Source organism: Peristeroidobacter agariperforans (assembly GCF_004138335.1).
Taxonomy (GTDB): domain Bacteria; phylum Pseudomonadota; class Gammaproteobacteria; order Steroidobacterales; family Steroidobacteraceae; genus Steroidobacter; species Steroidobacter agariperforans.
In genome coordinates this window covers 114,766-172,436 of sequence record NZ_RYFW01000001.1, presented here as the reverse complement: position 1 = coordinate 172,436, position 57,671 = coordinate 114,766, and the positions used below count along the sequence as shown (strand labels likewise).

53 protein-coding genes and 2 tRNA genes (2 of these 55 only partly in view) are annotated in these 57,671 nt (G+C 60.2%); 31 read left to right on the top strand and 24 right to left on the bottom strand.

Annotated features, from left to right (window positions below; all coding sequences use genetic code 11):
* From clpB to EK373_RS00775, 12 genes are all read left to right on the top strand, one after another.
* On the top strand, positions 1 to 298 hold the 3' end of the coding sequence (gene clpB, locus EK373_RS00830; protein WP_129640866.1) for an ATP-dependent chaperone ClpB. Its footprint begins 2,285 nt before the window's first position; 298 of the gene's 2,583 nt are visible here — the last part of the coding sequence; the start codon falls outside the window, past its left edge; its stop codon occupies positions 296 to 298.
* Between the two features lie 87 nt (positions 299 to 385).
* Complete coding sequence (locus EK373_RS00825; protein ID WP_129640865.1) at positions 386 to 835, top strand: FmdB family zinc ribbon protein; 450 nt, start codon at positions 386 to 388, stop codon at positions 833 to 835.
* Between the two features lie 247 nt (positions 836 to 1,082).
* Positions 1,083 to 2,864: an aspartate--tRNA ligase gene (gene aspS, locus EK373_RS00820; RefSeq protein ID WP_129640864.1), complete on the top strand. Its 1,782-nt coding sequence runs from the start codon at positions 1,083 to 1,085 to the stop codon at positions 2,862 to 2,864.
* Positions 2,865 to 2,914: 50 nt separating this feature from the next.
* Positions 2,915 to 3,130: a DUF4287 domain-containing protein gene (locus EK373_RS00815; protein WP_129640863.1), complete on the top strand. Its 216-nt coding sequence runs from the start codon at positions 2,915 to 2,917 to the stop codon at positions 3,128 to 3,130.
* Positions 3,131 to 3,213: 83 nt separating this feature from the next.
* Positions 3,214 to 3,945: a sterol desaturase family protein gene (locus EK373_RS00810; RefSeq protein WP_129640862.1), complete on the top strand. Its 732-nt coding sequence runs from the start codon at positions 3,214 to 3,216 to the stop codon at positions 3,943 to 3,945.
* A 636-nt stretch (positions 3,946 to 4,581) separates the two neighbouring features.
* A complete protein-coding gene (locus tag EK373_RS00805) occupies positions 4,582 to 5,010 on the top strand; it encodes a hypothetical protein (protein ID WP_129640861.1) in 429 nt (142 codons plus the stop codon).
* Positions 4,997 to 5,374 (top strand): hypothetical protein, encoded by a 378-nt coding sequence (locus EK373_RS00800; protein WP_129640860.1) that lies wholly within the window; start codon positions 4,997 to 4,999, stop codon positions 5,372 to 5,374. The genes EK373_RS00805 and EK373_RS00800 overlap by 14 nt, the downstream gene beginning before the upstream one ends.
* A 72-nt stretch (positions 5,375 to 5,446) precedes the next feature.
* Positions 5,447 to 6,121 carry a Type 1 glutamine amidotransferase-like domain-containing protein gene (locus tag EK373_RS00795; protein WP_129640859.1) on the top strand — a complete coding sequence of 225 codons (675 nt, stop codon included), beginning with the start codon at positions 5,447 to 5,449 and terminating at the stop codon, positions 6,119 to 6,121.
* A 153-nt stretch (positions 6,122 to 6,274) separates the two neighbouring features.
* A complete protein-coding gene (locus EK373_RS00790; RefSeq protein WP_129640858.1) occupies positions 6,275 to 6,694 on the top strand; it encodes a TraB/GumN family protein in 420 nt (139 codons plus the stop codon).
* A 44-nt stretch (positions 6,695 to 6,738) separates the two neighbouring features.
* Positions 6,739 to 7,308 (top strand): DUF1287 domain-containing protein, encoded by a 570-nt coding sequence (locus EK373_RS00785; RefSeq protein ID WP_407676179.1) that lies wholly within the window; start codon positions 6,739 to 6,741, stop codon positions 7,306 to 7,308.
* 43 nt (positions 7,309 to 7,351) lie between these two features.
* Positions 7,352 to 7,744 carry a VOC family protein gene (locus EK373_RS00780; RefSeq protein ID WP_129643225.1) on the top strand — a complete coding sequence of 131 codons (393 nt, stop codon included), beginning with the start codon at positions 7,352 to 7,354 and terminating at the stop codon, positions 7,742 to 7,744.
* Between the two features lie 67 nt (positions 7,745 to 7,811).
* The gene (locus tag EK373_RS00775; protein ID WP_129640857.1) at positions 7,812 to 8,258 is read left to right on the top strand and encodes an HIT family protein; all 447 of its coding nucleotides are present in this window, start codon (positions 7,812 to 7,814) and stop codon (positions 8,256 to 8,258) included.
* A 14-nt stretch (positions 8,259 to 8,272) separates the two neighbouring features.
* Here EK373_RS00775 and EK373_RS00770 read toward each other — a convergent pair whose 3' ends face one another.
* The 9 genes from EK373_RS00770 to EK373_RS00730 form a co-directional block, all read right to left on the bottom strand.
* Positions 8,273 to 9,280, bottom strand: a complete 1,008-nt coding sequence (locus EK373_RS00770) for an AraC family transcriptional regulator (RefSeq protein ID WP_129640856.1) — start codon at positions 9,278 to 9,280, stop codon at positions 8,273 to 8,275.
* Between the two features lie 238 nt (positions 9,281 to 9,518).
* Positions 9,519 to 10,157, bottom strand: a complete 639-nt coding sequence (locus EK373_RS00765; protein ID WP_129640855.1) for a gluconate 2-dehydrogenase subunit 3 family protein — start codon at positions 10,155 to 10,157, stop codon at positions 9,519 to 9,521.
* Between the two features lies 1 nt (position 10,158).
* On the bottom strand, positions 10,159 to 11,940 hold the full coding sequence (locus EK373_RS00760) for a GMC family oxidoreductase (RefSeq protein ID WP_129640854.1): 1,782 nt from the start codon (positions 11,938 to 11,940) through the stop codon (positions 10,159 to 10,161).
* Positions 11,941 to 11,982: 42 nt separating this feature from the next.
* Positions 11,983 to 13,005 (bottom strand): LacI family DNA-binding transcriptional regulator, encoded by a 1,023-nt coding sequence (locus EK373_RS00755; protein ID WP_129640853.1) that lies wholly within the window; start codon positions 13,003 to 13,005, stop codon positions 11,983 to 11,985.
* Positions 13,006 to 13,041: 36 nt separating this feature from the next.
* Positions 13,042 to 14,316 carry a nucleoside permease gene (locus tag EK373_RS00750; RefSeq protein ID WP_129640852.1) on the bottom strand — a complete coding sequence of 425 codons (1,275 nt, stop codon included), beginning with the start codon at positions 14,314 to 14,316 and terminating at the stop codon, positions 13,042 to 13,044.
* 155 nt (positions 14,317 to 14,471) lie between these two features.
* On the bottom strand, positions 14,472 to 15,068 hold the full coding sequence (locus tag EK373_RS00745) for a 3-keto-disaccharide hydrolase (protein ID WP_129643224.1): 597 nt from the start codon (positions 15,066 to 15,068) through the stop codon (positions 14,472 to 14,474).
* A gap of 73 nt (positions 15,069 to 15,141) precedes the next feature.
* Positions 15,142 to 16,044: a sugar phosphate isomerase/epimerase family protein gene (locus tag EK373_RS00740; protein ID WP_129640851.1), complete on the bottom strand. Its 903-nt coding sequence runs from the start codon at positions 16,042 to 16,044 to the stop codon at positions 15,142 to 15,144.
* A gap of 12 nt (positions 16,045 to 16,056) precedes the next feature.
* Entirely contained in the window at positions 16,057 to 17,187 is a 1,131-nt protein-coding gene (locus tag EK373_RS00735) for a Gfo/Idh/MocA family protein (RefSeq protein WP_129640850.1), read from the bottom strand.
* Between the two features lie 23 nt (positions 17,188 to 17,210).
* A complete protein-coding gene (locus EK373_RS00730; protein WP_129640849.1) occupies positions 17,211 to 18,116 on the bottom strand; it encodes a 3-keto-disaccharide hydrolase in 906 nt (301 codons plus the stop codon).
* A gap of 101 nt (positions 18,117 to 18,217) precedes the next feature.
* Between EK373_RS00730 and EK373_RS00725 the strand changes: the two genes are divergently transcribed.
* Complete coding sequence (locus EK373_RS00725; RefSeq protein ID WP_129640848.1) at positions 18,218 to 18,895, top strand: esterase/lipase family protein; 678 nt, start codon at positions 18,218 to 18,220, stop codon at positions 18,893 to 18,895.
* 28 nt (positions 18,896 to 18,923) lie between these two features.
* Here the strand turns inward: EK373_RS00725 and mutS are convergent, their stop codons facing one another.
* Positions 18,924 to 21,491 (bottom strand): DNA mismatch repair protein MutS, encoded by a 2,568-nt coding sequence (mutS, locus tag EK373_RS00720; protein ID WP_129640847.1) that lies wholly within the window; start codon positions 21,489 to 21,491, stop codon positions 18,924 to 18,926.
* 158 nt (positions 21,492 to 21,649) lie between these two features.
* Between mutS and EK373_RS00715 the strand changes: the two genes are divergently transcribed.
* From EK373_RS00715 to EK373_RS00685, 7 genes are all read left to right on the top strand, one after another.
* Positions 21,650 to 22,156 carry a CinA family protein gene (locus EK373_RS00715; protein WP_129640846.1) on the top strand — a complete coding sequence of 169 codons (507 nt, stop codon included), beginning with the start codon at positions 21,650 to 21,652 and terminating at the stop codon, positions 22,154 to 22,156.
* Positions 22,156 to 22,701, top strand: coding sequence for an RNA 2',3'-cyclic phosphodiesterase (thpR, locus tag EK373_RS00710; RefSeq protein ID WP_129640845.1), 546 nt, complete (start codon positions 22,156 to 22,158; stop codon positions 22,699 to 22,701). The genes EK373_RS00715 and thpR overlap by 1 nt, the downstream gene beginning before the upstream one ends.
* A gap of 130 nt (positions 22,702 to 22,831) precedes the next feature.
* The gene (gene recA / locus EK373_RS00705) at positions 22,832 to 23,851 is read left to right on the top strand and encodes a recombinase RecA (protein ID WP_129640844.1); all 1,020 of its coding nucleotides are present in this window, start codon (positions 22,832 to 22,834) and stop codon (positions 23,849 to 23,851) included.
* 19 nt (positions 23,852 to 23,870) lie between these two features.
* Positions 23,871 to 24,416 (top strand): regulatory protein RecX, encoded by a 546-nt coding sequence (locus EK373_RS00700; protein ID WP_157994176.1) that lies wholly within the window; start codon positions 23,871 to 23,873, stop codon positions 24,414 to 24,416.
* 46 nt (positions 24,417 to 24,462) lie between these two features.
* On the top strand, positions 24,463 to 27,114 hold the full coding sequence (gene alaS, locus EK373_RS00695; protein ID WP_198682990.1) for an alanine--tRNA ligase: 2,652 nt from the start codon (positions 24,463 to 24,465) through the stop codon (positions 27,112 to 27,114).
* Between the two features lie 345 nt (positions 27,115 to 27,459).
* The gene (gene csrA, locus EK373_RS00690; protein ID WP_116808221.1) at positions 27,460 to 27,678 is read left to right on the top strand and encodes a carbon storage regulator CsrA; all 219 of its coding nucleotides are present in this window, start codon (positions 27,460 to 27,462) and stop codon (positions 27,676 to 27,678) included.
* Between the two features lie 165 nt (positions 27,679 to 27,843).
* A tRNA-Ser gene (locus EK373_RS00685) sits at positions 27,844 to 27,934 on the top strand.
* Positions 27,935 to 28,142: 208 nt separating this feature from the next.
* Here the strand turns inward: EK373_RS00685 and EK373_RS00680 are convergent.
* The gene (locus EK373_RS00680; RefSeq protein WP_129640842.1) at positions 28,143 to 29,024 is read right to left on the bottom strand and encodes a class I SAM-dependent methyltransferase; all 882 of its coding nucleotides are present in this window, start codon (positions 29,022 to 29,024) and stop codon (positions 28,143 to 28,145) included.
* A gap of 184 nt (positions 29,025 to 29,208) precedes the next feature.
* On the opposite strand from EK373_RS00680, the gene EK373_RS00675 reads away from it, so the two are divergent.
* The 3 genes from EK373_RS00675 to EK373_RS00665 are packed head-to-tail and all read left to right on the top strand — an operon-like array spanning position 29,209 to position 31,896.
* Positions 29,209 to 29,958: a sensor histidine kinase gene (locus tag EK373_RS00675; RefSeq protein WP_129640841.1), complete on the top strand. Its 750-nt coding sequence runs from the start codon at positions 29,209 to 29,211 to the stop codon at positions 29,956 to 29,958.
* Positions 29,959 to 29,989: 31 nt separating this feature from the next.
* Complete coding sequence (locus EK373_RS00670; RefSeq protein ID WP_129640840.1) at positions 29,990 to 31,522, top strand: ATPase domain-containing protein; 1,533 nt, start codon at positions 29,990 to 29,992, stop codon at positions 31,520 to 31,522.
* A 2-nt stretch (positions 31,523 to 31,524) separates the two neighbouring features.
* On the top strand, positions 31,525 to 31,896 hold the full coding sequence (locus EK373_RS00665) for a response regulator (RefSeq protein ID WP_129640839.1): 372 nt from the start codon (positions 31,525 to 31,527) through the stop codon (positions 31,894 to 31,896).
* 348 nt (positions 31,897 to 32,244) lie between these two features.
* Here EK373_RS00665 and EK373_RS00660 read toward each other — a convergent pair whose 3' ends face one another.
* Entirely contained in the window at positions 32,245 to 33,225 is a 981-nt protein-coding gene (locus tag EK373_RS00660; RefSeq protein WP_129640838.1) for an alpha/beta hydrolase, read from the bottom strand.
* 95 nt (positions 33,226 to 33,320) lie between these two features.
* On the opposite strand from EK373_RS00660, the gene EK373_RS00655 reads away from it, so the two are divergent.
* The 4 genes from EK373_RS00655 to EK373_RS00640 all read left to right on the top strand — a co-directional run bounded on the left by EK373_RS00655 (position 33,321) and on the right by EK373_RS00640 (position 39,596).
* Positions 33,321 to 34,193 (top strand): AraC family transcriptional regulator, encoded by an 873-nt coding sequence (locus EK373_RS00655; RefSeq protein WP_129640837.1) that lies wholly within the window; start codon positions 33,321 to 33,323, stop codon positions 34,191 to 34,193.
* A gap of 99 nt (positions 34,194 to 34,292) precedes the next feature.
* A complete protein-coding gene (locus EK373_RS00650; RefSeq protein WP_157994175.1) occupies positions 34,293 to 35,588 on the top strand; it encodes a spinster family MFS transporter in 1,296 nt (431 codons plus the stop codon).
* Between the two features lie 92 nt (positions 35,589 to 35,680).
* Entirely contained in the window at positions 35,681 to 37,969 is a 2,289-nt protein-coding gene (locus EK373_RS00645) for a TonB-dependent receptor (protein ID WP_198682989.1), read from the top strand.
* Position 37,970: 1 nt separating this feature from the next.
* Complete coding sequence (locus EK373_RS00640) at positions 37,971 to 39,596, top strand: GMC family oxidoreductase (protein ID WP_198682988.1); 1,626 nt, start codon at positions 37,971 to 37,973, stop codon at positions 39,594 to 39,596.
* 11 nt (positions 39,597 to 39,607) lie between these two features.
* On the opposite strand, the gene EK373_RS00635 is transcribed toward EK373_RS00640, so the two are convergent.
* Positions 39,608 to 40,267, bottom strand: a complete 660-nt coding sequence (locus EK373_RS00635; protein WP_198682987.1) for a TetR/AcrR family transcriptional regulator — start codon at positions 40,265 to 40,267, stop codon at positions 39,608 to 39,610.
* A gap of 741 nt (positions 40,268 to 41,008) precedes the next feature.
* Between EK373_RS00635 and EK373_RS00630 the strand changes: the two genes are divergently transcribed.
* A tRNA-Arg gene (locus EK373_RS00630) sits at positions 41,009 to 41,085 on the top strand.
* Positions 41,086 to 41,430: 345 nt separating this feature from the next.
* Here EK373_RS00630 and EK373_RS00625 read toward each other — a convergent pair.
* The 11 genes from EK373_RS00625 to EK373_RS00575 form a co-directional block, all read right to left on the bottom strand.
* Entirely contained in the window at positions 41,431 to 42,336 is a 906-nt protein-coding gene (locus EK373_RS00625) for an integrase core domain-containing protein (RefSeq protein ID WP_129640833.1), read from the bottom strand.
* A gap of 368 nt (positions 42,337 to 42,704) precedes the next feature.
* A complete protein-coding gene (istB, locus tag EK373_RS00620; protein ID WP_129640832.1) occupies positions 42,705 to 43,463 on the bottom strand; it encodes an IS21-like element helper ATPase IstB in 759 nt (252 codons plus the stop codon).
* 5 nt (positions 43,464 to 43,468) lie between these two features.
* The gene (locus tag EK373_RS00615) at positions 43,469 to 44,530 is read right to left on the bottom strand and encodes a Mu transposase domain-containing protein (RefSeq protein ID WP_232830992.1); all 1,062 of its coding nucleotides are present in this window, start codon (positions 44,528 to 44,530) and stop codon (positions 43,469 to 43,471) included.
* A 174-nt stretch (positions 44,531 to 44,704) separates the two neighbouring features.
* Positions 44,705 to 45,430, bottom strand: coding sequence for a M48 family metallopeptidase (locus EK373_RS00610; RefSeq protein WP_129640830.1), 726 nt, complete (start codon positions 45,428 to 45,430; stop codon positions 44,705 to 44,707).
* Positions 45,427 to 48,705: a type I restriction endonuclease subunit R gene (locus EK373_RS00605; protein ID WP_198682986.1), complete on the bottom strand. Its 3,279-nt coding sequence runs from the start codon at positions 48,703 to 48,705 to the stop codon at positions 45,427 to 45,429. The genes EK373_RS00610 and EK373_RS00605 overlap by 4 nt, the downstream gene beginning before the upstream one ends.
* Positions 48,702 to 50,372 (bottom strand): DUF6119 family protein, encoded by a 1,671-nt coding sequence (locus EK373_RS00600; RefSeq protein ID WP_129640829.1) that lies wholly within the window; start codon positions 50,370 to 50,372, stop codon positions 48,702 to 48,704. Before EK373_RS00600 ends, EK373_RS00605 begins: the two co-directional genes overlap by 4 nt.
* On the bottom strand, positions 50,369 to 51,598 hold the full coding sequence (locus tag EK373_RS32965; RefSeq protein ID WP_157994174.1) for a restriction endonuclease subunit S: 1,230 nt from the start codon (positions 51,596 to 51,598) through the stop codon (positions 50,369 to 50,371). The genes EK373_RS00600 and EK373_RS32965 overlap by 4 nt, the downstream gene beginning before the upstream one ends.
* Positions 51,588 to 53,102, bottom strand: coding sequence for a type I restriction-modification system subunit M (locus EK373_RS00590; protein WP_129640828.1), 1,515 nt, complete (start codon positions 53,100 to 53,102; stop codon positions 51,588 to 51,590). Before EK373_RS00590 ends, EK373_RS32965 begins: the two co-directional genes overlap by 11 nt.
* Positions 53,099 to 53,710 carry a restriction endonuclease subunit S gene (locus EK373_RS00585; RefSeq protein WP_129640827.1) on the bottom strand — a complete coding sequence of 204 codons (612 nt, stop codon included), beginning with the start codon at positions 53,708 to 53,710 and terminating at the stop codon, positions 53,099 to 53,101. The genes EK373_RS00590 and EK373_RS00585 overlap by 4 nt, the downstream gene beginning before the upstream one ends.
* Positions 53,711 to 54,666: 956 nt before the next feature.
* Positions 54,667 to 55,494, bottom strand: coding sequence for a S1C family serine protease (locus tag EK373_RS00580; protein WP_157994173.1), 828 nt, complete (start codon positions 55,492 to 55,494; stop codon positions 54,667 to 54,669).
* A gap of 1 nt (position 55,495) precedes the next feature.
* Positions 55,496 to 56,026, bottom strand: coding sequence for a PDZ domain-containing protein (locus tag EK373_RS00575; protein ID WP_129640825.1), 531 nt, complete (start codon positions 56,024 to 56,026; stop codon positions 55,496 to 55,498).
* Between the two features lie 371 nt (positions 56,027 to 56,397).
* Here EK373_RS00575 and EK373_RS00570 point away from each other — a divergent pair, with 371 nt between their 5' ends.
* The 3 genes from EK373_RS00570 to EK373_RS00560 form a co-directional block, all read left to right on the top strand.
* Positions 56,398 to 56,760, top strand: coding sequence for a hypothetical protein (locus tag EK373_RS00570; protein WP_129640824.1), 363 nt, complete (start codon positions 56,398 to 56,400; stop codon positions 56,758 to 56,760).
* Positions 56,761 to 57,116: 356 nt separating this feature from the next.
* The gene (locus EK373_RS00565; RefSeq protein ID WP_129640823.1) at positions 57,117 to 57,416 is read left to right on the top strand and encodes a hypothetical protein; all 300 of its coding nucleotides are present in this window, start codon (positions 57,117 to 57,119) and stop codon (positions 57,414 to 57,416) included.
* Between the two features lie 20 nt (positions 57,417 to 57,436).
* A protein-coding gene (locus tag EK373_RS00560) for a helix-turn-helix domain-containing protein (RefSeq protein WP_129640822.1) crosses the window boundary here: on the top strand, positions 57,437 to 57,671 show its 5' portion. The gene runs 194 nt beyond the window's last position; the window shows 235 of its 429 coding nt (coding positions 1–235); the start codon lies at positions 57,437 to 57,439; its stop codon lies beyond the right edge, outside the window.

The following is a 57,671-nucleotide window of genomic DNA, read 5'->3' as shown; positions in this document are numbered from 1 at the left end:
GGTGGTGTTCCATCCGCTGGGCCGGGAGCAGCTGCGCTCCATCGTCGACATTCAGCTGGCGTACCTGCGGCGGCGTCTGGCCGAGCGGGATATCGAGCTGGCATTGGATCAGGCCGCGACCGATCGCCTGGCCGAAGCCGGCTTCGATCCGGTGTACGGCGCCCGGCCGTTGAAACGCGCCATTCAGCAGCAGCTGGAGAACCCGCTGGCTCAGCGCATCCTCAAGGGCGAGTTCGGCCCCGGCTCGAAGGTGCGTGTGACGGTCAAGGACGGCGAGCTGGCGTTTACGCGCGGCTGATTCTCCGCAGGAAACAACTTGAACATTCGGCGTCGGCCCCTATGATGCGCCGACGCCGAGTCGCCTTGTTTGTGACCGAGAACAACCATGCCGTTTTACGAATACGAGTGCAGCAACTGCAAGTTCTATGTCGAGACCCTGCAGAAGATCTCCGATGAGCCGCTGAAGCAGTGCCCGAGCTGCAAAAAGCAGACGCTCAAGAAGCTGATCTCCGCGCCGGTGTTCCGCCTGAAGGGTTCCGGCTGGTACGAGACCGACTTCAAGTCCGAGGGCGAGGACAAGCGCAATATCGCCGACCGTGACGAGCCGGCCGAGAAGTCCGAGGAGAGCAAGCCCGCCGCCGCGAGCGATGCCAAGGCCGACAAGCCTGAGAAGAAGGCCGAGTCCAAGGCGGAAGTGAAGACTGGCGCCGGCGCCAAGAAGCCCGCCGCCAAGGCTGCCCCGTCCAAGGGCAAGAAGCCGGCTGCCAAGGCCCCGGCCAAGCGCCCGGCCCCGAAGAAGGCTGCGCCGGCGAAAAAGAAGGCCAAGCGGCGTTAATCGCCGCGCGGCAGAACCGCGCCGCCATCTAGATCCGACAAGCCCACGCGCCGGGGCCGCTATGCCGGCCCACGCCAACAAGCGCCCCGCGCCAGCGGTGGCGCGGCCGGGCGTCAGGAAGGCGCCCACTCATCGGCGCCGGGTGATTTCCCGCCAGGCTCGCCGCCTCCAACCCGGGAGTCCTTGCCTTGCGCGGCTTCGGGGGCGTCCGTAACATCGCGCGCTCCCTACGTCCCGAGCCTTTTCCATGCGCTCCCATTATTGCGGCCAGGTCAACGAATCCCTCATCGGCAAGGAAGTCAGTGTCGCTGGCTGGGTGCACCGCCGGCGTGACCACGGCGGCGTGATTTTCGTCGACCTCCGCGACCGCGAAGGCCTGCTGCAGATCGTTTTCGACCCCGACGCCAAGGACGTGTTCGCCGACGCCGAGCGTCTGCGCGGCGAGTTCTGCATCCGCATCAAGGGCGTGGTCCGCGCCCGTCCGGGCGGCACCGCCAACGCCAACCTCGCCTCGGGCCAGGTTGAGCTCCTGTGCCGCGAGCTGGAGATCCTCAGCCGCTCGGAGACGCCGCCGTTCCATCACGACGAGCCGGTCAACGAAGAGCTGCGGCTGAAGTATCGCTATCTCGACCTGCGTCGCGATGTCATGCAGAAGCGCATCCGCCTGCGTCATGCAGTGACGCGCGCCATGCGTGACTATCTCGACAGCAACGGCTTCATCGACATCGAAACGCCCATGCTCACGAAGGCGACTCCGGAAGGCGCCCGTGACTATCTCGTGCCCAGCCGCACCCATCCCGGTCAGTTCTTCGCGCTGCCTCAGTCGCCGCAGCTGTTCAAACAGCTGCTGATGATGGCGGGCTACGATCGTTACTATCAGATCGTCCGCTGCTTCCGTGACGAGGACCTGCGCGCCGAGCGTCAGCCGGAATTCACTCAGCTCGATATCGAGACCTCGTTCCTGAGCGAAGAGCAGATCATGCAGCTGATGGAAGCGCTGATCCGTTCCATCTTCAAGACCGTGCTCGGCGACGATCTGCCGAACCCGTTCCCGCGCATGACTTACGCCGAAGCGATGCGCCGTTACGCGTCGGACAAGCCGGACCTGCGTATTCCACTCGAGCTGGTCGACGTCGCCGATCTGGTGAAGGGCTCGGACTTCAAAGTGTTCTCCGGCCCGGCGTCGAACCCGGACGGCCGCGTCGTGGCGCTGCGCGTGCCCGAAGGCGGCACGAAGTTGTCACGCAAAGAGATCGACGATTACACGACGTTCGTCGGACGCTACGGCGCGAAGGGCCTCGCGTATGTGAAGGTCAACGAGAAGGCGAAGGGCCGCGATGGTCTGCAGTCGCCAATTCTCAAGTTCCTGAGCGACGACGCGGTCAACGGCATCATGTCGCGCACCGGCGCACAGGATGGCGATCTGATTTTCTTCGGTGCGGACACCGCGAAGGTCGTGAACGACTCCATCGGCGCGCTGCGTATCAAGGTCGGTCACGACCTGAAGCTGACCAAGACCGGCTGGCATCCGTTGTGGGTGGTCGACTTCCCGATGTTCGAATGGGACCCGGACGCGAAGCGCTGGGCAGCGTTGCACCACCCGTTCACCGCGCCTCGCATCGAAGACGCGGCGGCTCTGCGTGCCGACCCGAAGAACGCGCTGTCGAAGGGTTACGACATGGTGCTGAACGGCTCGGAAATCGGCGGCGGCTCGGTGCGTATCCATCGCACTGAAATGCAGTCGACGGTGTTCGATTTGCTCGGCATCTCGGCGGAGGAAGCGCAGATCAAATTCGGTTTCCTGCTCGAAGCGCTCAAGTTCGGCACGCCGCCGCACGGTGGCATCGCCTTCGGCTTGGACCGCATTGTGATGTTCATGGCGGGTACCGATTCGATCCGCGACGTCATTGCGTTCCCGAAGACGCAGACCGCCGCGGATTTGATGACGAGCGCGCCGACGGGCGTGTCCGAAGAGCAGCTGAAGGAGCTGCACATTCGGGTGAAGTTGCCGCTGAAGGTCGAGGGTTAACGACCGCCAGGACATGGGGCGCGACGAGCGCGCCCCATGCACAAGTCATCGTGACGACAGACACCAAAGCCAAGGGTCCCGCCTCTTACTTCCCGTCCATCGAGAAGACCTACGGGCATCCCGTTTCCCACTGGTTCACGCTGTTGGGATCGGTCAAGAACAAAAAGCACACGGAGCAGGTCGCCTTTCTCAAATCCGAGCACAAGCTCGGCCATGGTCATGCCAACGCCCTCGTTGCCTACTACAGGGCGAAAAACGGAAACTAGAGTTCGGAGCCGGTAACGGATAGTCGGCAAGCAGCATCTGCGTTGACAATCTCACTGACTGGGGAAGCTCGTTCAGGTGTGCAATGGAGATCCTCGTCTACCCAGTGGTGGCATTGCTTTTCGTCGCGGTGTTCACCCGCGAAGTGATCGCGCCTGCGTCGAAGAATCACTGTGATCGCCGCTGGCTGATCCTTGCATCGTTTATGGGCGCCTTTACCGTCGTCACCACGATCGGTCTCGGCTACATATTCAGTGCTCACATTGAGAGCGTCGCGCTCTTCCAATTCACTCGCACCCTGCCTGATGTGCTGGTCGGGCTCCTCAGCTTCCTGCTCACCAGCTTCATCTTTTACTGGTGGCACCGCGCAACTCATAAGTCCGACGTCCTCTGGCGGATCTTTCACCAATTGCATCACAGCGCGAGGCGATTGGAGTCGCTCACTGCCTTTTTCGCGCATCCGTTGGACACCGCGGCTGCAGTGATCATTGGCGCGTTCTCGAGCTACCTCGTCTTTGGCGCATCTCCAGTCGCCGCCGGAATTGCACTAATGATGACGGGAATTTTCGATCTCTTCGTCCACGCCGACATCTCCACCCCGAGATGGGTTGGCTATCTGGTCCAAAGACCAGAGATGCACACGGTGCATCACGCGCACAACCACCATGCTCAGAACTACGGCCTTCCGATCTGGGACATGATATTCGGCACCTGGTGCAATCCTGATACTCGCGCTCTACGTCTCGGCTTCGACGACGATAAGTCGGACAGGGTCTATGACATGCTCATGCTGCGTGATGTGCACAGGACGCCCTGACAAAACGATGGAGCCGACGCGGTGAAACCAAGGCTCGCGTTGAGGTGTCTCATGTGTGATTGGGACGGGCTCACTGCCCACCAATACGCTGGTTCCGACCCGCAAAAGCGAAGGGCTCCTGCTCGGGGCACCTCACAGTCGTGATGTGACTAGAAGAAAGGCCGCTGTTGCATGAGGTACTCCGTTCGCACGCCATTTCTCTCCTGGTTTGGATCCGGGGCGCTGGTGTTCACGCTGTTCCTCATCGTTGCGGCATGGGGAAACTGGGTGGTCGTGCTTGGCCTGGCCGCCATTTTTGGGGGCTGTGGCGCTGTCCTTCTCTTCACGTCTGCAGAGGTGTCTGGAGATGATGCGGGGCTGTCCGTCGTGCGGATTGGAAGCCGCGCCAGGGTAAGGTGGCAGGAGCTTGAAAGAGTCGCGGAAGGAGGCGGAAACCTGGTTTTCTACACCAAGGCCGGACGTATGACGGCGCCCTCATTCGAATTCTGGGCGGGACCCGAGAAGGGGAATCTTCTCGCACTCCTGCAATCAAAGCTGGAGGAGCGAGCCGTTCCTCTTCGATTCGGCTCACTGCGAGCCATGGTTCATGTGGGTGATCGTCGAATTACATAACTAGCCCATGCTCACAAAAACGACATGATCAGCTCAATCTCCGTCCGCGCGCGGCTGCTTGCTGCACTGGGTCTTGGGCTGGCATTCGGCGCGGTCCGCGGTGAAGAAAGTGTCTGTACAGCCAAGATTCCAAAGGGCTACCTTACGGATTTCCTATTGCAAATGCGCTCCAGTCCCACGATGAGAAACGGTGAGATTGTCGGATTTCGCATTTACGAGAAATCCAGTCCGGCAGTGTTGCCAGAGCTTGGTCTACGTTCGGGCGATCTGCTGACGCACTTCTGCGGTGCAAAGTTCAACGATGCCTTCTCCGCCGAAGAAGTCATCTGCTGCACAGTCCAAGAGCCAATGCGCAACGGCGTCGAGCTTCGCGTTGAGCGTGATGGAAGAGTCATTCGTGTAGTTGCGCCAATGCCCGACAAGTCGCTGCAGTCGACGCGTGAAGACCCGTAGCATCGGCTTCAAAGGAGACCTTGTGTCAGTGCATCCATTGTATTCACTAGCTGGCGCTGTCGCGGCGCTCACTCTATCGCTGGCAGCGCACGCCGAAACTGAGGCTGAACGACGTACGCGAATTCTCCAGGAAACAAAGATGAATGTGGTCCCGGAGCTGACCGTGCCGGCGTCGGAGTTCAAAGACGATGGCGACCCGACCACGATAGAGATCGTGTTTGTCACGAAAAAATCTGACGGTCCAAGCAGGGTTTCGGAGGATGGTGAAGTCATCTTCTTGTACAAAGCGTCGGACAAGACCCAACAGAAGTTGATCGCCCGTGCGTTTGAGATTCGCCTCGCTCGCAGCGAAAGTGGAACCTGAATGGCCTTGTATTTCAGATGAGCTTCCGCAACTGGGCCAGGAAACATTGATGAGACATCGCCGGCAAGCATCATGAAGCTTCTTCTCACATCCGCAGGTATCAAGAACGCGAGCATTCGCGACGCGCTGCTCGATCTACTGGGCAAACCGATCGCCGACTGCAATGCCCTCTGCATCCCGACAGCGCTGTACGGGCATCCGCACGGAAGTCCTGAAGCGACGTGGCGGTTCATCAGCGGGCGAGAGCCGCGATGCCCGATGTCCGAATTAGGTTGGAAGTCAGTGGGAGTGCTGGAGCTGACTGCTCTGCCCAGCATGCCCAGGGAACGCTGGGAAACTTGGGTCCGTGCAGCAGACGTCCTGCTCGTCAATGGCGGTGACGCGCTATACCTGTGTCACTGGATGCGGCAGTCCGGCCTGGCGGATCTTTTGCCGTCGCTGGAACAGACCGTCTGGGTGGGGCTGAGCGCCGGAAGCATGGTGATGACCCCTCGGGTCGGAGCGGCCTTCGTCGAGTCGAAGCCCTCCATCACCGGCGACGACCGGACGCTGGGGCTGGTCGATTTCTCGATCTTCCCGCACTTGGACCACCCGGATCTGCCTGAGAACACCATGGCAGATGCGGAAAAATGGGCGAGAGACATCGGAGGTCCGGCTTACGCCATCGACGACGAGAGCGCGATCCGAGTGGTCGACGGCGCTGTCGAAGTCGTCTCGGAAGGGCAGTGGAAGTTCTTTGCTCGTTGAGTTTCACGAGAACCTTCGTGCAGTTCATCGAAAGTAGCGTCATCGGTGTTCGAGCCGCGTGTATTCGCCTCAGCGCGGGCGCGCGCGTACTCGATCGCAACCCGCAACCAGCGTCTTGGCCTCGTTCGGCAAAGAGATGCGCTTGCAGTGTCTATGTTGGGTCAACGGAAGATTCATGCAGACGTGAGCACGGATGAGTTTCACGCCGCATGGGCCGACATTCCCTGGCATCAACGAGTTCTGCTGTTGCTCGGTGCGCCCGTGTATGGGCTCTGGCTGTACTTTACGGGAACTCGTCAGTCCATCGGGCGACGCTTGCACACCGAGGAGGTCGAGTCGAGCGGAGACTTCGAACGGTTCGAGCACACGCCGGAATTGGAAAAGATGCTCGCCACTACACGGGATCTACGTCTGGTCCAGGAAGTTTCCACTGCCGTAGAGGCGGGCGGGAGTTGCATCGGAGTGGTCTACGGAGCGGCCCATATGCGAGTCGTCTCGCGTGTGCTCACGAGCAAATACGGATACAGGGTGGTCGAGTCCGAGTGGGTCACGGTCTTCGACTATCAGGAGTAACGGTAGTGAAAACAGCGCTCCTCGCGATACTGGTGGTGGCGATGATGGCCACGGCATCGGGCGAGCAAGGTCCGAGCCGGCGGCTCGATCAGACATTCGCGCAAGCATTGATCCAAGCGGCAGTCGCGCAGACCTCGACTCCGGTCACCTATGACGGGTCGTACCGGCGAATTCCGTATCCTGGCGGGGACGTGCCCGCAAACATCGGGGTGTGCACCGACCTCATCGTGCGCGCGTATCGCGCGCTCGGCGTGGATCTTCAAGTGCGAGTTCACGAGGACATGAGGGCAGCCTTCAGTTCATATCCGCGGCTCTGGGGTCTTGCACGCGCAGATTCCAATATCGATCATCGGCGGGTGCCGAACCTTCAAACCTACTTGCGCCGCCGTGGGGCGCAGCTTCCGATTGGCCCCGACGCAAGCGGCTACTTGCCGGGGGACCTGGTGACGTGGATCCTGCCCGGCAACCTTCCTCACATTGGACTGGTTACGGATCAACGTTCGGCAGACGGAAAGCGCTTGCTGATCGTGCACAATATCGGGCGCGGCCCAGAGATCGAAGACATGTTGTTCGACTACCCGATTTCTGGTCACTTTCGGTATCGTGGAGATTGATGAGAGCTGCTTCGGTCTCGAGGCCGAATCCAAGGGAGAAAACGTGTTCAATCACATTATGATCGGTTCGAACGATATCGAGCGCTCGAAGCGCTTCTACGACGCCGTGCTGGCGACGCTCGGTGCCGGCGAACCGGTGCGCAACAAGGCGGCCACCGGCCACAGCCGGCTGTTCTATCGACATAACGGCAGCACCTTCTGCATCACCGAGCCGATCAATGGTGAAACGGCGACTTTCGCCAACGGCGGCACGATCGGTTTCAAGTGCAACTCGCCCGAGCAAGTCAAAGAGTTTCATGACGTGGCGCTCGCTCACGGAGGTACATCCATCGAAGACCCGCCGGGCCTGCGCGAGGGCAGTTTAGGTCCAATGCACTTGGCCTATGTGCGCGATCCAGACGGCAACAAGCTCTGCGCGATCTACCGCGTCAAGTAGCGGGTCGGGAACGCCGCGAACTTGGATGGTTGCACCGGCGCTGGTGGTGCAACCCCCAGCGTGATCCATGAAGAACGCACCGATCGGTTACGACTGTCCCTTCTGCCGCCTGGCGGCCACGTTGCCGGAGCCGGCGCCGGAATCGGCGGTGGTCCTCGTGGCCCCGCGCGTGTTTGCTTTCATTCCGCTGCATCACTACGGGGACATCCAGGGCAACTGTTTGATCGCGCCAAGGGCTCACTACGAAAACGTGTTGGACATTCCAGAGGACCTCGGCAATGACTTCTTTCGTGCGACCCGTCTCCTGGCGGTCGCGATGCAAGACGCATTCGGGTGCGAGGGCATTTCCACGCGTCAGCACAATGGGCCTGCTGGCAATCAAGACGTGTGGCACTACCATCTGCATGTGTTCCCGCGCTTTCACGGCGATGGTCTGTGGGGCGGGAACAAGGTGCTCTACACCGCCGAAGAGCGTCTGGAAGTGGCGAGCCGTCTCAGATCGGCGCTCGGGTAACAGAGCCGGCGCAATTAGATATTTCGCTCCGCTTGAGCATGAAATGTTTTCGCTGCGCACATGAGCCAGCCGAGGCTGGCTTTGGCTCGGGGCTCGCCCTCGGGAGCTTGCGCCGTGTCGCTGGGACGCTCCGAGAACAGCGCCCGATAGTCGCGCGCAAATGCACTGAAATCCCAGACTCCGAACCTTTCCGCGACCTGCTGCACGCGCTCACCCGGTTTGCGGTGAAGCAGTGCTGCACGTACCTCCCACAGCTGCTTTGCTTTGAGTAGCCGTATCGGAGAAATCCCAAAGTACTGTTGAAAGAGGGTGCGCAGCGTGCGCTCGCTCACCGATGCGACCTGCGCCAGATCCTTGATGTACAGCGTCTCTGCGTGCGTGGAATCGATCAAGTCCAAGCAGCGAGCAACGGCTCGAGCATGAGAAGTATTCAACCGCGATCGTTTCGTTTCTCGATCGCCGCAGCTGGCCTGCAATACGCGTGCAACGGCGAGCGAAAGATCCTGTTCCAGCATTGCAGCTGCCGCCGGTGTGACGACCCTCACTGCAGGATCAGAAGAAAGCATTCGATTCACCAGCCCGCGCAGGTGGGTCAAGTATTCCAACTGCGTGCGCTTCCGTACGGTGCCGCCTGCGCCGAGTACTTCGAGGGTGCGTGGATCGAGACAGGGATGGTCGAACGACAATGTGATGCCGGCCCAGCGTGTCGCGCCGACACCCGTAAACGAAAAGGGCTGGGCGCCTTGCATGAGAATGAAGCTGTCCTCTCTCAAGCTCGTTGCATCGATGCGCATGCGTCTTGCATCGGTCATCGGCACCCCAACCGCCAACTTCCCAGGCTCACCGGTTCCTGCGAACGTTGCGCATCCACCGATCTGGAGCTCTTGCACTGAGACACGACCGGCTTGAGAGCCTTGGACCCACCAGTCCGTCGAAGAGGGACGGGTCGGCATGAACCTGCCTTCTATGCCGCGGACGAACTCTGCGAACTCATCGAAGTCCCTGAAAACGCTCTTCTGCATGGATGCTTTCTCCGCGCGCTTTCTCGCAGCCGTCTATTTGATCTTTGCATTCGGGGTTGCATACCCAACCACGAATGAGGGGCTCCTTGAAGCAGGAAAGTCCGTAGTCTGGAGAAAGCGTTATGACGCAGCGAACAAAGCGCCGACCTCGAAGAGGTTCGGGAGCGTGCAAAGCAGTGCTTGGCGGTTTGGATGGACCCGGCTTGGCCGCCGGGTCGCGCGTGCAGCTCGACTCGCTTTAGAGCAGGCCCAGCTTCTTTAGAACCTCCGGCGGCGGGCCATCGAATTTGGTCATCGCCACATTGCCCACGTACCGCAGATCTTTCATCCCAACCGGCGTCGTGTAATACCCACCGGCCGTGAGCGCCCGATAGCGTGCGAAAAACTTCGCGGCCTGTTCGAACTGCGCGGCAGGCTTGGCGGCGCTGATGTCGTCGCAAATGGCGACTCGCTCCTTCTCCATCAGCGCCGAGAAGTTGTTCTTGAATCGTCGTTGCGCTTCCTGGTCGAGCCACGCCAGGCCTTGCACGACCACGGGCTTGTCTTGTTGATTGTTGGGATAGGGCGCGCTGATCCATTCGTCGATGAAATCGACGACGCCCACCTTGGAAGCCGCCGGCGACTCGTCATCCGCGGGAATGATCAAATCGCTCAGCACAGTTGCGGTCGCGCGTTGCTGTTCACTCAGTGTCAGCGGCCACAGCTCGCCGATCTGGTACACCTTCAGCAGGTTCGGATCCTTGCCATAACCAGTGACGCTCTTCGCCGTGTCCTGAGCAAGCGCCGTCGCAGGCAACTGCAGAGCTGCGCTCGCGGCGAGCACCCACTTCAGGGCGGTGCGGCGGTCGATGCGCATCGAATCGTTGAACGTTTCCATGTCACAGCTCCTTCCGCTTCATGGCGGCCAGCATGTAGTCGGCGCTGCGCCAGGCGAGCGCCATGATGGTCAACGTCGGGTTCTTGTCGGCGTTCGAAGGAAACGGCGCGCCGTCGGTGAGGAACAGGTTCTTCACGTCCCAGCTCTGGCCCCACTGATTCACCACCGAGGACTTCGGGTCCGCGCCCATGATGGCGCCGCCGACTTCGTGAATGATGTAGCCGCCGGGCAGGAGATCCTGCTTGCCGGTCACGCGACCGCCCATGTTCTGGATGATCTCGGTAAATGCCTTGTGCGAGTGGAGCGCCTGGCGCTGCTCGTGCTCGGACCACTTCCAATGGAAGCGCAGCGTCGGGATGCCGTACTGATCTTTCTTCTGCGGATCGATATCGCAGTACGAGTCCTCGTTCGGAATCATCTCGCCGCGACAGACCAGGCTCACAAAGGAACCATAGTAGCGCCGCATGTCCTGTTTGAACTTCTTGCCGTAGCCGCCGACGTGGTTGGCGAGGCCCGCCGTCGAGCCGAAGCTGGGCATGTCACGACCCGCGCCGATTTCGATGTGATAGCCGCGAGCGAAGTCCAGCTTGCCGGCCATTTGTTCTTTGTAGAGCCACCATGGCGCGTACACGTGCATGCCGCCTGCGCCGTCTTCGTTGTGCGGCGGCAGGTCTTCGAGCATCGGGATCTGGCCGGTGACGCTGGCGCCGACCGTGTCCATCAAATATTTGCCGACCTTGCCGCTCGAATTCGCGAGACCCTGCGGGAACTGCGCGGACTTCGAGTTGAGCAGGATGCGCACGGATTCGCAGGCGCTCGCTGCGAGCACGATGATGCGGCCTTTGGCGCGTTCTTCCTTGCCGGTCGTCTTGTCGATGAATACGACGCCAGTCGCGCGACCGTTCTTCCCCATCTCGACTTCACGCACCATCGCGTTGGGAAGAATGTCCAGATTGCCCGTCGCCATGGCCGGCGGCAGGTGCACTGTGGTCGATTGATAGTTGGCCTTGATCGAACAGCCTCGCCCGCAGTCAGTAGCCCAGAAGCACGGCGCGCGACTGCGCATGCTGTCGGCGACGATCTGTTGCGCACGAGGATTGTTTGGATGAAGCAGCGCGGCGTTGCGCTTGAAATCCAACTGCTGAGTCAGCACGGCGCGGTGCACGGCAATTACAGGCACGCCGGTTTTCTTCGCGTGCTTCTGGATCAGGGCTTCGCCGGCACGCGGCTTGGGAGGAGGTAGCAAACAACCGGCAGGTGAGTCGGGCGTGTTCTCGAGGCCGTGATTGTCACCGTAGATGCCGACCAGCATTTCGACCTTGTCGTAGTACGGTGCGACATCGTCGTACGAAATCGGCCAGTCGAAGCCGAGGCCGTCGCGAGTTTTAGGTTTGAAGTCATAGGGACCGTTGCGCAGCGAGATGCGGCCCCAATGATTGGTGCGGCCGCCGAGCATGCGAGCGCGCCACCACCAGAAGGTTCTATCGGCGTCGGTCGATGCGCTCGAATAAGGCTCGCCGGGAATTTGCCAGCCGCCGTCGACGGTGGCGTCATAGAAGCCGAATTCTTTGTCGAGCGTCGACGTGGCGCGCAACGGCGCCTGGTCCGGCGTGTGAAACATCGGCGTCTCGATCTCGGGCACATAGTTGCGGCCCGCTTCGAGCATCAGCACCTTCGCGCCGTCGAGCGTCAGCGTGTAGGCCGTCTGTCCGCCGGCGGCGCCTGAGCCGACCACGATGACGTCGTACTCCTTCTGTAAACCTGCAGTATCGATCAGCGGCATGGCGTACCTCCCTTGGTGGGCCCTGGGTCGGTGTCGAGTGGGTTATCGGGGCGGCGGCGGCGCCGCGCTGTCGCGTACGATCAGTTTGATCGGCAGCGTGTGCATTGTCGGCTCGGGCTTGCCGCCGTTCAGCATGTCGAACAGTAGCGACATGGCTTTATTACCAATCTCGCGCGTCGGCTGTTCGATGGTGGTCAGCGGCGGGTCGCAGAAGCTCGCGAACTCGATGTCGTCGAAGCCCACGACCGATACATCCTGCGGCACGGAGCGGCCGGTGCTCTTGAGATAACGGATCGCGCCGAGCGCCATCTCGTCGTTGAAGCAGAAGATCGCGGTGGGCGGCTGCTTGGCTTTGAGCAGTTTCTCGGCGGCGACGCTGCCCGAGCTCATCGTGAAATCGCCCTGGGCGATCAACGCGTCGTCCGACGAGATTTTTGCCGAGCGCAGGGCCAACTTGTAGCCGCGCAACCGGTCGCTCGTCAGCGGACTGGAGTCGGGGCCGAGAATGACACCGATCCGATGGTGACCAAGGCCGAGCAGATACGCCGTCATTTCCCGAGCGGCCGCCGCGTTGTCGATGCCGACGCGAGGGCAGGGCGCATCCTCGATGTATTCGCAAGCATTCACCAGCGGAATATCGAGCGTGCCGTTCGCGCCGCACGCCGCTTTCGGCAGGCGCGGGTGCAGTTGAATCAATCCATCGGCTTGACGCGTTTCGACCAGTCCGACGTAGTAAGCCTCGCGATCCTCGCGGCCTTCGGTGTCACCCAGCAGCACCGCATAGCCGTGCTGTTGCGCGACCTGCTCGATGCCGCGAATGATTTCGGCGAAGAACGGGTTGGCTATGTTTGGCACCAGCACGACGATCGAAAAGGCGCGCTTACTGCGGAAATTGCGCGCCAGCAGGTTGGGCTTGTAACGACTGCGCTCGACCTGCGCGAGCACTTTCTTCAGGGTCTTTTCAGATACCTTGTCCGGCGTCGTCAAGGCGCGCGAGACGGTGGCAATCGAGACGCCGGCCTGCCGGGCGACCTGGCGAATCGAAGTGGCGCGACTAGAGGACACGGGCTGGGCTCTTTGGACGATCCGGCGAGTGAGCAATTATGTCGACGAGGGAGCACTCGCGCGCGGGGGAGCTTTCAATGAGCCGGTCGATTCAGCGTCGCCGCGCTGAATCGATTCAGGTTTGAAGGCAAGCGCAAACAGCGCAAACACTCCGGCCGCCAACGCCGCCGGGATCAGCCAGATCGCCTTCCAATCGTGTCCGCCCGTCGCGGCATACTGATCGTAGATGATGCCAGCCACTTTGAAGCCGGCCAGCATGCCCAGGCCGTACGTGGCCAGCGTGATCAGGCCCTGCGCCGAGCTCTTGTATTGCTCGCCGGCCTTCGAGTCGGTGTAGATCTGCCCGGAGACGAAAAAGAAGTCGTAGCAGACGCCGTGCAGGGCAATGCCGCCGATCAGCAGCACCAGTGCGGAATCCTGCGCGCCGAAGGCGAACAGCACATAGCGCAGCACCCAGGCGGCCATGCCGATGAGCAACGTCTTCTTGATGCCATAGCGATTCAAGAACACCGGCAGCAGCAGCATGAACAACACTTCGGACATCTGGCCCACGGTCATTTTGCCGGTCGGGTTGGTCACGCCGATTTCGGCGAGGAACAGGTTGGTGTTCTGGTAGTAGAACGCCAGGGGAATGCAGATCAGGACCGACGAGATGACGAACACTGCGAAATTGCGGTCCTTGAGCAACCGCAGGGCATCCAGTCCCAAGGCCTGCGATATCACGCTCTGGGACGCGGCGCGCACCGGCGGCGTAGCGGGCAGGGTGAAGCTATACACGCCCAGGATGAGCGAGGTGATGCTGCACAGGAGGAACGTATTGCGTAGCGCGCCTCCGGCGACCGCTTGCTGCGCGTCCCAGCCAATCGCGCTGATGAGAAGGCCAGCAACGATCCAACCTATGGTGCCCCAAACGCGGATCTTGCCGAACTCGGCGGCGGGATCGGTCAGCTGACGGAACGACACGGAATTCACCAGCGCAAGCGTCGGCATGTAGATGATCATGTAGCCGAGCACGTAGGGATAGAACGCTGCGAAGCTGCTGGAGCTGTACATCAGGTACATCAGTACCGCGCCGAGGAGGTGCAGCACACCCAGGATGCGCTCCGCATTGAAGTAGCGGTCGGCGACCAGGCCGACGATGAACGGGGCGATGATCGCGCCCCAGCTCTGAGTGGAGAATGCCTGCCCGATCTCGCCGCCGGATGCCGAGAAGTTGGCGCCAAGGAAGGTGCCCAACGTGACGAACCATCCTCCCCAGATGAAGAACTGGAGGAACATCATGACGCTGAGCCGGATAGTGATCGGATTCAAAGGGCCCCCTGGTAACCGTTCGCCGCTGGCTTCCACACGGCGTCGAGTCGCGCGATCTGACTGCTTGGAGTTCGAATCTGTAACGGGTTACATCGAGAAGGTTGCAGAAACTCGCGCTGCCTGTCAAACAGGCAGCGCTGCCTTCCGGCCGGACCCTACTTGAGCTTCTTGACGCTCACTTCCTTGAAGTACACGGTGTCCTTGTCACCGTGATTCTGCAGCCCGATGTAGCCGCTCGCCGCCCGCTTGCCGCGATCCGGCTCGTGCTTTTGTTTCTTTTCCGGTACGGACGAGCCTTCCTTGAAGTCCGTGACCTTGGTGCCGTTCACGGTGACGACGGTGCGCTCATCCTCGAGCGTGATCTCCATCGTGTTCCATTCGCCGGTCTTGGGCTGGGCGAGCGTCTTGGTGAACGAATACAGCACGCCGGTGCGGTGCCAGTCGTCGTCGCTATCGTCGATCTGCACTTCGTAGCCCTTGTTCACCGGCATCCACGGCTCCGTGGGCGCTTCCGGTATGCGGATGAACACGCCGGAATTGCTGTCGCCGGACACCTTGTACACGACGCGGATCACGGCGTTGTCGAACTTCTCGCCCGGGTAAAACAGCAAGCCCATGCCGCCGACGCTCTTGAGCACGCCGTTCTCGACGGCGAACTCGCCGGGGCCGACATGCTTCCAGCCGTCGAGATTCTTGCCGTTGAAGAGCGGCTGCCACTCGGACTTCGACGCGTCGTCTGCGCTCGCAGTCATGGCGCAGGCGGCGAGCACTGCAACCCAGGGTGCGCCACGATTGATTGCCTTGAACATGAGAGTGCTCCTTTGGCTATGACTTGAGCGAGCTCAGGTACTCGAAGCTCGCCCGCACTGCATCGACGGTCGGGCCGGTGAAGTTTTCCTGCTCGACGAAATAATGTTTCAGATGTTTCGGGTCGCAGGCTGCGAACACGCTCTTCCAGTCGATCTGGCCGCGGCCCACTTCGACGGTTTGCGCCTTGATCTCGTCGACCGCCAGCACCGCGTCCTTGCGCACGTCCTTCACGTGCAGCAGGGAAATGCGATCGGCGTGCTGCTTGATGTACTTCGCCGGATCCAGGCCGGCGGTCACAACCCAGCCCAGGTCCAGCTCGATGGTCACCAGCTTCGGGTCGGTGAGCTTCAGCAAGTGATCGAACGCAGTTACGCCGTCGAACTTGCGGAACTCCATGTTGTGATTGTGATAGCCGGCCTGCAGCCCGGCCTTCTTCGCCATTTCGCCCAACTTGTTCAGCTGCTCGGCGTTCCACTTCCAGTCGTCCAGCGTGATGTCCTTCGCAATGGACGCGGACATGGGCTTGTTCGCAGGCAGCGCCGGGAAAGCGCAGACGAAATATTTCGCGCCCACTTCGGCCGCGTCGTCGACCAGCTTCTGCATGTTCTTCTGGATTTCGCCCATGCTGGAATGCGCGGAGGGCGCGGTCATGCCGTGGTCGCCGAGGATCTTGCGCATTTCCTTGCCCGACTTGCCGTAGAAGCCAGCGGTCTCGACTTCCCGATAACCGATCGCCTGCAGCTTTGCGAGCGTGCCGGCCAGATCTTTGGCCGCAACGTCACGCACCGTGTACAGCTGCACGCCGATCGGCAGGCCCAGCGGGCCGGTGCCGGCGCCCGCGGCGAAACTTCTGACTCCACTCATGGCGGCCAGTGCAGCGAGCGAGCTGCCCTCGAGAAAGCGGCGACGTGTGATCATTTAGGTTCTCTCCTAGTCGTTAATGGCGGTCCATTGATTGTTGGCGGAGGAGCGCAAGACGGCTTCCACGATGCTCATGGAGCGCGCGCCGTCGGCGAAGGTGGGCAGTCCGACGTGCGACTGACCGCGAATCGCTGCGTACGAATCGCGCACGAATGCTTCGAAACAATCGCCCCAGCCTTGCGCGTGACCGGCGGGCAGCCAGGCAAGGCGCTTCTGCTCGGGCGAGTACTGCGATGGATCGCGCATCAGCAAAGTCGTGCCTTCGCGTCGGCCGATCCACAGTTGCTCGGGGCTTTCCAGGTCGAACATGACGCTCTGCTGCGCGCCGTCGAGCTCGAACCACAAGCGGTTCTTGCGGCCCGCCGACACCTGGCTGACGGTCAGCGTCGCGAGCGTGCCGCGATCGGTGCGCAGGATCAGGCACGCGACATCTTCGGTGTCGACCGCCTTGGTCTCCTTCACTTCGCCGCTGGCTTGGAATGCCACGCGACTCGCGGCGGCGGAGCGTTGTGCGATCGGCGTGCCGAGCGTGGCGATCAGCGAAGTGAACCGCTCGCCAGTGATCCACTCGAGCACGTCGCAAAGGTGCGAGCCGATGTCGGCGAACGCGCGCGACTTGCCGCCGGCGGAAGCATCGACGCGCCAATTGGTGTCGCCCGCTTGCATGAGCCAGTCCTGCAAGTACGAGCCTTGGATCAGATACAGCTTGCCGGTTTCATCGCTCTGCACGCGTGAGCGAGCTTCGCGCACCATGGGGTGATAGCGATTGATGAACGGCACGGTGCCGACCAGTCCTTTGCTCTTGGCGAGATCGCTCAGTACACGGGCGTCCTGCAACGATGTCGCGAGTGGCTTCTCGCACACGACGTGCTTGCCGGCTTCGAGTGCCGCCTTCGCAACTTCCATGTGCAGCGAATTGGGCGTGCAGATATGAATGACATCCACGTCCTTATCGCGCGCCGCTTCGAGCCCGGAGGCAAAGCTGCGAGGGATATCCATCGACTTTGCTGCTTCGGCCGAGCGCTCCGGCGAGGAGGCGGCGACGCCCACGACTTCGGCGCCGGCGAGCCGTGCAGAACGTACATGAACTCGGCCGATGAAACCGGTTCCAATTACTGCCGCACGAAGAGGTTTGGACATGGCGGTCATCGCTCTAAAGGGGTTCAGGGAGTGGCGGCCGGGCGTGCATATTGACACGTCGCCGGTTCAGATTTCACGTAGTAAGCGCGGTAGTTCCCCGCTTTGGGGTCCATGCAGCCCGCCAGGTTCAGCAGCGAGACTTTGCGGAAGTCGATGGGGTGCGACTCGCTCTGCAACGAGATGTAGCCGCCTTCGATCAGCTTGCCGGTGGGCTGCGCGCCCGGGTTGTGGTTGTGCACGACTCCGCCGCCGAACTGAGGCAGCGCGTATTCCAACACTTTCTCGCCGTTGACGAAGTGCGTGATCTGGCCGGCGCCCAGCACCAGAAACTCCGCCCGCACCCACTGGTCGCCGTCGAAGGTGCGCGACGCCGAATTCAGGCAGTGCTCAGGATACAGACTGCCGTCGACGACGATCTCGGTGCCCGGCGTGCAGACGTTCATCGTCGAGCGCGAGCTGCCATCGCTCTTGCCGCCCAGGAACTGGCCTTCGATGGAAATCGGGAAGTCCTGGTCGCGCGTGATGGTCTTCGGATCCTGCGAGTGGAGCATCGCGCCGCTGTTGCGAAAGGCCCAGGCGCCCGGGTGGCCCTTGGCCTGCTCGCCGACGAAACGATATTCGACGACCAGGCGGTAATAGCTGTACGGCGTCTGGTAGAAGAGATGGCCGAACTGGTTGTCGAAGCTCTGATATTTATCGTAACGAACTTGCAACACGCCGTTCGCTACCCGGAACGTCTCGGCAAAATTCTCGCCGAGCTCGTGTTTCGAGATCTTCGGTGTCCAGCCGCTCAGGTCGCGGCCGTTGAACAGCTCGATCCAATCGCTGGCGGGCACGGTGGGCGCTGCAGGCTTCGGCTTGGATTGCGCAAGCGCGGAGGACGCGCCGAGCAGCACACAAGCCAGCGCCAGCGTCTTCACGGTCCGCATCGTGTCCCCCAATTGTCCTGTCCCAGTCATGAGTTTTCTGTTGCGTCTCATCGGCGCACGCTGCGACCATAGCTGTCAGCGCTGTCAAGGGCAATGGCGAATTGGCTAACGATTCGAAACAACCGGATCGGCCGCCGGCAACTGCCGTGCTGGTCCATGGCTTGTGGATGTCGGGCTTTCAGTTGCAGGTGCTGAAGCACCGGCTGGAGGCTGGTGGGCAGCTTCGCGTGCTCGCTTTTACCTATCCTACGGTGAGCGGCTCGATGAGCGATCACGTGCGCAAGTTGCTGGATTTCGCGCACGCGCAGGATGTAGAGGAGCTGCATTTCGTCGGTCACAGCCTGGGCGGGCTGGTGATCTTGCGAGCGCTCCAACTCACTGACGATTTACCGCCGGGCCGGGCGGTGTTGCTGGGCCCGCCGCTGCAGGGATCGAAGGCAGCGCAGGGCGTCGCGCGCATTCTTCCGTTCGGCAAGGCGATTCTCGGTGCAGCGGTGAATGCAGAGTGTATCGACTGTGCGCCGAATGAATGGCGTGGTCATCGCGAGGTTGGCGTGATCGCGGGGTCGATGGGGTTCGGCTTGGGCCGTTTGTTCGCGGATCTGAATGCGGATCACGATGGCACAGTGCTGGTCGAGGAAACGATGCTGCCGGGCGCGAAAGATCACATCACGCTGTCGACCTCGCACACGGGGATGTTGTTCTCCGGCGAAGTGGCGGAGCAAGCACGTTGGTTCCTGCGAACCGGCTCGTTCCGGCGCTCAGGCGACGTGCGCTAACGCGCCGTCGCTTGAGCGCCGCGTAGCCTTATTTTTCCGCGGCCAACTTCTTCAGCCTGTAAAGCGCGTCCAGCGCTTCGCGCGGCGTCATCGAGTCCGGGTCGACGTTACGAAGCGCGGCGACTGCCTGATGCTCCTCTTCCTCCTCATCGTCGGGAAACTCGAGCACCAGTTCTCCTTGCGGCTTCACCTGCTGCGCGGCCGCCGAACGACGCTCTAGCTCGTGCAAGTACTTGCGTGCAGCGCTGATCACCTTTGGCGGAACGCCAGCGAGTGCGGCGACCTGCAAGCCGTAGCTTTGATTCGCCGGGCCATCCTTCACCGTGTGCAGGAAGATCAGCTTCTCTCCGTGCTCCGTCGCATCGAGGTGCACGTTCGCACAGTTGTCCAAATCCTGGGCGAGCGCTGTGAGCTCGAAGTAGTGCGTAGCGAACAGCGTGAAAGCGCGCACGCTGCGAGCGATGTGATTCGCACAGGCCCAGGCGAGCGACAAGCCGTCGTACGTGCTCGTGCCGCGACCGATTTCGTCCATCAGCACCAGGCTGTTGTTGGTCGCGTTGTTCAGAATGTTTGCTGCTTCGGTCATCTCGACCATGAAGGTCGAGCGGCCACCCGCCAGATCGTCGGAGGCGCCGATGCGGGTGAACACGCGATCGATCGGCCCGATGCGCGCGGCGGTGGCGGGTACGTAGCTGCCGATGCGGGCGAGAATGACGATCAACGCGGTCTGGCGCATGAACGTCGACTTACCGCCCATGTTCGGGCCGGTGATCACCAGCATGCGCCGGTCTTCTCTCAAGCGTAGATCGTTGGGCACGAACGGCTGATCGATGAACCGTTCGACGACAGGATGACGGCCTTCGGTGATCTGAATCACCGGATCGTCGGACAACTCCGGTTGCGCATAACGCAGGTTCACCGCGCGCTCTGCGAGATTCGAAAGCACGTCCAGCGCCGCGAGTGCCGCCGCGGACCCTTGCAGGTCGGCGAGCTTTGCAATCAGCCGATCGAGCAGCTCGTCATAGAGTTGCTTCTCGCGAGCGAGGGCGCGATCTCGCGCGCCGAGCACTTTATCTTCGAACTCTTTCAGCTCGGGCGTGATGTAACGCTCGGCGTTCTTGACCGTCTGACGACGGTGATAATCGGTCGGCACTTTGTCGGCGAAGCTGCGATTGATCTCGATGTAGTAGCCCGACACGCGGTTGTAGCCGAGTCGCAGGTTCGCGATGCCGCTGCGCTCGCGCTCGCGAGTTTCCAGATCGACCAGATATTGATCGCTGTGCTCGCTGATGAGCTTGAGCTGGTCCAGTTCGGCGTCATAGCCCGACGCAATCACGCCGCCTTCGCGCAGAATGGGCGGCGGCGATTCCACGATGGCGCGCTTGAGCACGTCGTGCAGATCGGGATACGTGCCGGCCTGAGAAGCGAGTTCACGCAGCAGCGGAGAGTCGATGTTCGCAAGCAGCTCCTGCAGTTCGGGCAGGCGCCCAAGCGCGTCGCGCAGCTGAGCGAGATCGCGAGGACGCGCGCTTTTCAAAGCGACGCGAGCAAGGCCGCGTTCGATATCGCCAACGTGGTTGAGCAGATCGTGCAGCGGCGTGTACAGCGCGCGATCGATCAATGTCGAGATGGCCTGCAGCCGCAATTCAACAGCGCCACGGTCACGCAGCGGCCGATTGAGCCAGCGTCGCAATTCGCGGCCGCCCATCGCTGTCGCTGTTTGATCGAGCACGGCCGCGACGGTGCAGTCGGGCCGATCGGTCAAACTCACGTCCAGCTCGAGATTGCGCCGAGTCGCGGCGTCGAGCAGCACGGCTTCGCTGCGCTCTTCGGTGCGCAGGCCGCGCAAGTGAGGCAGCGCAGCTTTCTGAGTATCGCGAACGTATTGGAGCAACGTGCCCGCCGCACGAATCGCGAGCGAATATTCAGCGCAACCGAAGCCAGAGAGATCGCGCGTCGCGAATTGCTCACAGAGCATGCGCGTGCATGTTTCCAGATCGAAGTGCCAGATCGGACGTTCGCGCACATGGGCGGTGATGCCGGCCGTTGCGGACGACTCGGGCACGAGCAGCTCGGCGGGGCGCAGGCGTTCGATCTCGGCGGCGAGTCCTTCTTCGCCGGCAGCTTCCATCACGGTGAAACGACCGCTCGACAGCTCCAGCCAGGCGAGGCCGAAGCGCTGACCCTCGCGATACAGCGACGCGAGTAAATTATCTTTCCGCGCATCGAGGAAGGCTTCATCGGTCACCGTGCCCGGCGTGACGACGCGCACGACCGCGCGCTCGACCGGACCTTTCGATTTCGCGGGGTCGCCGATCTGTTCGCAAATGGCGACCGACTCGCCTTTGCGAACCAGCCGCGCCAGATAGGACTCGGCGCTGTGATACGGCACGCCGGCCATCGGTATCGGCTGTCCGGCCGATTGTCCGCGCGCCGTCAGGGTGATATCCAACAGCCGCGCGGCCCGTTTGGCATCTTCGAAGAACAGCTCGTAGAAGTCGCCCATGCGATAGAACAGCAGTTCTTTCGGGTACTGCGCTTTCAGACGCAGGTACTGCTGCATGGACGGGGTGTGGGATTCCAGGGCGGCGGACATCGCTTAAGTGAGTAACTCTTTATGACGCTATGGAAGGCAGATCGGGCCGCCGGCCGAAAGGGGCCGGGGTCCGGGCGACAAAGGACGGAATTGTGCCTGCGCGAATCCGGATATGCCCAGCTTGACGTTCATCCCCAGGACCCTGAAGCATGCGTGGCATGACTAGCGACGAGGACTTGAAGCGCCTGGCCACCCAGGCGGGCGCGGACCTGCTGGACGCCGAGCGGCGCCTGGTGACCGCGGAATCGTGCACCGGCGGCTGGGTGGCCAAGTTGTTGACCGATATCGCGGGCAGCTCGGCTTGGTACGACGGCGGCGTGGTGGCTTACAGCAACGCGCTGAAGCAATCCTTGCTCGGCGTGCGGCCATCGACGCTCGCGTCACACGGCGCGGTCAGCGAGGCGACGGCGCGAGAGATGGCGATTGGCGCGCTGGAAGCACTCGGCGGTCACATTGCGTTGGCGGTGACGGGAATTGCCGGCCCCGCGGGCGCGCAGCCGGGCAAGCCGATCGGCACGGTGTGGTTCGCGTGGGCCTGGAAAGAGGACCATCAAATCGAGACCCGGGTCGCGCTCGAGACATTCACCGGAGATCGCGAGGCAATTCGCCGGCAGTCCGTAGCCAGGGCGCTGCGCGAGTTGAGTCTGCTGCAACGGAAGCTCTGATGTCCGCGCCCCAGCGGGACAGCCGACGGCTGTTTTTCGCGCTGTGGCCCAGCGATGAATTTCGAGCGCAGATCGAGGCGACCGCGCTCCCTGTGGTTTGCGCCAGCGGCGGACGGCCGATACCGCCGCGGAATTTCCACGTCACCTTGTTATTTCTCGGCCAGATTGCGGCCGAGAAATTTCCAGCCATTCAGCAAGCCGGAGCGAGCCTGGCCGGCGGCCCGGCGTTCCAGCTCGCCTTCGATGGCATCGAGTCGTGGGGGCGCAAAGTGCTGTGCCTGACCTCGTCGACGCCGCCGGCGGCCGCGATCGATCTGGCAGAGCGGCTCCGCGCCAGCCTGCGTAGCCAGTTGAAACAACTGGACGAACGCCCGTATAGCCCGCACATCACACTGGCGCGCGACCTGCCACGAGTCCGCCCGATTCAGACCATCGAACCGTTGCTTCAGCAGGTGAAGGAATACGTGCTGGTCGAGTCGGTGCGCGGCGCCGGCGGCTCGCATTACTCTGTTCTGGAGCGCTGGCCGCTTAGAATGAGCGCCTAGCACGGATCCGACAGTGGCGGATCGCGATTAACTGTGCAAATATACAGATATCCCCCAGTTTCGGTCGTCCGGTTTGTAAAATACTGGCCACGGTCAACTGAGTTACCACTAATCAACACAGGTCCCTCCGATGGAAGAAAATCGTAAGAAGGCGCTAGTCGCCGCGCTCGGCCAGATCGAGAAGCAATTCGGCAAGGGCTCGGTCATGCGTCTGGGCGACGCGAGCGCCACTTACGATGTGGAAGCGGTTTCCACCGGCTCGCTGGGCCTGGACATCGCGCTCGGCGTAGGCGGTCTGCCCCGCGGCCGAGTCATCGAGATCTACGGCCCGGAGTCCTCGGGTAAAACCACGCTGACCCTGCAGGTCATCGCCGAAGCGCAGCGCGCTGGCGGCACGGCCGCGTTCGTCGACGCGGAGCACGCGCTCGATCCGGTGTATGCCGAGAAGCTCGGCGTGAACGTGCAGGAACTGCTGGTGTCGCAGCCCGACACGGGCGAACAGGCTCTGGAAATCACGGACATGCTGGTCCGCTCCAGCGCGGTCGATGTGATCGTCGTCGACTCGGTCGCGGCGCTGACGCCGAAGGCCGAAATCGAAGGCGAGATGGGCGACGCGCACGTCGGCTTGCAGGCCCGACTGATGTCGCAGGCGCTGCGTAAGCTCACCGGCAACATCAAGCGCTCCAACACCATCGTCATCTTCATCAACCAGATCCGTATGAAGATCGGCGTGATGTTCGGCAACCCCGAAACCACCACCGGCGGTAACGCGCTGAAGTTCTATTCGTCGGTGCGCCTGGACATCCGTCGCATCGGCGCCATCAAGAACGGCGAGGAAGTGGTCGGCAACCAGACGCGCGTCAAAGTGGTCAAGAACAAGGTCGCGCCGCCGTTCCGCGAGGCTGAGTTCGAAATCATGTACGGCCAGGGCATTTCGCGTAACGGCGAAATCATCGATATCGGCGTGTTGCAGGGCCTGGTCGAGAAGTCGGGGTCCTGGTACAGCTACAACGGCGAGCGCATCGGCCAGGGTAAGGAGAACGCGCGCACGTTCCTCCAGAACAATCCCGAGATCGCTCGCGAGATCGAAGGCAAGATCCGCGAAAAGCTGTTGCCGGATACCAAGGCAGTGAAGGGTGAGGCGGTCTAAGACCAGTCGCACACGCCAGTTGTTCGAGGCCGCAGGTCTGCCTGCGGCCGACGACGAAGCGCTCACTCCTGAGGAGCGCGCCGAGCGCGCCAAAAAGCAGGACAAGGAAGTCGAAGCTGCCGCGGTGCGCTTACTGTCGCGGCGTGAGCATTCCACCGAGGAGTTGAAGCGCAAACTCGCCTCGAAGGGCTATCCCGAGGCGAACATCGCCACGGTCCTCGAGAAGCTGGGCAAGAAGAAGTGGGTCTCGGACGAGCGCTTCGCCGCGAATTATGTCCACCATCACGCGCGCCGTGGCCAGGGGCCGGTGCGGATCCGAGCCGAATTGCGTCAGCAAGGTATTACGGACACGCAGATTCAGCAGGAAATGGCCGGCGGCCAGCAGGATTGGAACGGACTGGCGGCCGAGGTCCGGCGCCGCAAGTTCGGCGCGGAATTACCCCGGTCCGCCGCTGAACGTGCAAAGCAGGCGCGCTTCCTTCAATATCGCGGTTTTAACAGCGATCAAATCCGCGCCGCCCTGAAGTTCGATCCTGACTTGGACGACGAGCCAGCAAGGGATTAGCCATCCGGGCGGAGGATTCGATCCGGATCATTCCTGACGGTTCCTCATGACTGCCAAGCGCCTGTCGAGCGCCGACCTTCGCGCGCTGTTCCTCAATTTTTTCCGCGAGCGTGGCCACCAGGTCGTGGCCTCCAGCTCATTGGTGCCGGGCAACGACCCGACGCTGCTGTTCACCAACGCCGGCATGGTGCAGTTCAAGGACGTATTTTTAGGCAAGGACAAGCGTAGCTACAGCCGCGCGGCCAGCTCGCAGCGCTGCGTGCGCGCGGGTGGCAAGCACAACGATCTCGAGAACGTCGGCTACACGGCCCGGCATCACACCTTCTTTGAGATGCTCGGCAACTTCAGCTTCGGCGATTACTTCAAGCGCGACGCGATCCGCTTCGCTTGGGATTTCGTCACCGGCAAGCAGTATCTCGGCATCGATCCGCAGCGTCTGATGGTGACGGTGTATCACACCGACGATGAGGCCTATGACATCTGGCTAAAGGATGTCGGGGTGCCTGCGGAGCGCATCGTGCGTATCGGCGACAAGCCGGGCGGCGGCTCGGACAACTTCTGGCAGATGGGCGAGACTGGTCCGTGCGGCCCCTGCTCGGAAATCTTCTACGATCACGGCGCGCACATCCCTGGCGGCCCGCCGGGCTCGCCGGATGCGGACGGCGACCGCTGGATCGAAATTTGGAATCTGGTGTTCATGCAGTTCGATCGTTCCGAGGAGGGCAAGCTCACGCCGCTGCCCAAGCCCTCGGTCGATACCGGCATGGGTCTCGAGCGCACTGCCGCTGTCATGCAGGGCGTGCACTCGAACTACGAGATCGACATGTTCGTCAATCTCATCAAGGCCGCGGCCGACGCGACCAAGACCCGAGATTTGTCTTCGAGCTCACTGCGCGTCATCGCCGATCATATTCGTGCATGTTCGTTTCTCGTGTCCGATGGTGTGTTCCCATCGAACGAGGGCCGCGGCTATGTGCTCCGTCGCATCATTCGTCGCGCGATCCGTCACGGTTACAAGCTCGGCCAGACGCAGCCGTTCTTCTACACGCTGGTGGCTGCGCTCGAAAAAGAGATGGGCGAGGCTTATCCCGAGTTGCGCACTCAGCGAGCGCAGATCGAGCGCGTACTGAAGCAGGAGGAAGAGCGCTTCGCCGAGACGCTATCGCAGGGCATGGTGCTGCTGGATCAGGCAATCGCCGGACTCGGCGGCAAAAAAGAAATTCCGGGCGAGACGGTGTTCCGCCTGTACGACACGTTTGGTTTCCCCTCGGATCTCACAGCGGATATCGCGCGCGAGCGCGGCCTCACGATCGATGAGCCCGGCTTCGAGCAGGCCATGCAGGTTCAGCGTGACACGAGCAAGGCCGCGAGCAAGTTCGGCGTCGATCTGCGCGCCGGCGTTTCGCTGGATGACAAGACCAACTTTAGTGGGTACGAAAACCTGGTCGACGCAGGCACTGTAGTCGCGTTGCTCCGTGGCAAGGAGCGCGTCGATGTGCTGCGCGCGGGTGAGGAAGGGCAGGTCGTTCTCGATCACACGCCGTTCTATGCGGAGAGCGGCGGCCAGGTGGGCGATACCGGTGTGCTGGCCGGTCCTAGTGTCGAGTTCGATGTAGCCGATACTCTGAAGGTCGGTAGCGCGTTCGCGCATGTCGGCCGCATGAAAGCAGGTGAGTTGCGCGTCGGTGCTCGCATCGAGGCGCGCGTGAATGGAGAGCGTCGTCGCGCGACGATGGCGAATCATTCGGCCACGCATCTGCTGCACGCAGCGCTGCGCAAAGTTCTGGGCACCCATGTCACTCAGAAAGGTTCATTGGTCGCGCCCGATCGCTTGCGCTTCGACTTCGCGCACTTCGCGGCGGTGACGCCCGAAGAATTGAAGCAGATCGAAGAGTTGGTGAACGTGGAGATTCGCGCCAATGCGCCCGCGGAAACCCGGCTGATGCCCTATGACGCCGCAGTGGCCTCAGGGGCAATGGCTCTGTTCGGCGAGAAGTATGAGGATGAAGTGCGCGTGCTGAGCTTCGGCGGGTTTTCCACCGAATTGTGCGGCGGCACCCATGTAAGCCGTGCAGGCGACATTGGCCTGTTCAAGATTGTTAGCGAAGGCGGCGTGGCCGCAGGCATTCGGCGCATAGAAGCTGTCACGGGACAGGGCGCTTATGAATGGGTTTCGCAAACCGATCGCGTGCTGCGTGACGTGGCCTCGCTGGTGAAAGCCGGACGTGACGATGTCGAGGACAAAGTCCGACAGCTGCTGGACCGTAGCCGCAAGCTTGAGAAGGAAGTGGCGGCGCTCAAGTCCAAGCTCGCCAGTGGACAAGGCAACGACCTCACGAGCGGTGCGGTCGATGTCGGTGGTTTGAAGGTTGTCGCGACGCGAGTCGACGGCGCGGATGCGCCGGCCCTGCGCGACGCGGTGGATCAGCTGAAGAACAAACTGCGCTCGGCAGCCATTGTGCTGGCGTCGGTGGACGACGCGAACAAGGTCGTGTTGATCGCAGGCGTGACAGCAGATCAGACGTCGCGGGTGAAGGCCGGCGATTTAGTTAACTTTGTTGCGCAACAAGTCGGTGGTCGCGGCGGCGGTCGCGCGGACATGGCGCAAGCGGGTGGCAACGATCCAGCGAAGCTGGATGATGCGTTGGCTGGAGTCGTGGCCTGGATCGAATCCAAAGTTACGGCAAAGTCAGCCTGAAACTGTCAACCGTGATTGCGCGAACTGCAGGCCCGCAGCGGAGCTGGTCTACTGCGCCCCCTCGCTTTGCTGTCGCATTATGTCGGTCCGAAACCCATGAGTCAGATTTTTTGGATACTGGGGAAAATTCGGGTGCGCCGAGAATTGAATAGTGCGAACATATTAAAAAATATATTGTCTGTCTTGTGAGGGTAATTTCGATATTCAGGGAAATCCCGATCCCCATTACCCGAGCAGCTGACCTACTCTCGATTTCGAATGAAAAGTGCGTGCGCTGTGGGAGGGCGGTGATTCCACCGCCGGCAAACGCAACTCGATCATTCGGCTGACAGCAAGGAGCGAACCATGTTGATTCTGACAAGGCGCGTCGGTGAGACCGTGATGATAGGTAACGACATCACAGTGACCGTCTTAGGCGTCAAAGGTAACCAGGTGCGTGTGGGCGTGAATGCACCGAAAGAGGTTGCCGTACATCGTGAAGAGATCTACGAGCGCATCAAGCGCGAGGAACAGGCGGCAGGCGGCGGCGCAGCGAAGCGTCCGATCACCGGCGCTGGCTCCTGAGATCTTCACGCAGTAGCTTGATCGCGGGGTGACGGGGCCCGCCACTCCGCGAGGGCCGCTTTGAGCGCTGTGGGAGCGTTCTTGTTGCGACCCTTTACCTAACGGGCCTCGGCCAGTATTCTTGCCGGCCTTCACTGACCTGGGCGTTACGCCCTGGCAGGCGCCGGAGAGTTGGCCGAGTGGTCGAAGGCGCACCCCTGCTAAGGGTGTATGGGTCAAAAGCCCATCGAGGGTTCGAATCCCTCACTCTCCGCCATATACAAATGAAAAAGCCCCCTTCTAGGGGGCTTTTTCATTCGTGCTGGTCGTGTGTGGGCTTCGAACGTGATACCGAGGGTTCGACAAAACGGCAGGACAGCCGTTTTGCACAGCCTTCAGGCTGCCCGAAGGGCGAAAGTGCATGGATGTACTTCGTGTCATCCCTCACTCGGCCTCACTGCCCGATCCCGAGCTGTTACTTTTGGTTACAGCTGTCGTCCGACAAACCGACGGATGGCGCCCGGGTTCGTCGTCGCCAGCAGCAGCCTGTCGCCCACGATTTCTCCGCTCAGCGTGGTCGGCTGCGCGTCGAGCCCTTTCACCACGATCTCTACTTGCGTGCCGAGCACGCGGCCGCTTTGCACGGCCACGCGTGATTTCGTCGAAGACGATTCACTCGGGTGCGACGCTTCCAGTCGCTGAAAATTCTGGCGCAACTTCAAGATGAAAGATTCTTCACCGGCGGCCTGAGCGAACTGCCAGTCGCCCTCGATTCGCGACGGCACGATCCATAAAAACGCGCGCGTGTTGCCGACTTTGGATTCGACTTGCCGGTCGGGTTTCCAGTCCGCCATGTCGAAGGTGTTCGACACGATCCTCGTGCCTGGGCGCATGCCGAGCAGAGTCGGGCGCAGCTTCAGATTGATGGTCGGCGACAGGTACAGCATCACCACGGTGGCATCGCTGAAATCGGTCGAGAATATGTCGCCTTGCTGGAAGCTCACCTTGTCGGCGACGCGCTCGACGCGTGCGTGACATTCAGCGAGCTGAACGAGTTGCGGGTTGTATTCGATGCCGCGCGCCTGCGCGCCGAATTGCTTGGCGGCGGCGATCGGAATTTTTCCGTCGCCTGAGCCAAGGTCCACTACGCGATCCCGACTCGTCACGTTCGCCGCTCTGAGCATCGCACTGACGACCTCGTCGATGGTCGCCACCCACATCACATCCTTGCCGGGCTCGCCGCTGCGTAGTGCGAACTGCTCGGCGCACCGAGCATGTGTCTCGGCGTGTGTCGCGCCGATCGGAACGAGGAACAGGAACAAGCATCGACTGGCGTGTAGCCACAGCCGCGAAGAAAACATCGGCATTCGCTCTTCAACTCATTGCATTCGGGTCGAGATACCGCCGGATTCTCATATAAGACTCACGGTTATGTATCGTGCGTTAATCGCCAAGAGTTTGTCGGAAATCATCGGACTCGATAAAGTCGCGCGCGCTGCAAGAACGCCTGCCTATAATCCCGCGCACGTTTTACCAGGATAAAAAGATGGGATGACCACCGCCGATCATGAGCGCCTCATCGATGAGTTGCGCGCGGCGATCGCAGCCCGGGATGAGTTCATCGCCATCGCCGCTCACGAGTTGCGCAACCCGATGACGCCCATCGTCGGGCAAGTGCAGCTGTTACTGTCGCGCGCCCGTCGTGAGCAGGCTTCGCCCGCGTTGCTCCAGGGCTTGGAAACTCTCGAGCTGGCGGTCGACCACTACGTGCGCCGGGCGACCACGCTGCTCGAGATCACTCGCCTGAATGCCGAGCAGGTGCGGCTCGAGCCAACCGCGTTCGACCTGTGCGACCTGGTGCGGGCCTGCACTCGCAAGTACGAGCAACTGGCTGCGCGCGCAGGCTCGACCCTGCATTGCGAGCTGCGCGACCCCGTCGATGGGACTTGGGACCACTTGGCCACCGAACAGGTTCTGGACAATCTCGTGTCCAACGCGATCCGTTATGGCGACGGCAAGCCGGTGCGCATCGAGCTGGAAAGTCAGCCTGAGTGGGTGGAAGTGCGAGTCATCGATCATGGTATCGGCATCGCGCCGGCTGACCACGAGCGCATCTTTCAGCGCTTCGCCCGCGCATCGAGCGCGCCACGCAGCGGCGGCTTCGGTATCGGTCTGTGGCTGTCGAGCAAGCTGGTGCAGGCACAAGGCGGGACGCTGGCGCTGCAAAGTGAACTGGGTCAGGGCTCGACCTTCAGCGTAAGACTGCCACGCGACGTGACGGCTCACGCTAAAATCGAGTAAGGATACGGTTGGATAAGGGGCCCACGGTCACGTGAACAATAACGAACTCAGTAGCGAACCGGGGCTGGAGCGAGTCGCCACCGGCGTACCGGGGCTGGACGATGTGCTCAAGGGCGGCTTCTTCGAAGGCGCGGTTTATATCGTCCGCGGCACCCCGGGCGCCGGCAAGACGATCCTCGCCAATCAGATCTGCTTTCATCAGGCCCGCCAGGGCAAGCGCGCACTGTTCGTCACGCTGCTTGCGGAAAATCATGCACGCATGCTCCAGCATTTGGAGCAAATGGGCTTTTACGATGCACGCCTGATCCCGAAGTACGTGTACTACATCAGCGCGTTTCGCGTGCTGGAGGAGAACGGACTGAAGGGAATGATGGATCTGCTGCGCCGGGAAATGCGGGCGCACGACGCCAGCATCCTGATTCTCGACGGGTTGATCGCGGTCGAGGAAACCAGCACCTCGGATCGGGAGTTCCGGAAGTTCATTCATGAGTTGCAGGCACACGCCGCCGCTGCGGGCTGTTGCACGCTGCTCCTGACGAACGGCCGCAGGGGTGAGTACCACCCGGAACACACCATGGTGGATGGCCTGGTCACTCTCGAAGACGTTCCTTACGGCAAGCGCCGCCAGCGCGAGTTGGAGGTGCGCAAGTTCCGTGGCTCGGCGAGCCTGCGCGGCCGGCACCCATTTCAGATCACTGACGACGGCCTGGTCGTGCACCCGCGGCCCGAGTCTCGTTTCCTACGTAACGCAGGCATTGCCAACGCCGGCAGGATTTCCACCGGCATCACGCAGTTGGATGCCATGACAGGCGGCGGCTTGATCGCCGACTCCTCGACGCTGTTGCTCGGGCCGTCGGGCGCCGGCAAGACCACGCTGGGCACCGCATTCCTACAGTGCTCGAGCAAGGCAGAGCCGGGCCTGCACTTCGGCTTCTATGAAGCGCCGGACCGGCTCATCGCCAATGCGCAAGCCATCGGGATCGACCTGAAGTCGAAGGTCGCGGCCGGACATCTCGAAATCAGCTGGCGGCCGCCGTTCGAGCGCATTCTCGACAGCCTGGGCAACGAGCTGATCGAGGCGGTCCGCCGTCGCAAGGTCAAGCGCCTGTTCATCGATGGTTGGGGCGGATTCGCCGGCACCGCCGAGACGTCCGACCGGCTCAGTCCGTTCTTCGCGGCGCTGACCAATGAGCTGCGCAGCCTGGGTGTTACTGTCGTCTGCGCGATGGAGACTCCCAATCTGATCGGCCCGGAATTGCAGGTCCCCGCCACCGGCATTTCCGCAGTGACCGAGAACATGATCCTGCTGCGCTATTCGGAGTATCAGGGGCAGCTGCGCCGCCTGATCTCGATCATGAAGGTCCGTGGCGGCGGCTTCGATCCCAAGCTGCGCGAGTTCGAGATCGGAGCGCAGGGCCTGCGTTTCGTCGATAGCTTCAAGACCGCCGAGGGCGTGTTGTCCGGCTACAGCACTGAACGGCCGAACACTGCCGCCGCACCTGCCCGCGCAAAAAAGCCAGCTAAAGGACGACGCGCTGCCGCTCGACGTCGCGGCAAGGCATAGGCATGCAAACCGTGCTGGTCGTCGATGATGAGTTCGGCGTCGCGGAGGTGCTGCAGTCCATCCTCGAAGACGAAGGCTACCGCGTGGGTACGGCGATCAATGGCAAGCAGGCCCTGGCGCGCCTGAGCGAGCTTACGCCCGATCTCATCATGCTCGATTACATGATGCCCATCATGGACGGCACGCAGACGCTGGCTGCGATCCGCAACAATGCGACCTTCGCAAAGGTTCCCGTCATCATGATGAGCTCCCTGGAGGAGGCGTCGGTGCGCGAGACCTGCACCGACTACGACAGCTTCCTTCGCAAGCCTTTCCGCGCCATGGCGGTATTGAAGACGGTGGCTCAGTTGCTGGAGCAGCCTCCGCGCAAATAAGCGGCAGTCGGGGATTTTTGATATCCCAGGCCAGGGTTCCTGGCTGACGCCGATCAACCCACAACTCGCCTTGACCGGGGCAGAATTCGAAATAATTTCGAATTTATCCGTATTGAGGATGTCCGGGTGACAACCTCTCCTGCCTTGCTGCTGCTGGGCGTTGTATCGCTCGTCGTGTCGTCCATACGAGTTCGCAGGCGGCCAGTGCCGACAACACGCTCGAGATTCCCTCTGGACTCGTCTCGACACGTGGGCGCTCGCTATGCGCTCAAATGGGATCAGCGTGAAGTCACAGTGCGGGCGCGCGTGTGGGCCGCGGACTTTCGTGATATCGGCATCGCTTGATTTCTAACCTAACGTCTCACGCAGCCACTGCGCGGTGTCGTCGATCGCGCGGTTGCTGAGGGCGGAGATCGACATGGCTTCGAGAAAGCTGTGCGACGCGCCTTTATAGAATGAGGTAGTGACTCGAACGCCCGCGTGCTCGAGTTGTTTGGCAAGCCGCCAGTTCTGTTCGGTGAGAATGTCACATTCAGGAATGACCATGAACACTGGCGGCAGTCCGCGCAAGTCCGCACGCACGGGGCACACCAGCGGATTGTTCGCGTCTTCCGGGCCGCGCAGATAGTTCTCCCAGAACTTGACCATTTCGTCGGCGCCGAGCATGTAGCCCTCATAGCCGTAGCGTTGAAGTGCTTCCGGCGTGCTGTAGATGTCGGTGACCGCGTAGTTGGTGACGATTGCGTGAACTGCGTCGGTGTCACCTTCGTCGCGCAATCTCAGGCCGGTCGTGAGCGCGAGATTGCCGCCGGCGGAGTCGCCGCCTAGAGCAATCCGATCGCGATGAATGCCCAACTCCGCACTGTGCTGGCGAGCCCAGCGAACGACGGCGGCAATTTGCTCCTGGGCCACCGGGAACTTTACTTCCGGGGAAAGGGCATAGTCCACGCCAAGGACGACGATGTCGCCGCGTGCGGCGTATTCGCGCATCAGGCGGTCGTGAGTATCGATGCTGAATGTGGTCCAGCCGCCGCCGTGCATATAAACGAGCGCCGGCTTTTCAGCGCGCGGCGAGGGGTTGTGGATGCGCACACGCACGTCGCCTGCCGGTGTCCGGACCGTAAGCTCCGTTCGCTGTGACATCGCCGGACCGCCGGCCGCCCAAGGTGCCCGCACGCGTTCGCAGGCGCGTCGCATTTCGGGAAACGGTAAGTGGTTGAAATTTGGATAACTGGCGAACGCCGCGCTCATCCTGGCGACGAACTGTCGAATGTCGGGATCGAGATCGGCGCCGTGCGCCGAGATCGCTGCGGAAGTCTGATCGATCAAAGTTCGAGCTCCCTGCGGGCGCAATGTCTGCCCGGCCGATTTTGTGGTATCACTGCAGGGCAAGCTAACAGTCCGCCTTTAGTGTGCCGTCGCCGATGCAGCAACATTCATCTCGTCCGGGCCAGCGTCGCGGCGCTGTCAAAAGCGCACTGAGTCGTGCGTCGGCGTCCGATAACGCCGCGCCGGGCACACCCCCTCGCAGCACGCGAAGCATCGACTATCAAGACGTGCCGCGTCCAGTCGCTGCCCTGGCCGATGAATACGAGTCGGGCACCGTCCAGCCACGCCATTCGCACAAGCGCGCGCAGGTGCTGTACTCGATTTCCGGTGTGGCTTCGGTCACCACCGATCACGCCAGTTATATCCTGCCGCCACAGCGTGCGCTGTGGATTCCCAGTGGCGTCGCGCATGAGATGGCGTGCCGGGGTCACGTCTCGGTGCGAACGCTTTATATCGACGAGCGCGTGCGGGGCGATCTGCCCGAAGCCTGTCGCGTGTTCGAAGTTTCCGATCTGCTGCGTGAACTGATTATCGCCGCGGTCCGCATGCCCATCGAATACGACGAACAAAGCCGCGACGGTCGGGTGATGCGATTGATCCTGGATGAGATCGCGAGCGCGCCGAGCATTCCGTTGGACATCTCGATGCCGCAGGATCAGCGCTTGCTGAAAGTGTGTCGCGCGATTCTCGAAGATCCTGCGCACGCCGACACGCTGGATGATTGGGCGCGCGTCGCCGGCATGGGGCGTCGCACGTTCACGCGAATGTTTCGTCGTGAGACGCAGATGAGCTTTGCCACCTGGCGGCAGCACGTTCGGCTGATGGAAGCGATGTCACGGCTGGCGACCGGCGAGCCGGTGACAGCGGTGGCATTCGATGTCGGTTACAACAGTCCGAGCGCCTTCACCGCCATGTTCCGCAAAGCCTTCGGCGCCGCGCCGACGCGTTACATCAGCGAACAAACCTGACGCCGGAATCATCCCTCCGCCTAACGGCCTGGGACTCGGCAACGATCCGATTCTCGATCATCATAGCGGGCCTCCTTCGCAAGGATCCGAGGGCCGTTTGTGAAAGTGACGTCCGCGCCGATCGCCAGCTTCGACAGTGTTTCCAAAAGTTATCGTGGCTACGTGCTGGCATTGTTGACGCTGGTGTTCGTCGTCAACTTCATCGATCGGCAGGTGCTGTCGGTGCTGATCGAGCCCATCAAGCGCGATCTGCAGCTGACCGATACGCAGTTGGGCCTGCTGTCCGGATTGGCCTTCGCATTGTTGTATGTGACTGCGGGTGTGCCGGTCGCGCGGCTGGCGGACTTGAAGTCACGACGCAATTTGATTGCTGTCTGCATGGTCATCTGGTCCTCGATGACCGCTCTATGTGGAGCCGCCACGAACTTTGCGCAGTTGCTGATCGCACGTATGGGTGTGGCGATCGGAGAAGCGGGTTGCGTCGCGCCGTCGCATTCGATTCTGTCCGATTACTATCGCCCCGCCGACCGGCCACTTGCGTTGTCCGTCTATTCGGCGGGCGCGTCCGTCGGCGTGTTCCTGGGATTGCTGGGCGGCGGCTGGCTCGCAGAATCGGTTGGCTGGCGCTCGGCGCTGGTTCTCATCGGTCTGCCGGGGATCGCGGTTGCGTTGATTGTGTTGCTCACATTAAGGGAGCCGACCCGCGGCATGTCGTTGCCGGGGCATGTGACATGCGCGAAACCCGCGCCCAAGCATTTCTGGTCGGACCTTGGGCACTTGTTAGCTCGGCGCACGCTCATGTTCATCGCGCTGGCTGGTGGGCTCCAGTCCATGGTGACGTATGGCGTCGCCACCTGGTCGCCGGCGTTCTTCATGCGAGTGCACGGCATGGGCGCGTCCACGGCCGGCGCCACGCTGGCTGTGATCAATGGGCTGGTCGCGGGAATCGGTGCAGTCGTCGGCGGCGCTGTCGCCGCTCGTTTGTCTCGTAATGAGCGCCGTTGGTTGCTATGGATGCCCGCGATCGCGGCGACTATCTCCACGCCGTTGTATGCATTCGCCGTGCTCAGTCCTTCGAGCTTCACTAGTCTGCTGCTGCTTGCTCCCGCTGCGTTCCTCAGCATGGTCTATGTTGGGCCTGCGCTCGCAGCAACGCATGGCGTCGCTGGCGTGACGCTGCGTGCCACGGGTGTGGCGTTGACTTTGTTTGTCAGCAATCTGCTCGGCATCGGCGGCGGCGCATTGCTGGTCGGCGTCGTAAGCGATGCGTTCGCGGCTGCGCAGCCGCATGTATCGTTGCGCTATGGTTTGCTGGCCGTGCTGCTTGCAAATATTCCCGCTATCATCGGATACCTGCTGGCAGCCCGCAGCGTCCGCGACGATTGGCACGAGTAGTGTTGCCCATCCGGGAAACACCCAACGGACGATGTCGCATTCGCCTGCGATCATCGCGGCCTGTCCGTAGCGGGATGTCGAAAGGAGTTCACATGAGCAGCAAGACTGGGGATGACAGGAGCGATTTGTTAGATCCCCTCGCCGCTGTTGCGCTGCCCATGCTTTGTATGCTCGGCGCCGCGGACGTGTCCGCCGCCGACAATGCGTCAACCCCGACGGCGGTCGACACCGACCAAATTGAAGAAGTGTTGGTAAGCGCTCGCCGACGCGGCGATGAGCGCCTGCAAGACGTGCCGGTCGCGGTGAGCGTGTTGTCCGATGAAGATCTGCGCAAGGCCGGCATCACGGACTTGTCCGAGGTCGCAACCCGCACGCCCAGCTTCACGTTCGGGCAGCAGATCGGGAATCAACAGGAAGTCGTGATTCGCGGCATCGGCACGTTGCGCTTGACCGGATCGGCAGCCGAGCCTTCGGTGGGGTTGTTCATCGATGAGGTTTATGTCGGGCGCCGCGGTACGGCGACGCCGCCGCTGTTCGATCTGGAACGCGTCGAAGTCGTGCGTGGTCCACAAGGCACGCTGTATGGAAAGAACGTGGTCGGCGGGGCAGTGAACCTGATCACAGCTCGGCCGAGCGATGAAAGATCGGGACGCGTGGCCGTTTCATACGGACAGTTCGACGTCTTTGGCGGGCGCGACATGTGGGAAGGTTCGGCCTATGTCACCGGCGCTTTGACTAATTCCGTCGCTGCGCGGGCGGCCGTCTACTATCGCAAGCACGATGGCTATTCCCAAAACACCCTGCTCGATGAGCGGCTCGACGATCAAGACAACTACGCGGTGCGCGGCTCGCTGTTGTTTCGTCCGACTGACGCGCTCGATATTCACGTCGTCGCCGACTTCAGTCACAACCAGAGCAACGGACAATCGCGGCGTGCAGTCGACGATCCAACGATTCCAGGTTTCGGTGTTGTCGTGGCATCCGGGCTGCTCAGCGACAACGTTCGCGAGAGCGATGCGCCCTGGACTCAGTGGGAAGATCAAGACACCGCCGGCCTCACGGCGCGCTTCGACTATCGACTCGGGGGCGGCCATGCGCTGACGTATCTGTCCGCCGTTCGGTACGGCGACTTCAACGGGCGCTATTCATTGGTCGGTACGGGCTCGCCGCCATCGCTGACGGACGCGGCGAACGGTCAGCGCGAGAAGTACGTCGGCATCACTCAGGATTTGCGCCTGAGCTCTCCCGCCGACAGTGGTCCGTTACGTTGGGTTGCAGGCTTGTATTTCCTGCGCGAAGACACCGACGTCATCGACAACAGCATCGCGACAACGTTTCTGTCGATATTGGGTCCAGGCAGCGTCGGCGACATTCTCGACGGCGAGTTCATCTACGATCAGGAGAACATCACCAAGAGCTCCGCTGTGTATGGCGAACTGAGCTGGGCGGTGGCGGACTCCTTGTCGCTGACCTTGGGCGGCCGTTACACATACGACGAAAAGGACTATCGCAACCGCTCCGAGTGTTTGGATTTCGGCGCGCAGCCCGACTTCATCTTTTGCGTGGCGCCGCTCGGTGCGCAGTTCTGGAGTATTCGCACCAGCAAGAGCTGGAGCGAGTTCACTCCAAAGGCCAGCCTGGACTGGCGCGCCAGCGACGACACGTTGTTGTATGTCAGTGCGGCGAGAGGTTTCAAAGGCGGCGGCTGGCAGGGCAAGGCCGGGACGGAGGCGGCCGCGCTGCTGCCCTATGATCCGGAAATCGCATGGACCTACGAGGCGGGCGCAAAGACGCGCTGGGCCGACGGCCGGGTGCTCGCCAATGTCGCCGTGTTCCATACGTCCTTCGACGACCTGCAGGTGGAGCAGCTCGATGATGCGGGCTTGTCGTTGATCATCGATAATGCCGCATCGGCGCGGATCAGCGGCCTCGAGCTGGAATTGCAGTTGCGACCGGTACCGGCGCTGCAGTTGTGGTTGAGCGGTTCGTATCTGGATTCGGAGTATCGTGACTTCATCGACTCGGCAGGCAACGATCTCTCGGGCAATCGTCTGGCGCGCACGCCGGAGCTTCGGTTCACCGGCGGCGCCGATTACACGGTGCCGATCAATAGCGAGCTGTCGCTCGATGCGCGAGTGGAATATCAATGGCAGGACGAGATGCCGTGGCTGGTCGAGAACACGGTGTTCGAAGATTCGTATGGTTTGCTCGATGCCCGCGTCGCTCTGCAGGCGCGGCAGGCACAATGGGAGGTCGCGTTGTTCGGCAAGAATTTGACGGACGAACTGTATCGTCTCGACGCCATTCCTTTTCTGGGCGATGTTTTCTCTCGCTTCGGCGCGCCGCGCAGCTACGGCGTCCAGTTCACCAAATCGTTCTAACGTGAACCACGATCCCACCGAGACATTGGAAGCAGATTACGTTGTCGCTGGCGCCGGCTCGGCGGGGTGCGTCGCCGCGCGTCGGCTCATCGATGCAGGCTGCAGCGTCATTCTGCTCGAAGCGGGTGGCGACGATCGGAGCGCTGCGGTGTATGTGCCCGCGGGCTCGGCCCGACTGGTCGGCAATCCTCAGTACGACTGGAAATACGAGGTCGAGCCCGACCCCTCGCGCAATGGCCGCATCGACAACTGGCCCTCGGGCAAGGTGCTCGGGGGCGGCGGCTCCATCAACGGAATGCTTTACTTGCGCGGCAACCCGGCCGACTACGATCGCTGGGTCCAGCAAGGCGCCAGAGGCTGGAGCTTTCCCGAAGTGCTGCCGTACTTCCTGCGCGCCGAGCGCAACGAGAACGGCGCCAGCAAATTTCACTCCGACAAGGGGCCGCTGGGCGTCGCGAATCTTCGCGTCAGCCATCCTTTCAATCGTTTGTTCATCGAGGCCTGCCTTGCCGCCGGCATTCCGCGAAACGACGACTTCAACGGTGCCACTCAGGAAGGCGTCGGTTACTATCAGGCAACTCAATGGGGCGGGCTGCGCTGTAGCGCTGCGCGCGGGTATCTGCGCCCGATCTCCGGCCATGCCAAGCTGAAGTTGATGAAGCGCGCGTTCGTCTCTCGCATTCGAGTGCGCAATGGTGTTGCTGAGGCGGTGGAGTTCAGTCACTACGGTGTCGCCAAGCTGGCGCGTGCCCGCCGTGAAGTGCTGCTCGCCGCGGGAACCATCGGTTCGCCGAAAATTCTGATGCTGTCCGGCATCGGGCCGCGCGCGCAGCTGGAACGTCATGGCATCGAATGTGTGAACGACCTGCCGGGTGTGGGGCGCAATCTTCAGGAGCATCCGGGCATCATTCTGAGTTACGACGTCAACATGCGCACGATGAATGTCGATGCGCATTCCCGATGGCGCTTCGCGATGCGGGCTTTGCAGTTCGCGCTGCTGCGTCGAGGGCCAGGCACCTCACCGATTTCTCACGTCGGGGCGTTCTTTCGCACGCGGCCCGATCTGCCGGCGTTCGACGCGCAGATTCACTTCCAGCCGCTGGGGTACGAGGTCACGCCAGACAAAGTGCTGCTTGCCGAGGCCAACCGTGTAAGTCTGGCAGTGAATGTCACCCGTCCCGGGTCACGCGGCTCGATCGATCTGCGCTCTCCGAACCCGCAGGATGCGCCGCTCATCAAGCATTCATTGGTAGGTGCTGAAGCTGACGTTCGAGCCCTGATCGATGGCGCGCGGGTGATGCGTAATATATTCAGCTCGCCGGCGCTGCGTGACCACGTTCGAAAGGAATATTTGCCCGGTGAGGCGGTGAGCACCGACGAGCAGTGGGAGGCTTACGTGCGTGCCGGCGCGTTCGCGATGTACCACCCCATCGGCACGTGCCGGATGGGCGATGTCACCGATCCGGGCTCGGTCGTAGATCCCGAGTTGCGCGTGAAGAACATTCGGCAACTGCGGGTGATCGATGCTGCCGTTATGCCGAGTCTGCCTTCGTGCAACACCAACGGCCCGACGATCATGATCGCCGAGCGCGCTGTGGCTCTCGTGCTCGGCGAGAAACTTGCCTGATGATATGACGGTCAGTTCGCGCCGGTGGTGCGGGCTTTGCGGCCGACCATGCGCTCCACGTTCCGGATCATGTGCATTACCACGTCGTGCTGCGACCAGCGCCCCATCGGGCGCCACCACAGTGCCGACCAGGTGAGCAGGCCGCCGATCGCCAGCGCGGTGAAGTCGGGATCGTCGAATGTGAATTCGCCGCGCTTCGCGCCTTCCACCAGCAACGAGGACAGCTTGCGATCGAACTCCAGCTTCAGGTCCGCGAGCACCTTGTATTCCTCGGGCTCGAGGTTCATCTCCTCGCGCCGATACACCACGATGCACTGCTGATTCTCCAGCACCGCCGAAGACACCCGCTCGATCGCCAGCCGCAGCTTTTCTCCTGGCGGCAGCTTGGTCGAGAGCGCCGCATCCAGCGCCGCCAGCGGCGAGCGGATGCCGATCTCACAAATCGCGTTGAGGATTTCGCTCTTGTTCCGGAAGTACGAATATAAGAACGGCTTGGTGACTTTCAGCTCGGCCGCAATGGTGTCGAGGGTGGTCGCTTCATAACCCTGCGCAAAAAACAGCTCGCGTGACTGTTCCAGAATCCGCCGCCGCTTGAATTCCTGAACCTCGGTTCGTAATTCATGCTTGTGCGACTGCACTTCGGATTTCTTATTTGCCTTCGAGGCGCTCACCCGCGCAGCCATAATCTTCCCTCAGCAATACTCGTGCAAAAAAGCCCGTGAATGATGAGGCAGAACGACAGGCATCGCAATCAATCGCTGTGATGTATCTCTGTCGGAAAATTCGCCTAACGACGCTGGCTCCTCTCATCTGTACAGATCGCCGACACTCTCGCGCACCATCGAAGGGCTGCTCACCTGCGCCAGGCGCGGTCACTCGGTGGCACCGGAGCGCGGCGAAGTGGTCGCGAGGGTCGCCGGGAGCCCGCGGCAGGGCGTGCAAAGAATTTGCGGCTCTCCAGCAGGGGACTAGCTGCATCTGCCGATTGTTGTGGTAGGATGCGCGCCCTCGCGGCGAATGCGCCCGAGAATGTCAGCGGATGGCTCGGCAAAGGGTTGGGTGGGGTTCAGTAAGTTACTGATCCTGCTAAGGAAAAGCCCTCAGCGTCGCGGCGGCCCCAAAATGGCCCCCGACCCCGACCCCGCCTGCGACATGGCCCCGCTGCCCCGAATCCGGCTCATGCAAATGAGCGGCACAAGGCCGCGGCGGATGGATGGGCGGCCCCAAGCCGTCGGCCAAGTCAGTGCTGCGCCCGTAGCTCAGTTGGATAGAGCGCATGGCTACGAACAAGTCAATGACTGGTTCGAATCGAACGGGAAGCGCTGAAGGATGAAGGAGTTAGGAAACGAAGGTCTTTCGCTCAGAATGCGGAGTGACCAGGGAGTGACCAGGACGGTCTGAATGTTTGTTACGCGCCCGTAGCTCAGTTGGATAGAGCGCATGGCTACGAACCATGAGGTCGGGAGTTCGAATCTCTCCGGGCGCGCCAATCTTCAAGCACTTACGACTCTCGCATGATGATGCAGCCATGTGGTTGCGTGAGTTTGCGGGACTTTCGTTTGCAAACATCTTCGCAGCCGCATTCGGGTCGCCCGCGCACCGCCATCCCCTCGATGTTTCTAATCTGACCGCCACTCACGCGTCGCGAGAATATTTTCGTGACGAGTGAGAGTTCGTGTGCTGAGACAACAGATAACATTTTGGGCCAGTGTGCTTGCGGTCAGCTCGCGCGCTAATTCCTCAAGTGTTTCCTAAGTTCGCACGCCGACGCAGCCATGTGGTTGCCGGTGTCTTGCGAGACTCCGATTCGCAAGCTTTGTCCTCCGCGTAGTGTCTAAAGACTCGTCGTCAGGCGGCCTCTCGATGATAGAAGTTGAATTCCACCCAGTCGCTCTCGGCGCTTTACTCGACCGACTTGATTGATAGGCCCATCAGAACGTTTCAGCAGGCGATTCTGTAGCCCCTGATGATTACGCTCTTCATGATAGTGCGCCACGTAGTGCGTCAGCGCGCGCTCGAGCGACGACCTGCCGAAGAAAACCATTCGCTGGGTGCATTCTCCCTTTACCGAGCGCACGAACCTCTCCGCGTATGCATTCAAGTTGGGCGAGCGTGGGGGCAGTCGGATCGACTCGATCCGCTCTCGAGCGAGAGCCGCACGGAAGCCTGCGGAATATTTGGTATCCCGATCCATGATGAGGAATCGCGTGTGCCGGAGGAACGGCTCATCGGCATCGGTGAGATTGCGCGCCATCTGCACCATCCACGCCTCGTGCGGGTGCGGTGTGATACCGGCGATCTTCACTGTCCGGCTCGCGAGACCGAGCACAAACAGCACGTAGTACGTCACTAGGCCGCGCAGCGTAAGAACCTCGACCGTGAAGAAATCTGTGGCCGCAATACTCTCCCAGTGAGCCTTGAGAAAGGTTGACCATGACGTATGCTTCTCTCGTTCGGGTGCCGGATCGATGCCATGTTCGCGGAGAGCGTTCGCGATCGTGCCGCGGCTAACGTCATGGCCCAAGTTCGCCAATGCGCCTTGAATCCGCGTATAGCCCCAAGATCGATTCTCCAGTGCCATGCGAACAATGAGCTGAACGATCACCTGGATCGTTCGGGGTCGACCGGGGCGGCGGCGCTGGGTAAACGTCCATTTCTGTGCAACCAACGTTCGATACCACCGCATCAACGTATCCGGCGTGACCAACGTGTCGAGTTCACCGAGCGCCTTGCGGCCCAACGCATGCGCTCGACGCGCGAGTCGACGGCGTTCGGCATCCGCAAATCGATGGCGTCGACCGCCGAGTCGCTGCTTCAACCACCGATTCTCTTCCTTCCTTCAAATATTCGATCGCATCAAGCTGCCGGCGATTGATCCAGCCGGAAAACAGCATCAGGAAAAATTGAAGCGGCTGGATGGAGAGAAACATCCGAGCAAGTATAGCCCGTTCAGTTCAGAACTACGCCGTTCCAATTGTTGGACAGTACGGGTGCGTTCCTGCTCCCCCGACACCCCCATGATGCGCGATTTCCCAGTTGAGGACCACCCGATTTCCCGAGTTGGGGACCACCTGTTGAGGTCACTGGCGGAGCAGAAGTGGGCGATTCTTACGCGACGTGTTTCTTGCTGGCAAGTTTCCGGGCCTTGACGCCGCGGTAGCTCTCGCCGGTGATGTCGATCATGAGCGCCGCGTGCTCGAGGCGGTCGCGGATCGCATCGCTGATGACGGGATCGGCAATGACCTCGGCCCAGTGAGCCAGGGGCAGCTGAGTGGTGAACATCGTCGACTTGCCAAGCGATCGTTCTTCGAGGATTTCGCACAGGTCCTGCGCTTCGGTGGAAGACAACTTGCGCATGCCGAAGTCATCGAAGATGAGCAAGTCTGGGCGCGCGAGTTTGTCGCGATAGCGAAGATACGTCCCGCTGGACCGGGCGAGCGCGAGATTCTCCAGCCACGTCGTGACGGTCATGTACAACACCGACTTGCCGCACGCGCAGGCGTGCAGTCCCGCGGCCTGTGCGATGAAGGTCTTGCCCACGCCGGTCTGGCCGATCAGCAGCACAGGTCGTCCTTCGCTCAACCACTGCAGGCTGTAGAGTTCTTTGATCTGTGCCTTGCTGATCGAGCGGCTGGCCGTGAAGTCGATGTCCTCGAAGGCCGGCCGCAAGGTGAACTTGGCGGCTTTGATGCGATAGCCGGTCTTTCGCTCTTGTCGATAGTCGGCTTCGGCTTGCAGCAACGTGTCGAGGAACTCTGTGTAGCTGATCTGATCGCGTGTTGCCGAAGCAATGATGTCGTCGAAGGCGCCGAACATGCCGAGCAGCTTCATCTCGGCCATGAGGTTCTTGGCGATAGCAGTACTCATACGATCTATTTCTCCTGGATTGAGTCGGACGGAACAGCAGCGAAGATGTCGACAGGCCGGTCGGCACCGACGGCATATCGCAGCATGGGGTTGCCAGGGCGGCGCACGATCTCGCGCGACTCGCCCGGTGCGGCGGTTGTTTGTTTTCTGGCCTGCGCGAGCAGCGCCTGGAAGTACGGCACGCGGAACTTGTCGTAGCGGCGCATGGTGGCGATCGCAGCGGCAATGCGCTCGCTTGCCAGTTCGTGTCCGGCGGTGTTGATTTCCTTCGTGCAGCTGCGGACGAAGCCCTGCGCGCGGCGCAGGTTACCGAAGACATCATCATTGAACAGCTCGACGAACAGCCGATGTAGCTCGGGATGGATAAAGCGTGACTGCGACAACAGACGCTGCGGCGTGGCTTCGTAGTACGCCTGGGATGCTGGCGGGAAGTGCGCATCGATCTTGATGCGCCGGCCATCTCGGTGACGACAGCGTGGATAAATTGCCAGGCGTTCGAGGTTCAGGAAGATCTCGACGTGGTTCTCGGTGAGCTTGATGCGCAGCTTCTTGTGACGATGGATATGCGGGGCGCTGTACAGCACGGCTTCCACCAGCACGTAGCAATCCGGATGTAGCGTTGCGGTCAGCCATTCGCCGGTGTCCACGTCGTGAGCAGGCAGCGCCTTGAGTGCGGCCCGTTCCAGTGCCTCGAAGCGCTCGCGACGCGAGACGCCGAAGCGGCTGTGCCGCCGCGCATTGATGCGCTCGACGCAGTCACCGAGTGCCTGGTTGATCTGATGCAACGATGTGAAGCGCGTGCGCCGATGACGGAAGCGCATGTAGCGCATTAGGATCTTGACCAGTCCTTCGACGATCGCTTTATCGCGCGGATGATCGGGACGAGCAGGCACCACGGCGGTGGAGAAGTCCCGCGCGAGTTGCGCATAGCCGGGGTTCAGATCCGGATCGTACAGGTGACATTTGAGCACGCCCTGCTTCAGACAGTCCGGCACGGTCACATGCGGCACGCCGCCATAGAACGCATACATGCGCCGGTGGGCGCCGAGCCAGTTGCGACTCTTCATGTCCTCGGCAGCCCACGCGAACAGCAATTGGCTGAAGCCGAGACCCGCGACGAAGACATACGCCTTGCGGATCTCGCCGGTGGCAAGCTCGATCCATTCGATCGGATCACCCGCATAATCAACTTCGACGCGCTCGCCGGCGGCGAACTCTCGTGCGGTGATATCGGCCTAGAATTAATGAGCGAGAAGCAGTTCGGCCATGCCGTCGAGGCGCGTCTTGATCTTCCGCCAATTGGGGCAATGGCGTTCAAGAAGCTCGTAGTAGCGCTTGCTGTGATTGTGCTCTTTGAGGTGGCAAATCTCATGAATCAGGACATAGTCGATGCAGTCCCTCGGAGCCCTGATGAGCCACGGATTTAGGTTGATCGATCCGGACGGCGAGCAGCTTCCCCACTGCTTGCGCATGGCGGTCAGCTTCAGCGGCGGCTCGTTCTTAAGCCAAGGGATTGTCTCGCTGATCTCCGACAGGCGGCGGCCAAGATAGTCCTCCGCCCTTTCCTTGTACCAAGCATTCAATCTGCGACGGACGGCCAGCGGCTCTTCGCCGCGTACGGCTACATGTATCCGCCCGGCTTTCATCGCGACGACGGGTCGATCCGCGACAGGTGCGACGATCTTTAGCTGGTATCGGCGACCCAGATAGAAATGGGTTTCCCCGCTGACGTATTCCCTTGGCAAAGCATGAGCACGGAGCTGCGAGTTGGCCTCCAGATGCTTGGCTATCCACCGGGCACGTTTGCGGACGGCATGGCAGATCTCTGAGGCTGACTTGCCGGGCGGAGATTCGACCTCCACGAAGCCGTTCGGGTGAACATGAATACGGACTTTGGACTCGAGCCGCGCGTTGTGCGCCACGGAGTATTCGATCTCGGTATCGCCGTAATTGAAGCTATTCCTCATCGCAGTTCGCCCCGCGCCAATCCCAGCTTGGTCACTTCGACGACCTTTTCGGATATCTCCTTGGCATGCTCAAGGCCGAAGCGTTTGAACAGCAATGGAAGCGTGTTCTTTCTGATCGCCGCCTCGATGTTCTGAGGGCTCAGGGAATACTCGGCAACGGCATCGTTTACTATCCGGTCGATCTTAAGACTGATCTCGGCGTACTCATCCGCCAGTTTGTCGTCTGTCTGAGTGTTGCCGGACACAAGCTTCAGAATTCCGAAATAGGCGGATGCGTGCCTATTGTCCGAAATGGAGCTTGGAATGCCCTCCACCTCGCGGCTTTCCACCTTGCCTTCGAAGTCTTTGAATAAGGCGTATTGCTTGAACGGATGTTCGAATAAGGCTTCGGCATCCTCGATGGCCCTCCGCAGGAGTTCCGAGAAATAGGCCTGTGCAAACGGATCGTCGGCCAGCTCCTGCTCAATCGTTCTCTTCAAACGTGAGCGAATGATATCGGTCTCGTTCCGCAGCTTCTCATCTGACCAATTCGCCGCCGCTTCCTGTTTGCCGAGTTCATTAACGATATAGACACCTTCCGAACTCCGGATTTCTTCCCCGACGACGTAGCGGTCAACGAGTTTGCGAATCTGGTCTTCATAAGCGCTGAAATCGACTGTCTCCTGTGCGTCCTGCTTGGCAATCCGGCGAAGCTCGCTGAAGAATTTGAGGTCCCGCTTATAGGTCTGAATAACGTCCTCAGAAATCGAGCGGTCCTCGAAGAATGAACGGGAGCCCAGAGCGACCTTGAGGCACAAGCCGAATTCCGTCAGGGCTTCATAGAAATCCTCGCGGGTCTTCTGGCGTGTATCGAAGGTGGATCCGTCTGCCGCAGCTTGCACATGCGGGATAAGTATCTGCCGATACTGTTCAAGGTCGGAGCGGTTCTTCACATCCGCGAACACGGCCCACAGAGCGTCGTGAAGGCCGGGCAGTCGTTTGTATTCTGTCGAGACATCCGAGTAGAGGCCTTCGATGTCATCAACATCGAAGCCGCCTTGCGTCTTATCAGCCAGGTCCTGATATTCCGTGATCGCGGTATCCAGCTCCTTCAGGATGCCGCGATAGTCGATCAGGAGGCCGAACTTCTTAAGCTCATGCAGACGGTTCACGCGTGCGATCGCTTGGATCAGGTTGTGCTCCTTGAGCGGCTTGTCGATATAGAGAACCGTGTTTCTCGGCTCGTCAAATCCGGTCAGGAGCTTATCGACCACGATCAGGATATCTGGCTTGCCGGGCTCGCCGAATGCTTCGATGGTCGCGCGCTCGTATTCCTCAGGATCGACCTTGACGTTGTCCTTCCACCATTGCTGGACTTCAGGCAATTCCGACTCGTCAACTTCTTCATGGCCCTCACGGGTATCGGGTGGCGAAATGATCACGGCGCTGGTCACGAGCCCGGTGTTGTCGAGTGCCTTCTTGTAGCGCACAGCTGAAAGCTTGCTGTCGCACGCAAGCTGACCTTTCAAATCCTTGCCGATGCTCTTGAAGTTCTCGCTGAAATGGACAGCAATGTCCCACGCAATCAGGTCAATGCGATTGGCTGATCCGTAGACCGGACCTTTCTTGCCGTACTTCTCTTTGAGATCGCTCTTCTGTTTGTCGGAAAGCGAGGCAGTGATTTTCTCAAACCAGTTGTCGATGGCCTTCGCGTTGATATCAAGAACGGGCTTGCGTTCTTCATAAAGCAGGGGTGTGACTGTCCCGTCTTCAACGGCGCGGCGCATCGTGTACGCGTGCACGATGGGTCCGAATTTACTTGTTGTCTTATCGTCCTTAAGAAGCGGCGTTCCTGTGAACGCAACATAGGATGCATTCGGCAGAGCCTTCTTCATCCGCTCGTGGTTCTCGCCGTTCTGGCTGCGGTGCCCTTCATCGATCAGCATGATGATGTTCGGGCTGGCATTGAAGCACTCTGGCAGCTTGGAAGCCGTCCCGAACTTGTTGATGATGGAAAAGATGATCCGCTCTTTTCCCTGACCGATGCGCTTCGCAAGGTCCCGGCCCGTCGAGGCCTTCGCCCGGTTCTCTTCCTTCTTCGTTGCGTCGGAAATGCCGAGTGCGCCGCCCGTCAGGAACGTGCGTGCAAGTTGCTTTTCTAGATCGAGACGGTCTGTGACGACAACCACGCGGCATTCGGTGAGGTTCCGGTGAAGCAGTAATGCTTTGCACAGGAAGACCATCGTGAAGCTCTTACCCGAGCCCGTCGTGTGCCAGATCACGCCGCCCTCGCGGCCACCATCGGGACGTATCTTTGATATGCGGTCGATCAGCGCCTTGATACCGAAGGCTTGCTGGTAGCGTGCGGCAATCTTTCCTGCCTTCTTGTCGAACATGATGAAGAAGCGGACAAACTCAAGAAAGCGGTCCTTCGACAGAAGGCTGATCAGCAGTTTGTCCTGCTCGGTGACAAATTGAATGTCCGACCAGAGTTTCTGGAAATGATTTTGTACGCTTTGCGGCTTCCCGGCAAAAAGCGCCGCCTGAACGATTGCCGGCAGTGGCTTGTTCTTGATTCCCGAGAAGTAGGCGTCGGTCAGGCTTTCTTCATGCCAGCGCGCCCAGAACTTCTTATCGGTCTTCGTCGTCCCGTAGCGTCCGTCGATTCCGCTGATGGAAAGCAAAAGCTGCGAGTAGGCAAAGAAGTGAGGAATCTCATCATGTTTCTGGTTTCTGATGGATTGGCTGATGCCTTCATCGACCATTGATTTATTCGGGTTGCCAGAATCGGGGCGCTTGGCCTCAATCACCGCGAGCGGCAAGCCGTTCACGAAACATACGACATCGGGTCGTCTCGTCCGTGTTCCGTCCGTGGTCAGAACCTCAAACTCTTCGGTGACGATGAAACTGTTGTTGTCGGTGTTCTCCCAATCAATAATTGGGATCGTCGCCGAGTGCCGTTTCCCGTCTACGAATTCCGTGACGGTCACGCCGAGCGTCATTGCGTTATACAGGCGCTCATTCGCGGTTAGCAGACCTTCCTGCATCAACGGCGATGAAAGATCGCGGACAATCTGGTCGATGGCGTTGGTTGAAAGCGGATAGGTTTGGCCTTTGAACTCAAAGCGGCGCTTTCGAAGAGCTTCGACAAGAAAGCTCTTCAAGATCACCGCATTGTTGCCGCCGCGCAGGTTGTAGCAATCCGACGCCGACAGGAATATCCAGCCAAGGGAGATGAGCGTCTGTAGGGCGGGAATTTGCGCCGAGTATTGTTCCGCCGTGTTCGGTGACATCATGCCGCTTCTGCCTCTTCAATTCCGTCGTCTGCCTGTTTTTTGGCGCGGGGCTTTCGCTTTTTTACCTTGCCAGCCGTCGTCACCGAGTCGTCCTTGATGAAGCACAGCTCCGCGTCAATGCCCATGCGCTTCATATCCTTCATCGCCCGCATGAGGCTGATGCGTGAGAAGAGCGGCAGGTTGGCAGACTTGGCGGCGGGGTTCTTATGCGTCACCACGCCGAACACGATCTTGAAATTGTCGGCAGCAATCGGCGCCGTAAAGTCGGCAACGTTCCCTGCGGGTGCCTTTTCCTCGACCAAGCCCGTTAAGCGCTTGCGCGATTCGTCATCGTCGCGCAGCAGGTGAATGGAGTTCGTGCCCTGATTGAACAGGTGGCTGAGCTGCGCCGATAACGTCGAAATCTTGACGTGATGCAGGATCGCCTGACCGTTCTTCAGTTCGTACAGATCGCAAGGCTCGACCGCCTTCTGTCCCGCTGGCGCGATAGACGTTTTGTCGAGGCAAAGAATGGCTGTGCCAGTCGCCGCCACGGCCTTATTGAACTCGCCTTCGTCTTCGTGATTGAAGTTGGGCAGTGTCGTCGCGGCACAGAGCGGATCAAGGTACGTGGATAGCCGCGTTACGAAGTCGTTCTCGACGAGATACCAGTTGCCCTCGCAGAGATGGTAAGTCTGCTTCGCGCTGTTCAATGTCGTGTCGAACACGAGGCACTTGTAGATCGAGTAGCGTTCGCCGCGAGCTTCGCCGTCCTCATTCGTCAGCACGAGGCAGTGATTCTTGAGAGTGTCGTTGTCGATTGCGTTGAAATCGACTTCGCAGATTTCGAGGTACTCGTAATAGCGGCCGATAAAAATGTCGTCGTAAACAAGGCCGCTGCCCGCGCCGGAGAACGTGGCCCACAGCTCGTCGTGGTAGTCGAGAATCTTCGGTGCGCTGAGAGCCAGATCGAAGCTCTTCGCCTTCACGGCATCGAGCAGTCTCACGTTCAGTAACGCAATCGTTCCGGGATCGCGTACAGGCGAGATGTTCTGGATGTCCGGGAAGTTGACCTTGTATGTCTCTGACGAATACAGATCGAGTAACTGCTCGCAGAGACCCGGCAAACCTTCAGGCGTCACGTCGGAGCTGATACGAATGTTGCTCGCGCCCGTCGCGTGGCCGAAAAGGCCCTTGTATTCGGCGCGCACCTTGCCCGTCAGGCTCTTCAGAATGGTCGTGTCGCGGTCGAAATCGAAGAATGTGAGATCGGAGTCGATGGGGACCTGAGTTCGCTGACGCTTCGCACCGCTCGGCTCCAAGATGTCCGTGCTCTTGAGCTTTTCCGGATCAAGGCAGTTCAGCGTGACGCGCAGGCCGAAGTCGTATTCGTAACTGGCTTCATGGAAATTGTGATAGACGTGGCCGAAGGTGATTGCGAAAGTGCGGTTGGCAACCGGGAGAAAGATGATCGCGCCCTTGAGGCTTTGCGTCAGCGGCTCCTGAATGCCGAAATAACCTTTCCACCACGGCGCGGTCGGCGGCGTGTCGAGGATGTAGAGGGAGGAGCCCTCGGGCAGGTTTTCGCCCACGACCTCGGCGTCGAGCTTGTGATTGTCCTTCAGTGCGTTCGACGCGTCGAACCCTTCCTTAAGAAGGTAAATTGAAAACGAACGTGACTTACTCATGCTGCGATCTCCTTGTCGATCTTCACGCGACGCTTGCCGGTCAGAAGCTGTTGCATGAGGGCGGATTTCTCCTGGCGAAGCTTGGCAAGCAGCGCCTCTTTAGTTCGCAGGTTGCGATCTAAAATGCCGATTGCCGAAGTAATGGACTCTTGTTCTTCCAGCGACGGAAGAAATACGCCAATTTTGGAGAATTCTTTCCAGCGGAGATTGCCTCGGCGATCCACAGAACCATTTGTCGCGGCGGAGAATAGCTGTCGGTAACGGTCGGTCTTTAGAAGGCTATACAAGTATCTGTGATTGATTCTCTCGCTGGCCTCAAATACGCAATAGATTGGACTAACGAGTGCATGATCGTGGAGATCTTGATGGCCAATCGATCCTTCCTCGATATGATTTGAGGGAAAGCCAAACTGGCCTCTGCTTATGATTTTGTAGGTCGTTCGGTTCTCGCTGAACACCTGCTTTTTGAAGTACTCCAGAGAGTTCACGAACCCACGATGTTTTGAGCACGAGACTACGGGATAGTCATGGTCATCCGCGTTCCTGCTGGAAACTTCTCGCGCAACGTCGCTGATATGAACAAAGTCCCAGTCGCTTGGAATTCGTCCATACGCCGTGTTCTTAAAGCTTCTTGAACGAACGTGTTCTGGGAAGCGCGTTTTGCCTGTCAACAGTTGCTGCAATAGCGCAGTTTTCTGCGCTCTACTATTTTTCATGAGGTTCTCAGTAACACCGATTGCGCGATCCCACGTCGAAAGGATCTCGGCGATTCGTTTCTGGTCACCAATCGGCGGGCAGAGAATGATCTGATTGTCGATCTCTGATTTCCTAACGTGTACCAACGTCGCCTTGAAGCCGTGGGCTTTGCGTTCGATGCGCTCGGTGACTGATCGGAGGCAGTAGAAGAGCCAGTCTTCGTCTACAGCTGTATCGGGCAATACCTTGAAGATGTGCTGATTCAATACGCCAGTCTGTCCTCTCCAGATCGTGGGGCCAAATGAGACACCCTTCGTTCCGGCCCATGCAAAAAGCATCTGGCCCGGCTCAACGACCCATTCCTTTTCTGGCTCGCCGGAGAAGTAGTTGAAGTTCTCGTTACCGTTTAGATTTTGAATTCGTATAATAGGTAGACCTTTCGTGTCCCATTCCTGCGGCTTGAAGCCGTGTCCATTCTTCAATGTGCAAATGTCTGACACTGGCACCGCGCGCCAACCCTCAGGAACCATAGCCCAGCTCCTTCAAGTACCCATCCATCAGCTTTTCGAGATCGCTAAGCTCCGCTTGCAGCTTTCTACGCTCGGCGCGCACGGCAACGAGATCGATCTCCGCTTCTTCCTCGAAGGTGTTTACATAGCGCGGGATGTTGAGGTTGTTTTCGTTGTCATTCAAATCTTCGGGCGTTGCCAGATACGCGTATGAATCGACACTTTTTCGCGCCTGATATGTTGTCACGATCCGAGCGACGTGCTCATCGGATAGCTGGTTTTGATTCTTGCCGGACACGAACTCGCGGCTCGCGTCAATGAACAGGACGTTCTTATCCTTCTTGTTCTTGCGCAGCACCAGAATGACTGCGGGAATGCCCGTTCCATAAAACAGCTTCTCGGGCAGACCGATCACGGCGTCGAGGAGATTTTCCTCAATTAGTTTCTGTCTGATCTGGCCCTCGGATGATCCTCTGAAGAGGACCCCAGTTGGCGCGACGACTGCCATGCGGCCCGTCTTTGGCTTCATGGTCTCAACCATGTGCAGGATGAAGGCATAGTCGCCTTTTGTTTTCGGCGGAACACCGCGACGGAAGCGACCGAACTTGTCATTCTCGGCTGTGCCATGACCCCACTTCTCCATACTGAAAGGAGGGTTTGCAACGACGACATCGAAATGCTTTAGCTGATCCTCTTTGTCGAGGAGCTTCGGATTGCGAATCGTGTCGCCCCATTCGATGCGATGGTTATCTTCGCCGTGCAGGAACATGTTCATCTTGGCGAGGGCCCACGTGCTGCCAATTGCCTCTTGGCCGTACAGCGCGTATTTCTTTGAGCCATTGTGTTCGATCTGAATGCGTCTGCCGCACTTCATGAGCAGGGAGCCGGAGCCGCACGTTGGATCGCAGATTTCGTCACCTTCTTTCGGCGCGACGATCTCGGCCATCAGTTCAGAAACCTCTGGCGGCGTATAGAACTCTCCCGCCTTCCGGCCAGAGTCGGCGGCGAATTGCTTGATCAGGAATTCATATGCGTTTCCGATAACATCAAGCTTGCCGATGCGGCTTGGGCTCAGATTGAGAGTTTCCTTCGCGAAGTCCTCTAGTAGGTGCTTGAGTAGTTCGTTCTTCTGCGCTTCCTCACCGAGCTTGTTGGAGTTGAAGCTGATGTCTTGGAACACATCGCGCAGCTTCGAGATGTTGGCTTCCTCAATCGCGTGCAGCGCTTTGTCGATGCGTTCGCCGTTTCCGGCTTCATGACGGCGCTTGTAGAGCGCATAGAAGTTCGCAGCTTCGGGAAGAGTGAAGCGTTCATTCTTCATCATTTCGCCGATGAGGCCCGGCTCATCGCCGTATTCTTTTTTGTAGTTGTCGTAGTGGTCCTGCCAAACATCACTGATGTATTTCAGGAACAGCATCGTCAGCACATAGTCTTTATAGACGGAGCCATCGACGGTGCCACGGAACGTGTCGCACGCCTCCCACACCGCTTTATTGATGTCTTCTTGTTTGATTTGTGGGCTCATGCTTTGACTCCGTTTGTTGATTGCAGAAGACCCATTGCTAGGGCTTCTAATTGGTGATTTCGATTTTCGACGAGGCGGTTGAGCGTGATGCGCTCAAGCTGCGCGGCTCGCCAGAACTTCACGATGAGCCGCTGCTGCTGAATAGGTGGAATAGTTATCGGGAGGTTCTCGATAACTTCCCGTCGAATGTTCTGGATGTATGAGCCCGTCGCGGTTCGCTGAAAGTAGTCTTGCGCAGGCTTTTGATTGATCTGCCAAGCCAAGAACTCTGGCGAGATTTTTCCGATCTCCCGCACGCTCAGTACGAAGAACTGCGGAGCGCAAACGGCCTTCGACGGCGTGCCAACTAGTGGGTAGGCCAGTGTGCGTGTGCCGCGCGACGTGAATACCACATCTGCATCGGAGAGCCAGACGGGCTCACGTTTGGACGGCAGCGAGACCTGAGGCACCTGGCTCCAGTCAATGTCCGCATCGGGGCTCGTGTGCTTGATCTGCACAAAATGGACATCGCCCGGCTCCAGCAACTCAACCGAGCTGCGGAGTGGATAGCCAGATGCAACGCGCACCGCGTCCCCCAGCCTTGATTGATTTATTGCATCATGTCTCATGATGCAAATATAGTGTGCGAAGTTCGCCACTGTCAACTAATTTATTGCATCATTCTCAATGATGCATCAAATTTTACGTAATTTAGCGTCCTGAGTCACGGTCATTTGTAAGTTTTTTAGTCTTTCGGGAGAGATCCCCCATCCCTTCGCACTCGGCACTGAGCTGGCGGTACGTCGCAACGTCCCGGTGTAGCTGCTCGACGTTCTTGGCGTGGCTGGCCTTCACTTGCTTGGCGAGAATGTGATCTACGTCGCCGCTATCAATATCGAGGCCGTGCGGCGGCCGAGTTGTCGAAGGCGGCGCGAATCCTGTCAGCGGATTGGAATGCGGCTGAGTTCTCAAGGGCCGCGCCGATCGTGGCCGCCGCCTCCAACTGCTTATGGATGGCCGTGAGTGGTGAGTTCTCCAGAGATTTCTGGAGTCGTGCGACTGGGGAGTTCCGAGACGATCGATCTCGGGCGAAGCGAGCTCGCGTAGCGGCCCCAGCGAGACGTCTGCCCAACGAGTAGCAGAGAGCAGGGGCCGTCGGTCGTGAACGTCCATCAGATGTTGGATGGGGCCGCGCATTCAACAGATTATCCCGGCTTTGGAACGTCCTCGAGAACTTCGGCAAGGGCCCCAATCCGTGGACGGTTGATTTCGCCGGCGACGATCGCGCGGATCAGCCGCGCGGTGAGGTCCTCGCGCTTCGGCCACGATTCCAATGTCAGCGTCGTCGAAGATCGTGCCCATCGCTATTTCATCGCGCGACGACGACATACTGTGCGACACCGCTTTGCGCGTACCGCGCAATTTGTCGGCGTCCGTGAGGCCCGGAATGCGTGGCAACGCCGCGCGTGCGCGCGCCTCCGACCGATCTCCTTTTTGCGTTACTAGCGAGGATGACGTCAACAAGATGGTTCAGTCAGCGATGTTGCCGCGAGCCTGGGGTGCTTCTCGCGGTGATTCCCATCTTTCATTTGAAGACTTCAACGAAGACGATTGCCGCTCGGGTTCGTTCAACGGCAGCTTCACGTGAACTCACCGAAGGCGGCTTTGTTGCCTGCGCGTAGAGCAAGCCAGCGTACTCTGACTTTACCGCCCAGTTCACGTTTTGGGGCAGCGATCCTGTGTTTCGAAGGAAGGCTGTGATCGCAGCCGTGGAGGCGACCACTCCGACGACGTTGCCGGTGTCATCGATGACCGGACCGCCGGAGTTACCAGGCTGCACGGGAACGGACATCTGCAGATAGGTCTGGTCGTCATCGATCCCGGACAGCGCGCTGACGGTTCCATCCGTGTACTTCGGCTCACGTCCCAACACTGACGTCGCAGGGAAGCCATATGTGAAGACTCGCATGCCAACAGCTGCGCTGCGGGCCGGCGCGAGCCCGAGGTAGGTTTGCCTGGGTATTCGCGTCTCCAGCACTGCAAGATCCGTCATGCTGCTGCGCGCGGTCACCGTCGCTTCAGCCTGCGTGGCATCTGTGAAGTGCACTACGATCCGTTTCGCCCCATCAATGACGTGATTGCTCGTAATGACGGTGCCTGAACGAGAAACCAGAAAGCCAGTTCCGGTGCCGGCGAGTACTGGGCCTTGTGGAGCATCGGTCGCCACTGCTACTTGTGCGGCGCTCTTTGGCTGAGAGGCTTCATTCAATATTCGCTCGAGCTCGCGATATAGACCCGAGTAGCCATTGGCTTGGAAGAAGGGCTCATCGGCGATGACTCGCCCGCGGATCTGCGCCAGAAGAGTGGGGTCCCACTTCGACTCCGCGATGCGTAATCGCCAGAGTTCATACACCTCAGGCGGGCGCTGCGCGACCTGGAGCTGGCCTGAGTGACTTGCACAATTGAAATACAACCACTGCAGATAGGGCCGTGGATACACAGCCCTTGAAGTCCTTCTTTGCGATCTGGCGGAGCAGATCATTCCACTGCTTACCAAATTCTCGCCCGCTTTTACACGTGCCGACGACTTGCTTTGTCTCACCATTACGCTCTAGGGTGAGATTGACAGGAGAGCCTGGAGCAATCGCAGCCATTGCCGCGCGGAATCCTTCTTGAGTACGAACCTCGGTGGAATTCACCTGAACGATCTTGTCTCCGGCTTGCAGATCACGCTGTCGCTGCGAGACCCACAGCACAGTCAGATCTAGGTTGACCTTCGTACCCAGGCGGCAATATTCCATCTCTTCGTACTCACGAGCCTGAGCGCTCGCGAGGTGCCCCTTCGCTTGCTTCACGAAGTCGTTTTTCGCCATCTGGGCTTGAGCTGAGCCCGTGAATGCGGCAATGAGCAAGGCAATCGCTACGAGAGCCGGTCGTGTTTTCATGGATGACGCTGCTGTTGTTCTTTTGACGGTGAGGTTGTGGTCAAGATTACAGCGACAGATCAGCCAGCTGAACAGACATTTGGCACAGCGGAAGGACTAAAACGCGTGACATCCCTCTCATTTCAGCCGATGACCACGGGGACTGAGCGCGGGATCTGCGTCCCAGCTCTCGGCGCTCTAACGAGAGGGCCTTCGGTACGGTCTTGCGTTCTCCATGCGGGTGGCGCTATTCTCGCAGTCATCCTCGAATTGCGAGGATGACTGCGAGAGGATAGTCATCATCGGAATTCGAGGATGACTCACTTGCCTTTGGAATGGTCGTCTAGTTTGCCGATCATGTCCTCGCCCGTTGGAGTTATTTGCAGGTCGACATGACGAAAGCTCTCGGCACTGTCCGCGCGAACGATGCACTTCGCATCGTCCAGTGCTTTGACGGCTCGCTCAAGCTGCCCCTCACTAAGATCAAGATCTGTGAGGACTTTGCTATAAGCAATGCGCCCGCTGCGTTGTCCAGCGATGTGAAGCAAGACTTTCGCGGCGTGGCGTGGCCAACCGATCGAATCTACGGCCTGCAAAAACCTCGCAAGGTAAAGGCGCATGTCGGCGCTGTCTGTGACACGCCTGCGCATTGGCTCGGGAGTTTACTGACTGGCGCGAACCGAGTCGAGATCGGTCGCGCTGGTAGAGCGTCGCCTCGCCTCAGCGCGGCGCTGGTATTGGGTACCGAACCATGACTCGCCCTGGCCGCGAAGACATGGTCCGGCTCAGCATGGGCATCAATACGCTGCTCGTTTGTGTTCGCCAGACCGAAGCAGCATGGTGGCGGCTGCAGGTTGACGCAGCCCCGCTCCGACGTACGTGCCTACCAACACATGCGATCCTCGCGACCCGCTGCAAGTTCTTGACGAACACAGACACCGTTGAAGCTAGTACTGCGGTCACAGAAGGGCTCCTCGTCGCCGACGGACTTTGTGACGCCGCTGAGCAATATCACGAAGGACAGGTGGCCACCCTACACGAGCGGCTGATCGATGGCGCCGAAGCTATCGAGCGCATGTGTGGCACACCGCTCCGCAAGAAGTGGTGACTTATGGCGGAGAAAGAGAAATACGAGGCACTTCCCGCCGGCCGCGCCCTTGAAGAACTCATCGAAGCAGAGCGTGTGAACCTCATGCAGGTTCAAGCGATGGCCAGGTGCCTGTATGACACTTTGCTGTACTCGGATGACGATGATGGGGCGATGCATGCTGCTGTGGCGGAGCTCATTGCGCGGTTGGTCAAGGAGGCAGTCGATTCGCTCGAGAAGATCGTCAGGCGATTCAAAGCCGATGACTTTGGTCCGCCTCCGGACAAAACGTCCGGTGGTGCCAACTCCCGTAGTTCAGCATAGCAGCGAAGTAGGGCGCGCACGTGAGCGACACCCTGATCGCATCGCCCAGGCCAGGGCTGATCAAGAAGGACAGTCGCGTCTACTTCGCCATGCTCGGGAGTCGCGTCACACAGTTGCGTAAATCACGAGGTATGACGCAAGCAGAATTGGCTCGCGCGCTCGGCGTGTCTCAGCAGGCAGTGTTCGCTTATGAAATTGGAGATCGGCGGATCTCCGTTCTCGTTCTGGAACGGATCGCGACACTGTTCAAGCTAT

Coding starts and splice junctions, on each gene's coding strand:
- EK373_RS00600 (WP_129640829.1), bottom strand. CDS start 50,372: ATGAGTAAGTCACGTTCGTTTTCAATTTACCTTCTTAAGGAAGGGTTC.
- EK373_RS00715 (WP_129640846.1), top strand. CDS start 21,650: ATGACTAGCGACGAGGACTTGAAGCGCCTGGCCACCCAGGCGGGCGCG.
- EK373_RS00665 (WP_129640839.1), top strand. CDS start 31,525: ATGCAAACCGTGCTGGTCGTCGATGATGAGTTCGGCGTCGCGGAGGTG.
- EK373_RS32965 (WP_157994174.1), bottom strand. CDS start 51,598: ATGGTTCCTGAGGGTTGGCGCGCGGTGCCAGTGTCAGACATTTGCACA.
- EK373_RS00760 (WP_129640854.1), bottom strand. CDS start 11,940: ATGCCGCTGATCGATACTGCAGGTTTACAGAAGGAGTACGACGTCATC.
- EK373_RS00730 (WP_129640849.1), bottom strand. CDS start 18,116: ATGCGGACCGTGAAGACGCTGGCGCTGGCTTGTGTGCTGCTCGGCGCG.
- csrA (WP_116808221.1), top strand. CDS start 27,460: ATGTTGATTCTGACAAGGCGCGTCGGTGAGACCGTGATGATAGGTAAC.
- EK373_RS00615 (WP_232830992.1), bottom strand. CDS start 44,530: ATGAAGAGTCGCAACTGGCTCGGCGCCCACCGGCGCATGTATGCGTTC.
- EK373_RS00645 (WP_198682989.1), top strand. CDS start 35,681: ATGAGCAGCAAGACTGGGGATGACAGGAGCGATTTGTTAGATCCCCTC.
- EK373_RS00785 (WP_407676179.1), top strand. CDS start 6,739: ATGGCCACGGCATCGGGCGAGCAAGGTCCGAGCCGGCGGCTCGATCAG.
- EK373_RS00825 (WP_129640865.1), top strand. CDS start 386: ATGCCGTTTTACGAATACGAGTGCAGCAACTGCAAGTTCTATGTCGAG.
- EK373_RS00765 (WP_129640855.1), bottom strand. CDS start 10,157: ATGGAAACGTTCAACGATTCGATGCGCATCGACCGCCGCACCGCCCTG.
- EK373_RS00570 (WP_129640824.1), top strand. CDS start 56,398: ATGACGAAAGCTCTCGGCACTGTCCGCGCGAACGATGCACTTCGCATC.
- EK373_RS00805 (WP_129640861.1), top strand. CDS start 4,582: ATGATCAGCTCAATCTCCGTCCGCGCGCGGCTGCTTGCTGCACTGGGT.
- EK373_RS00775 (WP_129640857.1), top strand. CDS start 7,812: ATGAAGAACGCACCGATCGGTTACGACTGTCCCTTCTGCCGCCTGGCG.
- aspS (WP_129640864.1), top strand. CDS start 1,083: ATGCGCTCCCATTATTGCGGCCAGGTCAACGAATCCCTCATCGGCAAG.
- EK373_RS00655 (WP_129640837.1), top strand. CDS start 33,321: ATGCAGCAACATTCATCTCGTCCGGGCCAGCGTCGCGGCGCTGTCAAA.
- EK373_RS00735 (WP_129640850.1), bottom strand. CDS start 17,187: ATGTCCAAACCTCTTCGTGCGGCAGTAATTGGAACCGGTTTCATCGGC.
- EK373_RS00605 (WP_198682986.1), bottom strand. CDS start 48,705: ATGATGTCACCGAACACGGCGGAACAATACTCGGCGCAAATTCCCGCC.
- EK373_RS00790 (WP_129640858.1), top strand. CDS start 6,275: ATGTTGGGTCAACGGAAGATTCATGCAGACGTGAGCACGGATGAGTTT.
- EK373_RS00795 (WP_129640859.1), top strand. CDS start 5,447: ATGAAGCTTCTTCTCACATCCGCAGGTATCAAGAACGCGAGCATTCGC.
- EK373_RS00575 (WP_129640825.1), bottom strand. CDS start 56,026: ATGAAAACACGACCGGCTCTCGTAGCGATTGCCTTGCTCATTGCCGCA.
- recA (WP_129640844.1), top strand. CDS start 22,832: ATGGAAGAAAATCGTAAGAAGGCGCTAGTCGCCGCGCTCGGCCAGATC.
- EK373_RS00675 (WP_129640841.1), top strand. CDS start 29,209: ATGACCACCGCCGATCATGAGCGCCTCATCGATGAGTTGCGCGCGGCG.
- thpR (WP_129640845.1), top strand. CDS start 22,156: ATGTCCGCGCCCCAGCGGGACAGCCGACGGCTGTTTTTCGCGCTGTGG.
- EK373_RS00565 (WP_129640823.1), top strand. CDS start 57,117: ATGGCGGAGAAAGAGAAATACGAGGCACTTCCCGCCGGCCGCGCCCTT.
- mutS (WP_129640847.1), bottom strand. CDS start 21,491: ATGTCCGCCGCCCTGGAATCCCACACCCCGTCCATGCAGCAGTACCTG.
- EK373_RS00745 (WP_129643224.1), bottom strand. CDS start 15,068: ATGACTGCGAGCGCAGACGACGCGTCGAAGTCCGAGTGGCAGCCGCTC.
- EK373_RS00610 (WP_129640830.1), bottom strand. CDS start 45,430: ATGAGGAATAGCTTCAATTACGGCGATACCGAGATCGAATACTCCGTG.
- EK373_RS00590 (WP_129640828.1), bottom strand. CDS start 53,102: ATGAGCCCACAAATCAAACAAGAAGACATCAATAAAGCGGTGTGGGAG.
- EK373_RS00740 (WP_129640851.1), bottom strand. CDS start 16,044: ATGATCACACGTCGCCGCTTTCTCGAGGGCAGCTCGCTCGCTGCACTG.
- EK373_RS00585 (WP_129640827.1), bottom strand. CDS start 53,710: ATGAGACATGATGCAATAAATCAATCAAGGCTGGGGGACGCGGTGCGC.
- EK373_RS00810 (WP_129640862.1), top strand. CDS start 3,214: ATGGAGATCCTCGTCTACCCAGTGGTGGCATTGCTTTTCGTCGCGGTG.
- alaS (WP_198682990.1), top strand. CDS start 24,463: ATGACTGCCAAGCGCCTGTCGAGCGCCGACCTTCGCGCGCTGTTCCTC.
- istB (WP_129640832.1), bottom strand. CDS start 43,463: ATGAGTACTGCTATCGCCAAGAACCTCATGGCCGAGATGAAGCTGCTC.
- EK373_RS00680 (WP_129640842.1), bottom strand. CDS start 29,024: ATGCCGATGTTTTCTTCGCGGCTGTGGCTACACGCCAGTCGATGCTTG.
- EK373_RS00770 (WP_129640856.1), bottom strand. CDS start 9,280: ATGCAGAAGAGCGTTTTCAGGGACTTCGATGAGTTCGCAGAGTTCGTC.